Genomic DNA, 56,771 nt, shown 5'->3' with positions numbered 1-56,771 from the left:
GGGCGTCGGGTAGCCCTTATGCCCGCCGATGCCATAACCTGGGTAGATCAGTTCAAATGCAGCCATTTCCCGATCACGACTGACTTTGGCCAGAATCGAGGCCGCGGCAATCGCCGGCACCTTGCTATCACCCTTGACCACCGCTTCCGACGGCATGCTCAGTTTCGGGCAACGGTTGCCGTCGATCATCGCCATCTTCGGCGTGATGTGCAGGCCTTCGACCGCACGCTGCATCGCCAGCATCGTGGCATGGAGAATATTGAGCGTGTCGATTTCTTCGACTTCGGCCCGGGCGATATGCCAACTCAAGGCTTTTTCACAGATCTCGTCATACAGCTTTTCACGGCGTGCTTCGGTGAGTTTTTTCGAATCGTTCAGTCCCAGGATCGGTCGATTCGGATCCAGAATGACCGCCGCCGTGACCACCGCACCGCACAGTGGGCCACGTCCTACTTCATCGACGCCGGCCACCAGCTCATGGGCTTGGGCAACCAGGCTGAAATCCAGGCCCATTTGCGTACTCATAAAGCTTCCTGTTGTTTGCCGATCAAGCTAAGCACGGCGTCGGCCGCCTGATTCGAGGCATCACGGCGCAACGTGCGGTGAATGGCGTCGAACCCACGGGTCTGTTCTTCGCCGCCGTCGATCAAGGGTAGTAGGGTTTGCGCCAGGGCGTCCGGCGTAGCATCGTCCTGCAACAACTCCGGCACCAACAGGCGTTGGGCCAACAGGTTGGGCAGGGAGATGTAAGGGCTCTTGACCATGCGCTTGAGAATCCAGAAGGTCAGCGGCGCCAAACGATAGGCCACGACCATAGGGCGCTTGTACAGCAAGGCCTCCAGCGTGGCAGTACCCGAAGCGATCATGACCGCATCGCACGCCGCCAAAGCCAGATGGGACTGACCATCCAGCAAGGTCAACGGCAGGTCGCGGTCTGGCAGCAGCGCTTCGATCTGCGCACGACGTTGCGGGCTGGCACAAGGCAATACAAACCGCACGCCGGGCTTAAGGACCATCAGGCGCTCGGCCGCATCGAAGAAGACGCTGGCCAGACGTCCGACTTCACCGCCTCGGCTGCCCGGCATCAGCGCCACCAGCGGGCCGTCGGGCAAGCCCAACTCGGCGCGGGCCGCGGCTCGGTCGGCGTGCAGGGGAATGGCGTCGGCAAGGGTGTGCCCGACAAACCGCACCGGCACGCCCTTCTCTTCATAGAATTTGGCCTCGAACGGCAACAGGGTCAGCATCAGGTCGCAACCCTCGCGAATCTTCAGCACGCGCTTCTGCCGCCAGGCCCACACGGACGGGCTGACATAATGCACGGTCTTGATCCCGGCCTGACGCAGCTTGAGTTCGATATTGAGGGTGAAATCCGGTGCGTCGATGCCGATAAAGACGTCAGGCTTTTCTTCGATCAAGGTCTGGATCAGCAGTTTGCGCCGCGCCAGCAACTCGCGCAGACGACCCAATACTTCCACCAGCCCCATGACCGACAAGCGCTCCATGGGAAAGTAGGACGCCAGGCCTTCAGCCTGCATCAGCGGGCCGCCAACACCGATAAACTCCACCGCCGGATGCTGAGCCTTGAGGGCTCGCATAAGACCTGCGCCCAAAATATCGCCGGAAGCTTCTCCGGCCACCAGCGCTATACGCAGATTGGCCATGGTCAGCGGGTGATGCCGCGCGTCGACGCCTGGATCGAGTCACGGAACACCGCAACTTCCGGGAACAACGCAGCCGGTTCGGTCAGTTGGGTCAATGCCTGCTCTACGGTCAGCCCCTGGCGATAAACCACCTTATAGGCGCGGCGCAGAGCATGGATGGCATCATCGCTGAACCCGCGACGGCGCATGCCTTCGAAGTTCATGCTACGCGCTTCGGCCGGGTTGCCGAATACCGTGACATACGCCGGAACGTCCTTACCGATGGCGGTCCCCATGCCGGAGAAGCTATGGGCGCCGATATGGCAATACTGATGCACCAGGGTAAAACCGGACAGAATCGCCCAGTCATCAACATGAACATGCCCAGCCAACGCGGTGTTATTCACCAGGATGCAGTGGTTGCCGATGACGCTGTCATGACCGATATGGGCATATGCCATAACCAGATTGTGATCACCCAGGGTGGTTTCGGCGCGATCCTGCACGGTACCGCGATGAATTGTCACGCCCTCTCGGATGATGTTGTGATCACCGATAACCAAGCGCGTTTCTTCACCTTTGTACTTCATGTCCGGTGTGTCTTCGCCTACCGAGGAGAATTGGTAGATGCGATTGTGCTTGCCAATGCGGGTCGGACCTTTGAGGATCACATGCGGCCCGATGACAGTCCCCTCGCCGATTTCCACACCTGCGCCGATGATCGACCAGGGGCCGACCTCAACGTCGGCGGCCAGTACGGCCGACGGATCGATGATTGCGCGAGGGTCAATCAAACTCATAGTTTGCGTTCCGCGCAGATGATCTCGGCGGAGCACACCGGCTTGCCATCCACCGAGGCCTGGCACTCGAATTTCCAGATTTGGCGCTTGCAGCTGATGAACTTAGCTTCCAGGATCAACTGGTCACCTGGAGTGACCGGGTTGCGGAAACGCAGCTTGTCCGAGCCCACGAAATAGTAAAGCGTGCCATCGGCGGGCTTGAGGTCGAGCATTTTGAAACCAAGGATACCGGCAGCCTGGGCCATCGCTTCGATGATCAACACGCCCGGCATGATGGGGTGTGCGGGAAAGTGACCATTGAAGAACGGTTCGTTGATGCTGACATTCTTGTAGGCGCGAATGCGCTTTTCCTCAACATTGAGGTCCACTACGCGATCCACCAGCAGGAACGGGTAACGGTGAGGCAGGTATTCGCGAATCTCGTTGATGTCCATCATTTCGGGGGGAAGCCTGTAATAAAGATTGGGGGCGGGCGGACTAAAAGCACGCCCCGCTAGCAAATCAAGGAGGCAGCCTAGCGGCTGTACACACTTGATATGAAAATGGTATCAGCCTTCTGATGAAGCATTACTGCCAGGGGTCACTTCTCCAACACGCTTTTCCAGCTGTTTGAGACGTCGAGCCATATCATCAAGCTGCCGCAAACGCGCCGCACTCTTGCGCCATTCGGCCGCCGGCTGCATGGCGGTACCGGAGGAATAGGCGCCCGGCTCGGTAATCGAATGGGTCACCATGGTCATACCGGTGATGAAGACGTTGTCGCAGATATCGATATGCCCAACCAGCCCGACCCCCCCGGCGAGCATGCAATGCTTGCCAATTCGGGTACTGCCGGAAATCCCCACGCATGCGGCCATAGCGGTGTGATCGCCAATCTGCACGTTGTGGGCGATCTGGATCTGATTGTCGAGCTTCACGCCATTACCGATCACGGTATCGGCCAAGGCCCCACGATCCACCGCCGTGTTCACGCCAATTTCCACATCGTCGCCGATCAGAACGCCACCGACCTGGGCAATTTTGTTCCAGACGCCTTTGGCGTTGGCAAAGCCGAAGCCTTCGCCACCGATCACGGCACCCGACTGGATGACCACACGCTGGCCGATCCGCACATCGTGGTACAGGGTCACCCGCGGCGCGAGCCAGCCATCGGCGCCGATCTCGCAACGCGCACCGATAAAGCAATGAGCCCCGACCGTGACGCCTGCGGCGATGCGCGCACCACTCTCGATCACCGCAAAGGCACCAATGCTGGCCGCTGGGTCAACCTGAGCGTCATCGGCAATCACAGCTGAAGGATGAATACCGCCCGCCGCCTTGGGTTTTGGATCGAAAAGGTGCGACACCTTGGCATACGCCAGGTACGGGTCCGCTACCACCAACGCCTCCCCCGCGAACCCTTCAGCGTCGGCAGCTTTGAGCAACACGGCTGCGGCACGACTGTCGACAAGGTATTTACGGTACTGAGGGTTTGCGAGGAAGCTCAACTGAGCTGGGCCAGCCTCCTGTAAGGTGGCTAGCCCAGTGATTTCCTTCTCCGGGGAGCCACGCAAGGTGGCCCCCAGGAACTCGGCCAACTCGCCGAGTTTGATAGTCGCGGTCATGGCTTACTTCAGCTGATTCATGCGCTCGATCACCTGACGGGTGATGTCGTACTGAGGTTTAACGTCGATCACAGCGCCACGCTCGAACACCAGGTCAAAGGCACCCTTCTTGATGACTTCTTCCACGGCGCTGTCGAGCTTAGGCTTGAGCTGCTTGAGCATTTCGCGGTCGGCGACAGCTTTGGCTTCGTTCAGCTCCTTGGACTGGAACTGGTAGTCACGGGCTTTTTGCTTGAATTCCAACTCCAGACGCTCGCGCTCGCCTTGCTGCATCTTGTCGCCACCGGCCACCAGACGATCCTGGATACCCTTCGCGCTGCTTTCCAGGGTCTTGAGCTTGGTCAGTTGCGGACCGAATTTTTTCTCGGCATCCACGGCGTATTTTTTGGCCGCATCGGATTCCAGCAGCGCCATCTGATAGTTCAGAACGGCGATTTTCATTTCGGCGAAGGCCGGGGTGGCTACCAGCACGGTTGCCAGCAGAACCAATTGAGTCAACTTACGCACGATGCACTCCTACAGAATCCGTTGTCGTTATCTTAGGTCAGACGATTAGAACGTCTGGCCGAGGGAGAATTGGAAAATCTGGGTTTCAGCGTTATCCGGTTTCTTGATTGGCATGGCCAGCGCAAAGCTCAATGGGCCCAGCGCAGTCACCCACGTCACACCCACACCCACGGAGCTCGCCATGTTGCTGAGGCTCACGTCGTTGCACTGGGTGTTGGACTTCAAACCGCTTGGGTTTTTGATCTGCTCGCACTTGGAATCGAACACGTTACCCACGTCCCAGAATACGGATGTACGCAGGGAACGCTGATCTTTCACGAACGGCAGTGGGAACAGAATTTCAGCACCACCCTGGATCAACACGTTACCACCGAAAGGCAGCGGATCATTGTCACTGTCAGGTTGAGTGCCGATGTTACCGGTTTTATCAACACCGCGGCTCGGGGTACCGCGAGGGCCGAGAGTGCTGTCCTTGAAGCCACGTACCGAGTTGAAACCACCTGCATAGTAGTTTTCATAGAACGGCAAGCCATTGGTCGAACCGTAACCATCGCCATAGCCCAGCTCGGTGTGCAGGCGCATAGTGTAGTTGTCGCTCAACGGCTGGAACAACTGACCGCGGTAGTCGAGTTTGAAGAACGACAGGTCGCTGCCCGGCGTGGTGACTTCCGCCGTCAGGCTCTGGGAATGGCCACGGGTAGCCAGCACGCCTTTGTTCAGGGTCGACTCGGACCAGCCGGCGGACGCCTTGAAGTTCAGAAACTTGTCGCCTTCACGGCGGGTGAAATCGAAAATCTCGTCCACGGTATAGATACCGGTCTTGATCTCATCCTGCTGCGCAGTCAGGCCGAAGGTCAGGCGCGAGGTTTCGCTGATCGGATAGCCGATGTTCACGCCAGCACCCAGGCTGTCGATCGCATAGCTAGCTACGTCTACGTCGAGGTCTTTGTAGTCGGTGGTGCGGTAGAAGGCGTTGTAGCCCAGGCTCACACCGTCGGCGGTCCAGTAGGGGTCGACATAACCGAAGTTATAGCGGCTCTGGTATTCGCTACGGGTCAGGCCGATGGAAACCTTGTTACCGGTACCGAGGAAGTTGTTCTGGGTGATCGAGCCACCAAGAATCAGACCGGCACTCTGCGCGAAACCGACGCTAGCGGTGATCGATCCCGATGCTTGCTCTTCAACGGCGTAGTTCACGTCAACCTGGTCATCCACACCTGGCACGGCTGGTGTTTCGACGTTCACTTCCTTGAAGAAGCCCAGACGCTCAAGACGGGTCTTGGATTGGTCGATGAGGTAAGTCGACGCCCAGCCACCTTCCATCTGCCGCATTTCACGACGCAGCACTTCGTCGGCAGACTTGGTGTTGCCGCGGAAGTTGATGCGGTTGACGTAAGCACGCTTGCCTGGATCCACCACGAAGGTGATGTCGACGGTGTGATCTTCGTCATGAGGTGTCGGAACGCCATTGACGTTGGCGAAGGTATAGCCTTCGTTACCGAGACGACGCGTGATCAGTTCGGAAGTGGTGGTCATCAGCTTACGCGAGAACACTTGGTCTTTCTGCACCAACAACAGGGACTTGACCTGGTCTTCAGGCACTTTCAAGTCACCACTGAGTTTCACGTCACGAACCTTGTACTTCTCGCCTTCGTTGACGTTGACAGTGATATAGACGTGTTTCTTGTCCGGCGTGATGGACACCTGGGTCGACGCGATATCCATGTTGATATAGCCGCGATCCAGGTAGTAGGAACGCAGACGTTCCAGGTCACCGGAGAGCTTTTCACGAGCATACTTGTCATCGTTCTTGAAGAACGACAACCAGTTGGTGGTTTTGAGTTCGAACAAATCGACCAGGTCTTCATCAGCAAACTTGGTGTTGCCCACCACGTTGATGTGCTGAATGGCCGCCACGGTGCCTTCGTTGATGTTGACCTTGAGGCCTACACGGTTACGCGGCTGCGGAACTACTTCCGTTTCCACGGTCGCCGAGTAGCGGCCCTGGGCTACGTACTGGCGTTGTAGCTCGTTACGTACACCTTCGAGGGTGGCACGCTGGAAGATTTCGCCTTCGGCCAAGCCAGATTGCTTAAGGCCCTTCATCAGGTCTTCAGTGGAGATCGCTTTGTTGCCCTCGATCTCGATACTGGCGACGGAAGGTCGCTCAACGACATTGATGACCAGGACGTTGCCTTCTCGACCCAGTTGGATGTCTTGAAAGAACCCGGTTTTGAACAGCGCACGAGTGGATTCCACCAGGCGACGATCATCAGCCTGTTCCCCGACGTTCAACGGCAAGGCACCAAAGACGCTACCCGCGGAAACCCGCTGGAGGCCGTTGACGCGAATATCGGAGATGGTGAAGGACTCGGCGTGAACTTCGGCGATCATCAATACGGTGAGAACCGCAGTTAGCAGCAGACGTTTCATGAAGTCCTTTCTTATTCCAACTGGCAATAAACAAACTGCCGCAAAATGCGGCAGATTCGCAATTCAGCGAAGCGTTACAGACGACCCAGATCGTTGACCAGGGCTAACAACATCACCCCAACCACCAAACTGATACCAATCTGTATCCCCCAACCCTGCACACGATCCGACAAGGGGCGACCACGCACCCACTCGACCAGATAAAACAGCAGATGCCCCCCATCCAATACTGGAATGGGCAGCAAATTCAGAACACCCAGGCTGATACTCAGATAAGCCAGGAAATTCAGGAAATCCGCGACACCCGACTGGGCAGAAGCGCCCGCCACTTTAGCAATGGTTATCGGCCCACTCAAGTTTTTTACCGAGAGCTCGCCGAACAACATTTTCTTGAGGGATTCGAGCGTCAGCACACTCATGGTCCAAGTGCGTTTGGCACCCTCGCCGATTGCCGCCAATGGCCCGTAGCTGACCTCCCTCATCATCGAAGGCGGCCACTCGGGACTCTTGACCCCAGCACCCAGATAACCGCCGGCCGCCTTGGCTTCCCCGCGTGCCGCCAACGTTACAGGGACGTAGATTTGAGCATTATCGCGCTCAACTTTCAGCACAATTTTGGTATCAGGGCGAACACGCACCAGATCGACCACCTGCTGCCAGTCATTAAGCGCCTGTCCATCGAGCGCCAATAGGCGGTCGCCGGTTTTCAGACCTGCGGCATGGGCCGGGCCTTTAGGGTCCAGCTCCGCGAGCACTGGCGGCAACACCGGCCGCCATGGACGAATCCCCAGGGATTTGATCGGATCGGGCTCATCAGCCCCTTTTAGCCAGTGATCCAATGCCAGTGAACGGGCGGTTTCGGCAGTTGAATCCTGCTCACGCACGATGACGCTGACGGTGCCGCTTTCACCCAGGCGACGCACCAGTTGGAGATTGACCGCGCCCCAGCCTGTTGTGGGTTCGCCATCAATGGAAACAATTTCCTGCCCGGCGACCAAACCCGCTTTAGCTGCAATGCTGTCCGGCTCGACCGCACCGATCACCGGACGGATCTGTTGGCTACCCAGCATGGCCAACACCCAGAAAAACAGCATGGCCAACAGGAAGTTGGCGATCGGACCGGCCGCCACAATGGCGATACGCTGACGAACGGTTTTGCGATTGAAGGATTGGTCCAACTGGTCGGCCGGCACTTCGCCTTCACGCTCATCGAGCATCTTGACGTAGCCACCCAACGGAATGGCTGCGACCACGAACTCAGTGCCATGGCGATCATGCCAGCGCACCAGCGGCATGCCAAAACCGACGGAAAAGCGCAGTACCTTGACGCCGCAACGACGCGCCACCCAGAAGTGGCCGAATTCGTGGAAGGTAACCAGCACACCCAGAGCAACCAGGGTGCCGACAATCATATAAAGCGCACTCATCTAATTTCTCCGCATTCCAATCCAGTGCCAGAAGGCTCAACGCGCCGACAGACTATTTCGCGTTGCGGCTCAGCCAGTGTTGCGCAAGGATGCGAGCCTTGGTATCCGCCTCGAACACCGCACCCAGATCGCCGACCGCCACGACAGGTTCCAGACTCAGCACGTCCTCGATGATACTCGCGATCTGCGGGAAGCGGATGCGCCGTTCGAGAAACGCTGCTACGGCCACTTCGTTGGCCGCATTGAGCATCGCCGGCGCACTGTTACCTGCCTCGGCCGCTTGCCGCGCCAGGCGCAGACAAGGAAAGCGCTGCTCGTCCGGCGCTTCGAAATCCAGGCGAGCCACTGCAAACAGGTCCAGTGGGGCCACACCGGAATCGATGCGTTCCGGCCACGCCAAGGCATTGGCAATCGGCGTGCGCATATCGGGATTGCCCAATTGGGCCAATACCGAACCGTCCACATAATCGACGAGAGAATGAATCACACTTTGCGGATGAATCACCACCTCGACCTGATCAGGGCGCGCATCGAACAGCCAGCATGCCTCGATCAGCTCCAGGCCTTTGTTCATCATGCTGGCCGAATCTACGGAAATCTTACGCCCCATCGACCAGTTAGGATGGGCGCAGGCTTGGTCGGGAGACACATGCTCCAATTCGACCAGCGGTGTTTGCCGGAACGGACCGCCCGAGGCAGTGAGTAGAATCCGCCGCACGCCGACCTGACTCAAACCTCGCGCAAAATCACCCGGCATACACTGGAAAATAGCATTGTGCTCACTGTCGAGCGGCAGCAGCACCGCACCGCTCTTGCGCACGGCCTGCATAAAAAGCGCACCGGACATTACCAGCGCTTCTTTATTGGCCAGCAGGATTTTCTTGCCCGCATCCACTGCCGCAAGAGTCGGTCGCAGGCCCGCCGCACCGACGATAGCCGCAACCACCGTGTCGACCTCGGCATCCGCCGAAACCTGGCACAGCCCCTCCTCCCCCACCAACACTTGAGTGGCGAGCCCGGCCGCGCGCAGATCAGCCTGCAAACCACGCGCCGCGATGGGCTCAGGCACCACGGCATAGCGCGGTGCATGGCGTACGCACAACGTCAGCAACTCGCTGAGGCGCGTAAAACCTGTAAGCGCGAAGACCTGGTAACGATTCGGGTGGCGCGCGATGACATCCAAGGTGCTTAATCCCACCGAGCCGGTCGCCCCCAGCACGGTGACCTGCTGCAAGCGGCTCACGAAGCGGTCATCCACAGCAACACGGCAAAGATCGGGATGGCGGCGGTAAGACTGTCAATACGATCAAGCACGCCGCCATGCCCTGGCAGCAGGTTACTGCTGTCCTTGATACCGGCTTGGCGCTTGAACATGCTTTCAGTAAGGTCACCGACCACCGAGATGAAGACCACGATTGCGGTGCCCAGCAAGGCTAGGACAATTTCTTTTCCCGACCACCCACGCACCACGCCGACCACCAGCGCGATGGCCAGGGTCAATGCCAGGCCGCCGTACACACCTTCCCAGCTCTTGCCAGGACTGACGGCCGGGGCCAGCTTACGCTTGCCAAAGGCTCGACCCGAGAAGTAGGCACCAATATCAGCCCCCCAGACCAACACCATCACCGCCATGATCAGCCAGTTACCCATTGGCGAGTTCTTGATTTCCACCAACCCCTGCCAGGCTGGCAACAGAATCAACAGGCCAATCACCAGCTTGCTGGCGACACTGGACCACTGGCTGCTGGTGCGCGGATAAGTCAGCACCAGAAAGGTCGCCAGCGCCCACCACAGTACCGCGGCGCCCAACACCCATGGCACCACGATGCTCGACAGGGTATGCATCAGGAACAACAGCAGCGCCACGACCGCGGCGTAGGCCACGCGGGGCAACTGAGCAGTGAAACCGGCCAGACGCGCCCATTCCCAGGCACCCAAGGTCACGACCAGGCCAATAAACAGCGCAAAACCGGAACCATCGAGCAGGAAAAACCCACACAAGGCGATCGGTAACAGGATCAGAGCAGTGATGATTCGTTGTTTTAGCATTTAAACCCGGGCTCCAGCTTCGATCTGCTCGCTCGTTTTACCGAAGCGACGCTGACGAGAAGCGAAATCGGCCAGTGCAGTGCGCATGGCATCGTGTTTGAAGTCCGGCCAGAACAGGTCGGAGAAGTACAACTCGGTGTAAGCCAGCTGCCACAACAGGAAATTACTGATGCGGTGCTCGCCACCGGTGCGGATGCACAAGTCCGGCAACGGCAGGTCGCCGGTGACCAGGCAGGTTTGCAGCAATTCGGGCGTGATGTCGTCCGGTCGCAGATGACCGGCCTGGACTTCGCGAGCCAACCGCTGCGCAGCCTGGGCGATGTCCCATTGGCCGCCGTAGTTAGCTGCAATCTGCAACACAAAACGGTCGGCTCCGGCGGTGATGGCCTCAGCTTCGCGCATGGCCGCTTGCAGCTCCGGGTGGAACCGCGAGCGATCACCAATAATGCGCAGGCTGATTTTGTTGTCGTTGAGACGCTTGGCCTCTCGACGAAGGGCCTTGAAGAACAGATCCATCAACGCGCTGACTTCTTCGGCGGGGCGCTGCCAGTTCTCACTGGAGAACGCGAACAACGTGAGCACCTCCACCTTGGCCTCGGCACACACCTCAATCACCGCCCGCACCGCATCGACACCCGCTTTATGCCCGGCAACACCCGGCATAAAGCGTTTCTTCGCCCAGCGATTATTCCCATCCATGATGATCGCGACATGGCGCGGCACCACGGAGGGCACAGTCTGCTTGGTCTTTTCCATGAAGGCGTCCTGACCCTTTATACGGCCATCAGGTCCTTTTCTTTTTCTTCGGTTGCCTGAGTGATCTTCGCCTCGGCTTCCTTGGTAAGCTTGTCGATATCGGCGACGGCACGACGCTCTTCGTCTTCGCTGATTTCCTTGTCCTTGACCAACTTCTTCAGTTCGCCCAAGGCATCACGACGAATGTTACGCACAGCAACGCGCGCATCTTCTGCCGCGCTGCGCGCCTGCTTGGTGAAGCCCTTACGGGTTTCTTCGGTCAAGGCAGGCATGGAGATCAGCAACAACTCGCCCAGGTTGGTCGGGTTGAGATTCAAACCGGCACTCTGGATCGCCTTGTCGACGGCCGCAAGCATGTTGCGCTCGAAGGCCACGACCTGCAGGGTCCGCGAATCTTTGACGGTGACGTTGGCTACGCTGCTCAGCGGCGTATCTGCGCCGTAATACGGCACCATCACACTGCCCAGGATGCTCGGGTGAGCCTTGCCGGTACGAATCTGGCCGAATGCGTGGCTCAGAGACTCCAGGGATTTCTGCATACGCGCTTGGGCGTCTTTCTTGATTTCATTGATCATTGTTGGCCTTCCTCGATCAGAGTCCCTTCCGCACCGCCATGTACGATATTCAGCAGGGCGCCGGGCTTGTTCATGTTAAATACGCGCAGTGGCATCTTGTGGTCGCGGCACAGGCAAATAGCCGTCAGGTCCATCACACCCAGCTTGCGATCCAGCACTTCATCGTAGGTCAGATGATCGAACTTCTCGGCATGCGGGTCTTTGAATGGATCTGCGGTGTACACACCATCCACTTTGGTGGCCTTGAGCACCACGTCTGCATCGATTTCGATAGCACGCAGGCAAGCCGCCGAATCCGTGGTAAAGAATGGGTTACCTGTGCCGGCGGCGAAGATCACCACTTCTTTGGAGTTCAGGTGGCGCATGGCTTTACGACGATCATAGTGATCGGTCACGCCCACCATGGAGATCGCCGACATCACGATGGCTGAGATGTTGGCGCGCTCCAGAGCGTCGCGCATGGCCAGAGCGTTCATCACAGTGGCCAGCATCCCCATGTGGTCACCGGTGACCCGATCCATACCGGCAGCACTCAGTGCCGCGCCACGGAAAAGATTGCCACCGCCAATCACCAGGCCCACTTGCACGCCAATGCCGACCAGTTGGCCAACTTCCAGCGCCATGCGGTCGAGCACCTTGGGATCAATCCCAAACTCTTCCGAGCCCATCAGGGCCTCGCCGCTGAGCTTGAGTAGAATGCGTTTATAGCGAGCCTGATAACCACTGCCCTGCTGAGCCATTGCGAATCTCTCCTGCGGCGTATTTTTCAAAAATTCTTGGCGAGCCGTTTACGGCTTGCGTTCACTCTAGCTGGACGCTATCACAGCGCCATCGGAACACGGCTTTGTAAGCCAGTTCCGAAAGGAAACCAAATAAAATTGGCCTTCCCATTTGAAAAGAGGCTGCGCGCGTGAGCGGGCAGCCTCTTTCGGGCGACAGTTAAAACTGTCTTATTGCTTGGCGGCAGCCAGCTGGGCAGCAACTTCTTCAGCGAAGTTGTCGACCGGCTTCTCGATGCCTTCGCCTACTTTGAAGTAAGTGAAGGAAACGATTTCAGCGCCGGCTTTTTTAGCCAGCTCGCCAACCTTGATTTCAGGGTTCTTGACGAACGCCTGCTCAACGAGGCTCGCTTCGGCCAGGAACTTGCTGATACGGCCTTTAACCATATTCTCAACAATGTTTTCTGGCTTGCCTTTGATTTTTTCTTCGTTCAGCTGCAGGAACACAGCTTTTTCACGCTCGATGGCTTCGGCGGATACTTCCGAAGGCAGCAGGAACTCAGGGTTGCTGGCTGCGACGTGCATCGCGATGTCTTTGGCCAGCTCAACGTTGCCGCCCTTCAGGACAACCGCAACACCGATCTTGTTGCCGTGCAGGTAACCACCCACTACATCACCCTCAACGCGGACCAGACGACGGATGTTGACGTTTTCGCCAACCTTGCCGACCAGTACCAGACGGGCAGCTTCTTGAGCTTCGATCAGAGGCTCGACAGTGGTCAGCTTGTCAGCGAACGCTTTTTCAACGCTATCGGCAACGAATGCTTTGAAGTCGTCCTGCAGAGCCAGGAAGTCGGTCTGGGAGTTCACTTCCAGCAGAACGGCGGATTTGCCGTCTTCTTTCAGAGCGATGGCGCCTTCAGCGGCAACGTTGCCTGCTTTCTTGGCAGCCTTGATGGCGCCGGAAGCACGCATGTCATCAATGGCTTTTTCGATGTCGCCGCCAGCCTTGGTCAAGGCTTTTTTGCAATCCATCATGCCTTCGCCGGTACGCTCGCGCAGTTCTTTAACCAACGCTGCAGTAATCTCTGCCATTTCAAAATCCTCTTGGATAGGTTTTCAACCATTCCACCCGATTAAACGGGCGATCAATTCTTCTCGAACCACCCCTTGTAGGCCGCTGCACGTTACAGATGATGTAGCTGCGCTGCCGACAAATGGTTTTCGAGGGGGCAAAAAGGGGGCCAAGCCCCCTTTTTGCTTACTGAGTCAACGCCAGGGCGTCAATTACTCAGCGGCAGCTACCGGAGCTTCTTCAACGAACTGCTCGGTACCACCAGCAACGTGGTTGCGACCACGGATTACAGCGTCAGCCATCGAACCCATGTACAGCTGGATAGCGCGGATTGCGTCATCGTTGCCTGGGATGATGTAGTCAACGCCTTCCGGGCTGCTGTTGGTATCGACTACGCCGATAACAGGGATGCCCAGCTTGTTGGCTTCGGTGATCGCGATGCGCTCGTGATCAACGTCGATAACGAACAGTGCGTCAGGCAGACCGCCCATGTCCTTGATACCACCCAGGGAACGATCGAGCTTTTCCAGGTCACGGGAGCGCATCAGCGCTTCTTTCTTGGTCAGCTTGGCGAAAGTACCGTCTTCGGCTTGTACTTCAAGGTCACGCAGACGCTTGATGGAAGCACGGATGGTTTTGAAGTTGGTCAGCATGCCGCCCAACCAGCGGTGGTCGACGTACGGCGAACCGCAACGTGCTGCTTCTTCAGCAACGATCTTGCCAGCGGAACGCTTGGTACCGACGAACAGAATCTTGTTTTTGCCCTGGGCCAGACGCTCTACGAAAGTCAGCGCTTCGTTGAACATTGGCAGGGTTTTTTCAAGGTTGATGATGTGGATCTTGTTACGCGCGCCGAAAATGTATTTACCCATTTTCGGGTTCCAGTAACGGGTCTGGTGACCGAAGTGCACACCGGCCTTCAGCATATCGCGCATGTTGACTTGGGACATGATAGTTCCTTAATAAGTCGGGTTTGGCCTCCACGTATCCCAATGACCAACCAGCGGCATCAAGGCCTCCGGCACCCAGGTCATCGTGTCGACACGTGTGTGGATTTAAGCTTTTCGGGGTATCCCCGGAAAGCGGCGCATTTTATACCACACGAAGGGCGAAAACGAAACCTGCAATCACAACTGCCTTGAAGGCCACTCGCGCAACCCTTTGAATTGAGTCCGGATACCCTCACCCTATAGAGAGAAGCGATCGTCAGACCCTCATGACTTGAGAGCATCGTCTGTTAGAATCGCGTTTTTCAGGGCTTGTGCGAATTCTGTAACCTTTTGTCGCACACCCGTAAACCGTTTTGATTTCAGCGCCTCGCGCTAGAGAGAGCCTGTATGACCGTTACTTTGAAAACCGCCGAAGACATCGCCGGCATGCGCGTTGCCGGCAAACTGGCGGCCGATGTGCTGGAAATGATTGCCGAACACGTCAAGCCCGGCGTCACCACCGAAGAACTCGACCGAATCTGCCATGACTACATCGTCAATGTGCAAAAGGCTATCCCTGCCCCGCTCAACTACAAAGGCTTTCCCAAGTCGATCTGCACATCGATCAACCATGTGGTCTGCCACGGCATCCCAGGCGACAAGCCGCTCAAGGACGGCGACACGCTGAACATCGACGTCACCGTGATCAAGGATGGCTATCACGGCGATACCAGCCGCATGTTCCACGTCGGCACCGTGCCGGTCTGGGCCGAGCGCCTGTCCCAGGTCACCCAGGAATGCATGTACAAAGCCATCGAGATCGTCAAACCTGGCTGCCGCCTGGGCGACATCGGCGAAGTGATCCAGAAGCACGCTGAAAAGAACGGCTTTTCGGTGGTTCGCGAGTTCTGTGGCCACGGCATCGGCAAGGTGTTCCACGAAGAACCGCAGATCCTGCACTACGGCCGCGCTGGCACTGGCATGGAACTCAAGGCCGGCATGACCTTCACCATCGAGCCGATGATCAACCAGGGCAAGGCCGACACCAAGGTGCTGGGCGACGGCTGGACCGCTATTACCAAAGACCGCAAGCTTTCGGCCCAGTGGGAACACACACTACTGGTCACCGAAACCGGCTACGAGATCTTCACCCTGCGCTCGGACGACACCATCCCGCGCGTGTCGGCGTAATTCAAGGCTGCGTTGGTTTTCCCAAACGGTGTTGTGACTGACTCATAGATAGAAAGGAAAGCCGATCGATGCCCCAGGTGGATCCCGAACTCTTCGACCGTGGCCAGTTCCAGGCCGAGCTGGCACTGAAGTCGAGCCCTATCGCCGCGTTCAAAAAAGCCATTCGCCAAGCCCGCGAGGTGCTCGATGAGCGCTTTCGCAAGGGCCGGGATATCCGCCGGCTGATCGAGGACCGCGCCTGGTTCGTCGATAACATCCTGCAAAAGGCCTGGGAACAGTTCACCTGGAGCACTGACGCCGACATCGCCCTGGTGGCGGTCGGCGGCTACGGTCGCGGCGAATTGCACCCCTACTCCGACATCGACCTGCTGATCCTGCTGGACAGCGCAGACCATGAGATCTTTCGCGACTCCATCGAGCGTTTTCTCACACTGTTGTGGGATATCGGCCTGGAAGTCGGCCAGAGCGTACGGTCGGTGGACGAATGCGCCGAAGAGGCCCGTGCCGACCTCACCGTGATCACCAACCTCATGGAAAGCCGCACCATCGCCGGCCCCGAGCGCCTGCGCCAGCGCATGCTCGACGTCACCAGCACGGCGCACATGTGGCCGAGCAAGGATTTCTTCCTGGCCAAGCGCGCCGAGCAGAAAGCCCGGCATCACAAGTACAACGACACCGAGTACAACCTGGAACCCAACGTCAAGGGTTCACCCGGAGGGCTGCGGGACATCCAGACCATTCTGTGGGTGGCCCGTCGCGAATACGGCACCCTGAACCTGCGCGCCCTGGCCGGCGAAGGCTTCCTGGTGGAAAGCGAGAATGCGCTGCTGGCCTCCTCCCAGGAGTTCCTGTGGAAAGTGCGCTACGCCCTGCACATGCTTGCCGGGCGCGCCGAAGATCGTTTGCTGTTCGACCATCAGCGCTCCATCGCCTCGCTGCTGGGGTTTGAAGGCGAAGACGCCAAGACCAGTATCGAAAGCTTCATGCAGCAGTACTACCGCGTGGTCATGAGCATTGCGCAGCTGAGCGACCTGATCATTCAGCACTTCGAAGAGGTGATCCTGGCCCCCGAAGACGAAGCGCCGCCGCAACCGATCAATGCGCGCTTCCAGTTGCACGACGGTTATATCGAAGCACGCAGCGACAATGTGTTCCGCCGCACGCCGTTCGCGATGCTGGAAATCTTCGTGCTGATGGCCCAGCAGCCGGAAATCAAAGGCGTGCGCGCCGACACCATTCGCCTGCTGCGGGAAAACCGCTACCTGATCGACGAAGACTTCCGCAACGATATCCGCAACACCAGCCTGTTCATCGAGCTGTTCAAATGCAAGATCGGCATCCACCGCAACCTGCGCCGCATGAACCGTTACGGCATCCTCGGGCGCTATTTACCGGAGTTCGGTTTTATCGTCGGGCAAATGCAGCACGACCTGTTTCATATCTATACCGTCGATGCGCACACCCTGAACCTGATCAAACATCTGCGTAAGTTGCAGTACACCCAGGTATCGGAAAAATTCCCGCTGGCCAGTAAGTTGATGGCCAAACTGCCCAAGCCTGAGCTGATCTACCTGGCCGGGCTGTACCACGACATCGGCAAGGGCCGGCACGGCGATCACTCGGAAATCGGCGCCGTCGATGCCGAGGCGTTTTGCCAGCGTCACCAATTGCCGTTGTGGGACAGCCGCCTGATTGTCTGGCTGGTGCAGAACCACCTGGTGATGTCGACCACTGCCCAGCGCAAGGACTTGTCCGATCCGCAGGTGATCCATGATTTCGCCCAGGTGGTCGACGATGAAACCCGCCTCGACTACCTGTACGTGCTCACCGTCTCCGATATCAACGCCACCAACCCCACTCTGTGGAATTCATGGCGCGCCAGCCTGCTGCGTCAGCTGTACACCGAGACCAAGCGCGCCCTGCGCCGTGGCCTGGAAAACCCAGTGGACCGCGAAGAGCAGATCCGCCGCACCCAAAGTGCGGCCCTGGACATCCTCGTACGCGGCGGCAACGACCCGGACGATGTCGAGCAACTGTGGTCGCAGTTGGGGGACGATTACTTCCTGCGCCACACCGCCGGCGATGTCGCCTGGCACACCGACGCCATTTTGCAGCAGCCTGCCGATGGCGGCCCGCTGGTGTTGATCAAGGAAACCACCCAGCGCGAGTTCGAGGGCGGCACGCAGATTTTCATCTATGCACCGGACCAGCACGACTTCTTCGCCGTGACCGTGGCCGCCATGGACCAGCTCAACCTGAACATCCACGACGCGCGGGTGATCACTTCCAGCAGCCAGTTCACCCTCGACACCTACATCGTGCTCGACACCGATGGCGACTCGATCGGCGACAATCCGGCGCGGGTGAAGAAAATCCGCGAAGGCCTTACCGAAGCCCTGCGCAACCCCGACGATTACCCCACCATCATCCAGCGTCGGGTCCCGCGCCAGCTCAAGCACTTCGCCTTCGCGCCCCAGGTCACCATCTCCAACGATGCCCAGCGCCCAGTCACCGTGCTGGAACTGAGCGCGCCGGACCGTCCGGGCCTACTGGCGCGCATCGGCGGGATTTTCCTGGAGTTCGACCTGTCGTTGCAGAACGCCAAGATTGCGACCCTGGGCGAGCGCGTGGAGGACGTGTTCTTCATTACCGATGCCGACAACCAACCGTTATCCGACCCCGAGCTGTGCCGACGCTTGCAGGAAGCCATCGTCCAACAGTTGAGCGTGCCCCAGGAGCCGGGCGTTGAACTGACGCGCCTGACGATTTGATACCAGGGGCGGCCCACCGCCCCCTTCGCCGTTTTTAACGCCTTGCACGAGATCCACCGATGAACAACGCCCTGAACCAGCTCCAACCCTACCCGTTCGAAAAGTTGCGCGCCCTGCTGGGCAGCGTGACACCGAACCCGGCGAAGCGCCCGATTGCGCTGTCCATTGGCGAGCCCAAGCACAAATCCCCGCAGTTCGTGGCCGACGCCCTGGCTAATAACCTCGACCAGATGGCGGTGTACCCGACCACCCTAGGCATTCCCGCCTTGCGCGAGGCCATCGGCGCCTGGTGCGAGCGGCGCTTCAATGTACCCAAGGGGTGGCTCGATCCGGCACGCACTATTTTGCCGGTCAACGGTACGCGGGAAGCCTTGTTTGCCTTCACCCAAACCGTGGTCAATCGCAGTGACGACGCACTGGTGGTGAGCCCGAACCCGTTCTACCAGATCTATGAAGGCGCCGCGTTCCTCGCCGGGGCCAAGCCGCACTACCTGCCGTGCCTGGACAGCAATGGCTTCAACCCAGACTTCGACGCGGTTTCGCCGGATATCTGGAAACGCTGCCAGATCCTGTTTCTGTGCTCCCCGGGCAACCCGACCGGCGCGCTGATTCCAGTCCAGACCCTGAAAAAACTCATCGCCCTGGCCGACGAATATGATTTCGTGATCGCCGCCGACGAGTGCTACAGCGAGCTGTATTTCGACGAGCAAACCCCGCCGCCGGGCCTGCTCAGTGCCTGCGTGGAACTGGGTCGCCAGGACTTCAAGCGTTGCGTGGTGTTCCACAGCCTGTCCAAGCGCTCCAACCTGCCGGGGCTGCGCTCCGGCTTCGTGGCCGGTGACGCCGATATCCTCAAAGGTTTCCTGCTGTATCGCACCTATCATGGCTGCGCAATGCCAGTGCAAACCCAGCTCGCCAGCATCGCTGCGTGGCAGGACGAGGCCCATGTGCTGGCCAACCGTGACCTGTACCGCGAAAAGTTCGAAGCCGTGTTAGCCATTCTCCAGCCGGTACTGGACGTGCAGGCGCCGGACGGCGGGTTCTACCTATGGCCGAATGTGCAGGGTGACGACGCTGCGTTCTGCCGCGACCTGTTCGTGGAAGAACATGTGACGGTGGTGCCGGGCTCGTACCTGTCGCGAGAAGTGGACGGGGTCAACCCTGGGGCCGGTCGAGTGCGCCTGGCGCTGGTTGCGCCGCTGGCCGAGTGCGTGGAGGCAGCGGAGCGGATTCGCGATTTCATTCAGCGCCGTCGTTAAGCCAGACGCATCGAGAGCCCGAGGGATGGCAATCCTTCGGGCACCCAATGCTCAGTATTCCAAGCCAATGGGCAGTGATAGCACTTACTTCACCGGCCCCAGGTTCGCTTCACTCATGTCCAGTTCCGCCAACACTTCCCTCAAAACGTCATCACCAATTTGGTGATGACGGCTCAAACTGTATAACTCCAGACGCTGGGCTCGAAGGGCCTTGAGGCGTAATTTTCGCTCCAGCAGGTCCATCTGCTGCGCCAGCGCTTGAGCTTCGGCCGAATCATTGAATACCTCCAACTGATGACGATATTCCGACATCAGGCGCGCTTTAAGCTCGGTGGCCAATGCGGCTTGAGTAGCGTCCTGGCTCTCGCTCTCGGGCGGCTCCTCGGCCTCAAGGGCGTGGATCGCAGCCACGGCCGTCTTTTTCCACGCTTCGCGCACTTCCTTGTGGCGTTTTTCGTCCGGGCTTTTTTCGATGCCCTTTAATAAAAGCGGCAACGCAATACAGGCAGCGATCAGCGACAGCAGAATCACGCCGGCAGCAATGAAGATCAGCAGGTCGCGCTCGGGGAAATCCTTGCCCGGCGCCAGCAGCAGCGGCACCGACATCACACCGGCCAAGGTCACGGCACCGCGGACACCGCCGACGGTCAACAACCAGCAGGACCGGGCAGTCGGTACCAATGTCAGTTCACTTTTCCCACGCAAGCGCCGCAACAGGCCCGACAGGCGCCAGATGCTTTGCACCCAGATAAAGCGCAAAACCACCAGCACCAGAAAGATCGCGATCACGTCCAGGCAGCGATACAGCAAGGTAGGCCACAGCGTCGACTCATGACTCACCACAGCCTTGACGATGTCGGGTAACTGAAGGCCCAACAGCAGGAAAATCAGGCCATTAAAGGCGAACTCCAGCAACGACCACACGCTGCGGTTGAGTAGGCGCGTGCTGGTCTGGCGCGGCAGCAGGTCGAGCCAGCTTTGCATCATCCCTGCCGCTACCGCAGACAAAATCCCCGACGCCCCCAGGCGTTCGGCCAGCACATAGGCGGCGAATGGCAACAGCAACATAAACACCACATGGGTCGCGGGATCGTCCCAGCCCCGCGCGATCATCCAAGCCCGCAACCGACCGACCACCCAGCTCAAAGCGACGCCCACCGCCAAGCCACCAAGGGCGACCAGCACGAAGGTCAGGCTGGCATCCGCCAGGGAAAAAATCCCGGTCAACGCCGCTGCCAGGGCGAACTTGAAGGTCACCAGGCCCGACGCGTCATTCATCAAGGCCTCGCCCTGCAGCATGTGCATCAGCGGGGTCGGCAACCGATTCTGGGAAATGGCCGACACCGCCACGGCGTCCGTCGGCGACAACACGGCCGCCAGGGCGAAGGCCACCGGCAGCGGGATCGTAGGCAATATCCAGTGGATGAAGTAACCGGCGCCGACCACGGTAAACAGCACCAGCCCCACTGCCAGCGTCAGGATCGGGCCGCGCAGGCGCCACAATTCACGTTTGGGCATGCGCCAACCATCGGAAAACAGCAGTGGCGGCAGGAACAGAAACAGAAACAACTCCGGGTCCAGGGCTACATGCAGCCCCAACGTGGGCCAGGCCAGCAAAGCGCCGGCGGCAATCTGCACCAAGGGCAACGGTAGGGGAATAACACGCCCGACCAGGCGCGAAGCACTGACCAGCATCAGCAGGATAAGAACGGTGTAGGCGGTTTGCATAAGGCGGGGTTCCCGGACAATCGACTCGCAACGACACACATCAGGCAACAACTCGCCGTTGAAGTGCCATATTAGCCGCCTATGCTGCGCGATGGCTTTTGCACAAAAGTCGCACGGTGCTGACGAGCGGCACCCAAATGCGCTGGGCGTGGCATAATCCCAGACCTTTGACTTTCATCAGCACACTCCATCGGATCAGAGGGGGGCAATTCCTTGACCGCTTCAAGCAAAACGTTGCACCTTTTCGGTATCAAAGCCTGCGACACCATGAAAAAGGCACGTACCTGGCTCGATGAGCACGCCGTGAATTATGAGTTCCATGACTACAAAACGGCCGGTATCGACCGTGAACACTTGACCCAATGGTGCAACGAGCACGGTTGGCAAGTGGTGTTGAACCGCGCGGGCACCACCTTTCGCAAACTCGAAGACGAACGCAAAGCCGATCTCGATCAGTCGAAAGCCATTGAATTGATGCTCGCGCAACCCTCGATGATCAAGCGCCCGGTGCTGGATCTCGGAGACAGAACCCTGATTGGCTTCAAGCCAGACATTTATTCGGCGGCCCTCAAGTAGGCCAGCCCTTTTATTTTTGTAGAGGTAACAGCATGTCCCATTCCCTGTTCAGCCTGGGCTTCGGCGTCGGCACTCAGAACCGCCAAGGCGCTTGGCTGGAAGTGTTCTACGCACACCCCTTGCTCAACCCGTCGGCTGAAATCGTCGCGGCCATCGCACCGATCCTCGGTTACAGCGAAGGCAACCAAGCCATCACCTTCACCGTCACCCAGGCCCTGCAACTGGCGGACGCACTCAAGGGCGTCGACGCGACCCAGGCCGCGCTGCTCAGCCGTCTGGCCGAAAGCCATACGCCGCTGGTCGCCACCCTGCTAGCCGAAGACGCCGCACTGACCTCCACGCCTGAGGCCTACCTCAAGTTGCACCTGTTGTCCCATCGCCTGGTCAAGCCCCACGGCCTGAGCCTGGCCGGCGTGTTCCCGCAACTGCCGAACGTGGCCTGGACCAGCCAGGGCGCGATCGACATCAGCGAATTGGCCGAGCGCCAACTGGAAGCGCGCCTGCGTGGCGAGCTGCTGGAAGTGTTCTCGGTGGACAAGTTCCCGAAAATGACCGATTACGTGGTGCCAGCCGGTGTGCGTATCGCTGACGCCGCGCGCCTGCGCCTGGGCGCCTACGTGGGCGAAGGCACCACCGTGATGCACGAAGGCTTCGTCAACTTCAACGCCGGCACCGAAGGCCCGGGCATGATCGAAGGCCGCGTGTCGGCCGGCGTATTCGTCGGCAAGGGCTCGGACCTGGGCGGCGGTTGCTCCACCATGGGCACCCTGTCGGGCGGCGGCAACATTGTGATCAAGGTCGGCGAAGGCTGCCTGATCGGCGCCAACGCCGGTATCGGTATCCCATTGGGCGACCGCAACACCGTGGAGTCGGGCCTGTACGTGACCGCCGGAACCAAAGTCGCCCTGCTCGACGAGCAGAACCAACTGGTCAAAGTGGTCAAGGCACGCGAGCTGGCCGGCCAACCGGACCTGCTGTTCCGTCGTAACTCCGAGACCGGTGCCGTGGAGTGCAAAACCCACAAATCGGCCATCGAACTGAACGAAGCGCTGCACGCTCACAACTAAGCAGCCACTCGATGCCACTAGTGGGCCGCGCCTTCGCGGTGCGGCCCGCTTATACGAGTCTTGATCATCATGCTTGTGCCCTCCCCCTGGCGCGCCGATTTCCCGGCCATCGCCACCCTGCAACGGCAGGACCAGACCTATCTGGACAACGCCGCCACCACTCAAAAACCCCAGGCGCTGCTGGATGCGATCAGCCATTACTACGCCAATGGCGCAGCCAATGTGCACCGCGCCCAACACTTGCCCGGCGCCCATGCGACCCAGGCTTTCGAAGACAGCCGCAGCAAGGTTGCACAGTGGTTGAACGCAGGTGATAGCGGGCAAATAGTGTTTACCCATGGCGCGACGTCTGCGCTGAACCTCTTGGCCTATGGCCTTGAGCACTTATTCACAACGGGCGATGAGATCGTCATCAGCGCCTTGGAACACCACGCCAATCTGCTGCCGTGGCAGCAACTGGCCAAACGTCGCGGCTTGGAGTTGGTGGTATTGCCGCTCAATGCCGACGGCGTGATCGATGTTGAAGCCGCAGTCGGACTGATCGGCCCCCGCACGCGCCTGCTGGCGGTGAGCCAGTTATCCAATGTACTGGGGGCCTGGCAACCGCTGGAAACCTTGTTGGCGATGGCCCGGACCCATGGCGCCCTGACCGTGGTGGATGGAGCCCAAGGCATCGTCCATGGTCGGCATGATGTGCAGGCCCTGGGCTGTGATTTCTATGCATTCTCCAGCCACAAACTGTACGGCCCCGACGGCGTTGGCGTGTTGTTTGGCCGCAATGACGCCCTGCACCACTTGCGCCACTGGCAATTGGGCGGCGAGATGGTGCAGCACGCGGACTATCACAGCGCCAGTTTCCGCCCGGCGCCCCTGGGTTTCGAAGCGGGAACGCCGCCGATCGCGGGAGTGATCGGCCTGGGCGCGACCCTGGACTACCTCAGTTCACTGGACCCACAGGCGGTTCTCGCCCACGAAGCCGCTCTGCATGATTACCTGCTGCGCGGCCTGAAGGCCCGCAACGGCGTGCGCGTGCTGGGTTCGCCGCAGGTTGCGCTGGTCAGCTTTGTGGTCGACGGCATCCATAACGCCGACCTCGCGCACTTGCTCACCGAGCAAGGAATTGCCGTACGCGCCGGCCATCACTGCGCAATGCCCCTACTCAAGGCGATGCACTTGTCGGGGGCGATCCGTGTGTCCCTGGCGCTGTACAACGATTCCGACGATCTGGAGCGCTTTTTCGAGGCCCTGGACCAAGCGCTGGATATGCTGCGATGACTCTGCCCGTTGATGCCGTAGAGGCGCTTGAAGCGTTTCAAGCCGTCGGCAGCTGGGAGCAACGCGCGCGCATGCTGATGCAGTGGGGCGAGAGGCTGCCGGCCTTGGCGGATGAAGATAGGGTCGACGCCAATCTGGTGCAGGGCTGTGAAAGCCTGGTGTGGTTGGTTGGCCGTTTGGAGAACGGTCATTGGCAGTTTGCCGCCAGCAGCGATGCGCGAATGATTCGTGGGTTGGTGGCACTGCTGCTGGCGCGAGTCAACGGGTTATCGACTGCTGAGTTGCAGGGGGTCGACTTGCCCGACTGGTTCAATCAACTCGGGCTTTCCCGCCAACTGTCGCCGTCGCGCAGCAATGGCTTGAATGCAGTCCTGCAGCGCATGCGAACCCTAAGCCAGACACAGAACTAAATGTGAGAGGGCCGGTGCGAGGATTGGACTTGCCCCCGATAGCGGCGGGTCAGTCAGTTATTCAGTGCCTGACACCCTGCAATCGGGGGCAAGCCCCCTCCCACATTTTGATTTGTGCAAGGCCGTGAGATTCAGGTGGGTTTGACCCGCTCCGAGGGCCTGCGCACTCCCGCCACAATTTTGTCCACCGCTTTGGTCGCGGCCACCATGCCGAAGGTGGCCGTGACCATCATCACCGCGCCAAATCCTCCGGCGCAGTCCAGCTTCACGCCATCGCCGACAAAACTCTTCTGCAAACAGATGCTGCCGTCTGGTTTGGGATAGCGCAGTTGCTCGGTGGAAAACACGCACGGCACGCTGTAATGGCGAGTCACGGTGCGGGAGAACCCATAATCGCGGCGCAGCGTGGAGCGGACTTTGGAGGCCAGCGGGTCGTTGAAGGTGCGGTTCAAGTCGCAGACTTGGATCAGCGTCGGGTCGATCTGCCCGCCGGCACCGCCAGTGGTGATGATCTGGATTTTGCGGCGCTTGCACCAGGCAATCAGCGCGGCTTTGGCGTTGACGGCGTCGATGCAGTCGATCACGCAATCGATGTTGGGCGTGATGTACTCGGCCATGGTGTCGCGGGTGACGAAGTCCGCCACCGCATGCACGGTGCAGTCCGGGTTGATGCCGCGCAGGCGTTCGGCCATAACCTCGACCTTGGGCTTGCCCACGGTGCTGTCCAAGGCGTGCAACTGGCGATTGCTGTTGCTGACGCAGACATCGTCCAGGTCAAACAGCGAAATTTCGCCCACCCCGCAGCGGGCCATGGCTTCGGCCGCCCAGGAACCCACGCCGCCCACGCCGACGATCGCCACATGGGCCGCTTTCAAGCGTTCCAGGCCCTCAATGCCATACAAGCGGGCAACGCCTGCAAACCGCGGATCTTCTGTACTCATGACCATCACCCCAAAAACCGGCGCGCATTATAGGGCTACGCAGCGACAAGTTTTAAGCTACAAGCTACAAGTTAAGAACTTAGATGTACTTTCGCTGCCCAATGTCCGGTTTTTCTCGGCTTGCTGTACGGTCAGGGAAAGGCCGGTGTAGGATGCGCGCCGTTCGGCGCAGCCCGGCACCTCATTTCGTTCCACACCCTTTGGAACCCGCATAACCATGGCATCGCGTAAATTTGGACTCAACCTGGTGGTGGTGTTGGCAATTGCCGCGCTATTCACCGGTTTCTGGGCGCTGATCAATCGCCCGGTCTCAGCCCCCAACTGGCCTGAACAAATCTCCGGTTTTTCCTACTCGCCGTTCCAACAAGGCCAGTACCCCCAGAAAGACCAATACCCCACCGACGAACAGATGCGTCAAGACTTGGCGATCATGAGCAAGCTGACGGACAACATCCGCACCTACTCGGTCGACGGCACCCTGGGGGATATCCCCAAACTGGCGGAAGAATTCGGCCTGCGGGTGACCCTGGGGATCTGGATCAGCCCGGACCTGGAGCGTAACGAACGCGAAATCCAGCGCGCCATCGAGATCGCCAACAACTCGCGCAGCGTCGTGCGCGTGGTGGTGGGCAACGAAGCGTTGTTCCGTGAGGAAATCACGCCCGAGGCGCTGATCGTGCTGCTGGACCGTGTGCGCGCTGCCGTCAAAGTACCGGTAACCACCTCCGAGCAATGGCACATCTGGGAACACAATCCACAACTGGCCAAGCACGTCGACCTGATCGCCGCGCACATCCTGCCGTATTGGGAACATATTCCGGTGGATAAGGCCGGCCAATTCGTACTCGACCGCGCCAAGGATCTGAAGAAGACCTTCCCGAAAAAGCCGCTGCTGCTGTCGGAAGTCGGCTGGCCGAGCAACGGGCGCATGCGCGGTGGGGCTGACGCGTCCCCGGCCGACCAGGCCATTTACCTGCGCACGCTGGTGAACAAGCTCAACCGCCAAGGCTACAACTACTTTGTGATCGAGGCGTTCGACCAGCCGTGGAAGGCCAGCGACGAAGGCTCGGTCGGTGCGTATTGGGGCGTGTTCAACGCCGCGCGCCAGCAGAAATTCAACTTCGAAGGACCGGTGGTGGCGATTCCGCAATGGCGCGTGCTGGCTATCGGTTCGGTGGTGCTGGCGCTGCTGTCCCTGACCCTGCTGATGATCGACGGCTCGGCCCTGCGCCAGCGCGGCCGCACGTTCCTGACCTTTATTGCGTTCCTGTGCGGTTCGGTGCTGGTATGGATCGGCTACGACTACAGCCAGCAATACAGCACCTGGTTCAGCCTGACCGTGGGCTTTTTGCTGGCGCTCGGCGCCCTTGGCGTGTTCATCGTGTTGTTGACCGAAGCCCACGAACTGGCCGAAGCGGTATGGACCCACAAGCGTCGGCGTGAATTCCTGCCGGTGGTCGGCGATTCGGACTACCGCCCAAAAGTATCGATCCATGTGCCGTGCTACAACGAGCCGCCGGAGATGGTCAAACAGACCCTCGACGCCCTGGCCGCGCTCGATTACCCGGACTACGAAGTCCTGATCATCGACAACAACACCAAGGACCCGGCCGTGTGGGAACCGGTGCGCGACTATTGCGCCACCCTCGGGCCGCGCTTCAAGTTCTTCCACGTCGCGCCCCTGGCCGGTTTCAAGGGCGGTGCGTTGAACTACCTGATTCCGCACACCGCCAAAGACGCCGAAGTGATCGCCGTGATCGACTCGGACTACTGCGTCTCGCCCAACTGGCTCAAGCACATGGTGCCGCACTTCGCAGACCCGAAAATCGCTGTGGTGCAGTCGCCGCAGGATTATCGCGATCAGAACGAAAGCACCTTCAAGAAGCTCTGCTATGCGGAATACAAAGGCTTCTTCCATATCGGCATGGTGACCCGCAACGACCGCGACGCGATTATCCAGCACGGCACCATGACCATGACCCGCCGCTCGGTGCTCGAAGAACTGGGCTGGGCCGACTGGTGCATCTGTGAAGACGCCGAACTGGGCCTACGGGTATTCGAGAAAGGTCTGTCGGCGGCGTATTACCACGACAGCTACGGCAAAGGTCTGATGCCGGATACCTTTATCGACTTCAAGAAGCAGCGCTTCCGCTGGGCCTACGGCGCGATTCAGATCATCAAGCGTCACACCGCCAGCCTGCTGCGCGGCAAGGACACCGAACTGACCCGTGGCCAGCGCTATCACTTCCTGGCGGGCTGGTTGCCTTGGGTGGCGGACGGCATGAACATCTTCTTTACGGTCGGCGCGCTGTTGTGGTCGGCGGCGATGATCATCGTACCGACCCGGGTCGACCCGCCATTGCTGATTTTCGCGATTCCGCCGTTGGCGCTGTTCGTGTTTAAGGTGGGCAAGATCATCTTCCTGTACCGCCGTGCGGTGGGCGTGAACCTCAAGGACGCGTTCTGCGCGGCCCTGGCCGGGCTGGCGTTGTCCCACACCATCGCCAAGGCGGTGCTGTATGGCTTCTTCACCACCAGTATTCCGTTCTTTCGTACACCGAAAAACGCGGATAACCACGGCTTCTGGGTCGCGATTTCCGAAGCCCGCGAAGAAATGTTCATCATGCTGTTGTTGTGGGGCGCCGCGCTGGGGATCTACCTGGTGCAGGGCCTGCCGAGCAATGACATGCGCTTCTGGGTGGTGATGCTGCTGGTGCAGTCCCTGCCGTACGTGGCGGCGCTGATCATGGCGTTCTTGTCGTCGCTGCCGAAACCGGCGCCGGCGCCACAGCCCGCTCCGACCGCGTAAAAACTTGCGCAATGCACTAAACGGCGGCCTCTGGCCGCCGTTTTGCTATAAGATAACGGCCGTTTTGTCTGCCCGCCCTGCTCTTCCAAACATGCTTTCCGGAGTTTTCCCATGACGGCCCATGCCGACCTTTCGCCCACCCTTCAACTTGCCATCGACCTGATCCGCCGCCCCTCGGTGACGCCGATCGACGCCGATTGCCAGAAGCTGATGATGCAGCGCCTGGGCGACGCCGGCTTCAAACTTGAGCCGATGCGCATCGAAGACGTGGACAATTTCTGGGCCACCCACGGTAAGCATGAAGGCCCAGTGCTGTGCTTCGCAGGCCACACCGACGTGGTCCCGACCGGCCCGGTGCAGGCCTGGCAGAACGACCCGTTCGACGCCTTGATCGACGAAAACGGCATGCTCTGCGGGCGTGGTGCAGCCGACATGAAAGGCAGCCTGGCGGCGATGTTGGTAGCGTCCGAGCGCTTCGTCGCCGATTACCCGGACCACAAGGGTTCGGTGGCCTTCCTGATCACCAGCGATGAAGAAGGCCCGGCACACCACGGCACCAAAGCCGTGATCGAACGCCTGGCAGCGCGCAAGGAGCGCCTGGACTGGTGCATCGTCGGCGAACCGTCAAGCACCACGCTGGTCGGCGATGTGGTCAAGAACGGCCGTCGCGGCTCCCTCGGCGCGACCCTGACCGTGCGCGGCGTGCAAGGCCACGTGGCCTATCCGCACCTGGCGAAGAACCCGATCCACCTGGCCGCGCCGGCCCTGGCCGAACTGGCCGCCGAGCATTGGGATGACGGCAACGCGTTTTTCCCGCCCACCAGTTTCCAGATTTCCAACCTCAATTCCGGCACCGGCGCCACCAACGTGATTCCCGGCGAGCTGACGGCGGTGTTCAATTTCCGTTTCTCCACCGAGTCCACCGTGGAGGGTCTACAGCATCGCGTTGCGCAGATTCTCGACAAGCACGGCCTGGACTGGCACGTGGAATGGGCGCTGTCGGGTCTGCCGTTCCTGACCGAACCGGGCGCCCTGCTCGATGCCGTATCGGCCAGCATCAAGGCAGTCACCGGTCGCGAGACCCAGGCGTCCACCAGCGGCGGCACTTCCGATGGCCGCTTCATTGCGACCCTCGGCACCCAAGTGGTCGAGCTGGGGCCGGTCAACGCGACCATCCACCAGGTCAATGAGCGCATTCTGGCCAGCGACCTCGATGTGCTGACCGAAATCTATTATCAGACCCTGATCAAGTTGCTCGCCTGATGCTCGCCTGCCCCCTTTGCAGCGCCCCGCTCAACGCGGTGGACAATGGCGTGGCGTGCCCGGCCGGGCACCGTTTCGACCGGGCACGCCAGGGTTACCTGAACCTGTTGCCGGTACAGCACAAGAACAGCCGTGACCCGGGTGACAACCTGGCCATGGTCGAGGCGCGTCGCGACTTCCTCAACGCCGGGCACTACGCCCCGGTGGCCAAACGCCTGGCCGAACTGGCCGCAGACCGTGCGCCGCAGCGCTGGGTGGACATCGGCTGTGGCGAGGGCTACTACACCGCGCAAATCGCCGAGGCCCTGCCCCATGCCGACGGCTACGCGCTGGATATCTCCAAGGAAGCGGTCAAACGTGCGTGCAAGCGCAACCCGGCGCTGACCTGGTTGATCGCCAGCATGGCCCGCGTGCCGTTGGCCGACGCCAGTTGCCAGTTCCTGGCCAGCGTATTCAGCCCGTTGGACTGGCAGGAAGCCAAGCGCCTGCTAAGCCCTGGCGGCGGCTTGATGAAGGTCGGTCCTACCAGTGGTCACCTGATGGAGCTGCGTGAACGTCTGTACGACGAAGTGCGCGAATACACCGACGACAAGCACCTGGCCCTGGTGCCGTCGGGCATGAGCCTGGCGCACAGCGAGATCCTGGAATTCACACTGAGCCTGGCCGATCCCAAGGACCGCGCCAACCTGCTGGCCATGACGCCCCATGGCTGGCGGGCCAGTGCCGAGCGCCGCGCCGAAGTGATCGAGGCGGCCGAGCCGCTGAAGGTCACGGTGTCGATGCGCTACGATTATTTCGTACTTCAATAACCGACTTTATTTTCGCGAATGGATTTTCGAATCCCGCAACGAGGAACATCCATGCGCCAACCCGATATCGAGATTTACCTGAAGGACGCCGACGTCGACCACAAAGCCATCGCCGCCTGGCTGGGCGCGGCCCTGGGGCCATGCAGCGACTGGGTCCAGAAAGGCCAGACCTACAAGTGCAAGGCCGGCAACGTGCCTGTCACCTGGCTGCCCAAGGCCGTCGGCAAGTGGAACAGCCTGTACCTGGAAAGCGACCAGACCCCATGGGACGACGACATCGCCTGCGCCCGCGCCGCATTTGCCGCGCTGAACGTTGAAGTGCGCTGCGCGCCGGGCACGTGGGTCGAGGAAGAAGGTGAAGAAAGTGCCGACATCTGGATTCGCATCAGCGCAGACGGCGAAGAGCAGATTACTTGGAGGACGGGTTGAAAAGCAGCTTCAAGCTGCAAGCGGCAAGCTGCAAGCCAAAGCGCTTGTAGCTTGCCGCTTAAACCTGCCACTCAGCCTATAGGCCGACCACATCCTCGGCCTGCAAGCCCTTCTCGCCGCTCACCACGGCGTATTCCACCTGCTGGCCCTCGGCCAGGGAGCGGTGGCCTTCACCGCGAATGGCGCGGTAGTGCACAAACACATCCTTGCCATCTTCACGCTGGATAAAGCCATAGCCCTTTGCATCGTTGAACCACTTCACATTGCCGGTTTCGCGCGTTGCCATCTGTTTACTCCCACTTCGGTTTTTATTATTGAGCCGGTACGCGTTGAACTGCCGAGTATATGGCAGGCTCAAAAGCGTTCAACTCAAGTTTACATCGCTGCTTTTTTGCCGATTTTCGGCGAATACGGCACACTACCCGCCCGAGCGCCTGCTCGGTTTTTTCCCACTTGAAGCAGCTCGCCTATGACCCGCTCCCCGTTCCGCCGTCTGGTGTTCGGCACCTTGCGCCGACTGTTGTACCTCTGGGTTCGCTCGGAGACGATCAACCAGTCGTCCCTAACCCTCAACCTGGACCGCAGCCGGCCGGTGTTTTACGTCCTGCAATCACCCTCCCTCACCGAACTGGCGGTGGTCGACGCCGAGTGCACCAAGGCCGGCCTGCCGCGCCCGGTGTTGCCGGTGTCGGTAGGCCCACTGATGGAGCCGGCGGCGTTCTTCTACCTCACGCCGGAACCGGATTGGCTGGGCCGCCAGGACAAGCGCGGTGCGCCGCCGACCCTGACCCGCCTGGTCAACACCCTCAGCGAGCACGCCGAAGACAATGCACAAATCATTCCGGTCAGCGTGTTCTGGGGCCAGTCCCCCGAGAGCGAGTCCAGCCCATGGAAGCTGCTGTTCGCCGACAGTTGGGCGGTCACCGGGCGTCTGCGCCGGCTGTTGAGCATCCTGATCCTGGGGCGCAAGACTCGCGTGCAATTCTCCGCGCCTATCAACCTGCGTGAATTGATCGAGCACAATAAAGGCCACGAACGCACCGTGCGCATGGCCCAGCGCATCCTGCGTGTGCACTTTCGTAACCTGAAGACTGCGGTGATCGGCCCCGACCTGTCCCACCGCCGCAACCTGGTGAAGGGCCTGGTCAACATGCCGCTGGTGCGCCAGGCCATCGCCGACGAAGCCGAACGCGAAAAAATCAGCCCGGAAAAAGCCAAGGCCCAGGCCCTGCGCTACGGCAACGAAATCGCCTCGGACTATACCTACACCGCGATCCGGTTTCTGGAAGTGGTGCTGAGCTGGTTCTGGAACAAGATCTACGACGGCATCAAGGTCAATAACATCGAAGGTGTGCAGCAGGTTGCCCAGGGTTACGAGGTGATCTACGTCCCGTGCCACCGCAGCCATATCGACTACCTGCTGTTGTCCTACCTACTGTTCAAGAACGGTCTGACGCCGCCGCATATCGCCGCCGGTATCAACCTGAACATGCCAGTAATCGGTAGCCTGCTGCGCCGTGGCGGTGCATTTTTCATGCGCCGCACCTTCAAGGGCAACCCGCTGTACACCGCTGTGTTCAACGAGTATCTGCATACGCTGTTCACCAAGGGCTTCCCGGTGGAGTATTTCGTCGAAGGCGGACGCTCGCGCACCGGGCGCATGTTGCAACCCAAGACCGGAATGCTGGCGATCACATTGCGCAGTTTCCTGCGCTCTTCGCGTATGCCGATCGTGTTCGTGCCGGTGTACATCGGTTATGAGCGCGTGCTCGAAGGCCGCACCTACCTCGGCGAACTGCGCGGGGCGAGCAAGAAAAAAGAGTCGATCTTCGATATTTTCAAAGTGGTCGGCGCCCTCAAGCAGCGCTTCGGCCAGGTCGCGGTGAACTTCGGCGAGCCGATCAAGCTGGCGGAATTCCTAGACGCCGAGCAACCGGACTGGCGCGCCCAGGACCTGGGCCCGAACTACAAGCCGGCGTGGCTCAACCAAACCACCCATCGCCTGGGCGAACAAGTGGCTCGCCACTTGAACGAAGCCGCCGCCGTGAACCCGGTGAATCTGGTGGCCCTGGCACTGCTGTCCACCACGCGCCTGGCCCTGGATGAACAGGCCATGGCCCGTCAGCTGGACTTGTACCTGACGCTATTGCGCCGCGTGCCGTACTCGCCCCATACCACCGTGCCGGAAGGCGATGGCATGGCGCTGATCCAGCACGTCAAAGATATGAAGCTGTTGTCGGAACAGAGCGACGCCCTGGGCAAGATTTTGTACCTGGACGAACAGAACGCCGTTCTGATGACTTACTACCGCAACAACGTACTTCACATCTTCGCCCTGCCCGCGCTGCTGGCGAGCTTCTTCCAGAGCAGCTCGCGCATGAGCCGCGAACAGATCCTGCGCTATACCCACGCGCTGTACCCGTACCTGCAATCGGAACTGTTTATCCGCTGGTCCCTGGACGATCTGGACAACGTGATCGACCAGTGGCTGGAGGCGTTCGTCGAACAGGGCCTGCTGCGCTTCGAGAAAGATGTGTACCTGCGCCCGGCCCCCAGCTCGCGACACTTTGTGCTGCTGACGCTGCTGTCCAAGAGCATCGCCCAGACCCTGCAACGCTTCTATATGGCGATCTCGCTGTTGCTCAACAGCGGCCAGAACAGCATCAGCGCCGAGGAGCTGGAAGACCTGTGCACGATCATGGCCCAGCGCCTGTCGATCCTGCATGGGCTCAATGCCCCGGAGTTCTTCGATAAGAGTCTTTTCCGACATTTTATTCAGACGTTGCTGGAGCAAGATGTGCTGCGCCGCGATGAGGCCGGCAAATTGAGCTACCACGACCTGCTCGGTGAACTGGCCGAAGGCGCGGCCAAGCGCGTGTTGCCGGCCGAGATTCGCCTGTCGATCCGCCAGGTGGCCTTGCACCGGGTGGACGGTGCGGGTGATGCGCCGGTGGAACCAGAAGAAAGCCGCTAGATTGAATAAGGGCCGGAGAGCCTCCGGCCCCGTTGAAAAGGAGCTGCACCATGAAAAAGATCATTCTCCTGGGCCTCACCACCCTGCTCGGAGCCTGCCAATCCATGAGTCCCGCGCCCAAGGCCAGCCTCGACGGCGAAGTGTTCTACCTGCAACGCATCGCCCTGCCCCCTGCGGCCACGTTGAGCGTGAGCCTGCAGGACGTGTCCCTGGCGGACGCTCCCGCCGTGGTTCTGGCCGAACAGAAAGGCCCGGTCAAAGGCCAGGTGCCCCTGCCGTTCCACCTGAGTTACGACCCGGCACAGGTCAAGCCCGGCCACAGTTACGCGGTGAGTGCTCGCATCGAGCTGGAGGGCAAGCTACTGTTCATCACCACTGATCGCCACACCGTGCGGCTCGACGGCCAGGACGCCCAGCCGCTGCGCGTGCGCGTCAACGCCGTAGCCCCCTGATTTCGAACATCGAACATAAGGAAGCGCCCATGCTCCGTAAATCCCTTCGCTTCACTGCCCTGTGTGCCGGCCTGCTGCTCGGCGCCAACGCTATGGCCCTGGACCTGGGCAGCCTGTCCCAGGGCGACGCCACCGGCGGACTCAAGGATGCACTGACCCAAGGTGCCCAGATCGCTGTGAAACAACTGGGCGTACCCGGCGGTTTCAGCAACAACCCGGAGGTCAAGATCGGCCTGCCGGGCAAGTTGGGCAAAGTCGCGGACAAGCTGAAGATGTTCGGCATGGGTGATCAGGTCACCCAACTGGAAACCAGCATGAACAAAGCGGCTGAAACGGCTGTGACCCAAGCCCAGCCGATTCTGGTAAACGCTGTGAAAAACATGAGCGTGACCGACGCCAAGGGCATCCTCAGCGGCGGCCAGGATTCGGCCACTCAGTACCTGGACAAAAGCAGTCGCGAAGCCATTCGCGCTAAGTTCCTGCCGATCGTCAAGGCTGCCACCGACAAAGTCGGCGTAGCCCAGCAGTACAACGCCCTGGCCGGCAAAGCCGCCGCCTTCGGCGCCTTGGATGCCAAGAGCGCTAATGTCGAGAACTACGTGACCGAACAGGCACTGGATGGTTTGTTCAAGATGATTGCGCAACAGGAAGAGACGATTCGCAAGAATCCCGCGGCGGCTGCCACCAGTTTGGCGAAGAAAGTATTCGGCGCACTGTAGGCACGCGTCAGCAAACCCCGCACTTATGCAAACGCCCCGATCAGTCGGGGCGTTCGCATTACTGAGCGAGCGAAAAAAACCGTTGGTATCGCAACTGCATCACCAAGTGATTTTGGTCTCAATCGTCGCAGTTTTTTGGCAAGGCTTGGCGTTGTCTTCGCATGGCTTTGCAGGTTCGGGTTTGTGCGAGTGGCAATGCTTATCGCCCCTCTTCGCCTCATTAAACAACGAGTTGAGCCCTAACAACGAAAGCGGGCCTAGGAACACAGGAAAAAGCATAGGCAACTCCTCACGAATTCAATGAAACCTTATCCCGCAGCGGCCCCATCAACATGAGAGAGCACCTGCAGATCAGGTAGCCATGTGTGGCAATTCGCTTGTAAACAGTTCCTCTGGCCTGTATTCAAATATCCTGACGCGTCCACAAATAGCGTACAGCAAGACCTCAGTGGATCAGCTCATCTGCCAGTCGTCCCAGCAGAACGGCCGCGAAACAGCAAATCGTCACAGCAGTGGCTCGATTGATGGCAACGGGTGTCAGCCAGTTTCCTCGGCGTCGTTCAAGACGGCTGCCCAGCAGTAACCAGGTCGCGCCAACCGGCACGATCACCATGGCCAGCACAACCATAAACGCCAAGTAGCCTCGCGGACTGCTGAACGCATCGGCGGGCGCGAGGAATGAAGCAATCAATAAACCCTTGGGGTTCATCAACGTCATCAGAAAGAAATAGCGACCTGAAAAACCGTCTCGGTCTAAACGGGTGTTTTCGCTTTTACGCTGCCAAAGCTGATACGAGACGTAGAGTAAGTAGGAGACGGCAACCCATTGCGCGCACCGCATTACCCATGGGGAATAGAACGCGAAATGGATCAGGGCGGCCCCCCACAACGACACCTGCAGCAGATAAGCCGCGCACTCAATCAGCACCAAGCGCCATGCGCCCCGAAATCCGAAGAGCACACCGGCGCGAAAAAGCAATGTGTTAGTCGGCCCGGGGGCAGACAGTAACAACATCAAACTCAAAACTGTGGCCAGCATGCTTACACGTCACCCTTCCTCACTCGGAACCACGCAGCATACAGGGCCGGCAGGAACAATAGGGTCAATGCCGTGGCGACAATCAACCCGCCCATGATCGCCACTGCCATCGGCCCGAAGAACACGCTACGCGACAGCGGGATCATCGCCAGCACCGCTGCCAGGGCCGTCAGCACTATCGGACGGAAGCGTCGGACCGTGGCCTCGATGATCGCCTGCCACGGCGCCAGCCCCGCCTTGATGTCTTGCTCGATCTGATCCACCAGGATCACCGAGTTACGCATGATCATCCCGGACAATGCGATAGTGCCGAGCATCGCCACGAACCCGAAGGGCTGACGGAACACCAACAGAAACAGCGTTACACCGATCAGCCCCAGCGGCGCCGTCAGAAACACCATCGCGGTGCGTGAGAAACTGCGCAATTGCAGCATCAGCAACGTCAACACCACCACGATGAACAGCGGCACACCGGCCTTCACCGAGTTCTGGCCGCGCGCGGAGTCTTCGACGGTGCCGCCGACCTCCAGCAGGTAACCGTCCGGCAATTCGGCGCGCACCTCGGCGAGGGTCGGAAAAATCTGCTGCACCAGGGTCGCCGGTTGTTCCTTGCCGTAGATATCGGCGCGGACGGTCACCGTGGGGAGGCGGTTGCGATGCCAGATCACACCTTCTTCGAAGCCGTACTCAAGGGTGGCGATCTGCGACAGCGCGACGCTTTTACCATTGTCGGTGGGCACCGCCAGGCTGGGGAGCAACGTCAGTTCGGTGCGTTCATGCCGGGTGCCGCGCAGGAGGATTTCGATCAACTCGTTATCCTCCCGGTACTGGCTGACGCTGGAGCCGGTCAGGGAACTCTGGAGGAATTTCGACAGGTTGGCGGTGCTGACGCCCAGCGCCCGGGCGCGGTCCTGATCGATATTGAGGTAGACGATTTTGCTCGGTTCCTCCCAGTCCAGGTGCACGTTAACCACATGAGTATTTTCGCGGACTTTCGCGGCGACCTTGCGGGCCAGGGCGCGCACCTCTTCGATATGTTCCCCCGTCACGCGAAACTGCACCGGGTAACCCACGGGCGGGCCGTTTTCCAGGCGTGTGACACGCGAGCGCAGGTCAGGGAACTGTTCGTTGAGGGTTTCGATCAGCCAGGTGCGCAGGGTTTCGCGCTCCTCGATGGTCTTAGCCAACACCACGAACTGGGCGAAGCTGGTGGCCGGCAACTGCTGATCCAGAGGCAAGTAAAAGCGCGGCGAGCCGGTGCCTATATAGGCCACATAATTGTCGATGCCGGCATGCTCTTTGAGCAGCGCCTCCAGGCGTTTGACCTGCTCGGCGGTGTTGCTCAGGGATGCGCCCTCGGCCAATTTCAAATCGACCATCAGTTCCAGGCGACCAGACGCCGGGAAAAATTGTTGCGGCACGAACCGAAACAACGCCACCGAACCGATAAACAGCAGCAGCGTCAGCACGATCACGGTTTTACGCCGATTCACACACCACGCCACCAACCGCCTTACACGCTGATAGAAGGGTGTGCCGTAGGGGTCGGGGCCATCATGGCCGTGTTTGGCGGCATGAATCTTCGCCAGGTCCGGCAGGAGTTTTTCCCCCAGGTAGGGCACGAACACCACGGCGGCCACCCAGGACGCGAGCAGCGCGATGGTCACCACTTGGAATATCGAGCGGGTGTATTCGCCGGTGCTCGACTGGGCCGTCGCGATGGGCAGAAAACCGGCCGCCGTGATCAGCGTACCGGTGAGCATCGGAAACGCGGTGCTGGTCCAGGCAAAACTGGCGGCCTTGAGCCGGTCGTAGCCTTGCTCCATTTTGATCGCCATCATTTCCACGGCGATGATGGCGTCATCGACCAGCAGCCCGAGGGCCAGTACCAGGGCGCCGAGGGAAATCTTGTGCAAGCCGATGCCGAGGTAATACATGGTGGCGAACGTCATCGCCAGCACCAGCGGAATCGCCAGTGCCACTACCATGCCGGTGCGCAGTCCCAGGGAGAAGAAGCTCACCAGCAACACGATGGCCAACGCTTCAGCCAGCACCTGGACGAATTCGCCGACCCCGGTTTTGACCGCTGCGGGCTGATCCGACACTTTGCGCAACTGCATGCCCGCCGGAAGGTTCTTCTGAAGACGTGCGAATTCACCCTCAAGCGCCTTGCCCAGCACCAGAATATCGCCGCCCTCGCGCATGGCCACGGCCAGGCCGATGGCGTCTTCGCCCATGTAGCGCATGCGTGGCGCCGGTGGATCGTTGAAGCCACGGTGAATATCAGCCACATCGCCGATACGGAAAGTGCGATCCCCCACGCGAATGGGAAAACTGCGGATTTCGTCCACCGTCTTGAAATTGCCCGACACCCGCAACTGAACACGCTCGCTTGGCGTTTCAAAGAACCCGGCGGTAGTCACCGCGTTCTGTTCCTGCAACGCCTGTTGCACAGCGGCCAAGGGTAAACCCAAGGTGGCGAGTTTGAGGTTGGACAGCTCGATCCAGATCTTCTCGTCCTGCAAACCGAGCAAGTCGACCTTGCCCACATCCGCTACGCGTTGCAGTTGGATCTGGATGCGGTCGGCGTAGTCCTTGAGCACGGCGTAGTCGAAACCATCGCCGGTCAGGGCGTAGATATTGCCGAAGGTGGTGCCGAATTCGTCGTTGAAAAACGGCCCTTGGATATCCGGCGGCAGGGTCTGGCGGATGTCGCTGATTTTCTTGCGCACCTGGTACCACAGTTCGGGTATCTGCGCCGAGCGCATGGCATCACGGGCGACGAAGGTCACCTGGGACTCGCCCGGCCGGGAAAACGAGACAATGCGCTCGTAGTCGCCGGTCTCCATGAGTTTTTTCTCAATGCGCTCGGTGACTTGCCGTGAGACTTCCTGCGCGGTGGCGCCAGGCCAGTTGGTCTTGATCACCATGGCCTTGAAGGTGAAGGGCGGATCTTCGCTCTGCCCCAGCTTGGTGTAGGACAACGTGCCCACCACTGCCAGCAGGATCATCAGGAACAGCACGATCTGGCGATTACGTAGCGCCCATTCGGAAAGATTGAAACCCATCGGGACTACTCCTTGGCCGCCAGATTCACCACACGGTTGGCGCGATCCACCGGGCGCACTGGCTGGCCCTCGTGGAGCACATGCACACCGGCTGCGATAACCCAATCATCGGCGCTCAAGCCCTCCAGCACCGGCACGGTTTTATCGCCGAACGCGCCGATACGCACCGGTGTGCGCTTGAGGGTGTTGTCCGGCTGCACGCGCCAGACGTAGGACTCACCGTTCTCCGCGCTGATGGCAGACAACGGCACGGACAGCGGATTACTGCCGTCGCCCTGTATAAATACGCGAGCGCTCTGGCCGAGTTCCGCCGGGACTTTGCCGCCGGTAAACGCAACGCGCGCAGCAAAAGTACGCGACTTGGGGTCGGCGGCAGGGGACAACTCGCGAATGCGCCCAGCGAAGCGTTGATCCGGCTGGCTCCACAGCTCCACAGACACCGGCTGGCCGATCTTGAAGCGAGCAAAGCCTTGTTCGGGCAGGCTGATCAGCACTTCACGTTCGCCATCGGTGGCCAGGGTGAACACCGTTTGCCCGGCGGACACCACTTGCCCGACTTCCACCGCACGCTTGGCCACCACGCCATCCTGCGGCGCGCGCAACACCGCATAGGCCGCCTGGTTACTGGCCACATCGAACTCGGCTTTGATTTGCTTGAGGCGGGCTTCGCCCGAACGGTAAAGATTTTCGGAATTGTCGTACTGGGACCGGCTGACCATCTGACGATCCAGCAAAGTTTTGTAGCGATCACGCTCGGCACGCACCAGGCTCAAGTTGGCCTGGGCGGCGGCGACCTGAGCGCGGGCAGCGTCCAGTTGCAGGCGCACGTCCTGAGGGTCGAGTTCGGCCAACGCCTGATTGGCCTTGACCCGCTCGCCCTCCTCCACCCAGCGCTTACTGACTTTGCCGCCAATGCGAAAAGCCAGGTCCGGCTCGTAGCGCGCACGCACTTCTCCGGGGTAGCTGTCCGTCGTCTGCGCAGAAGGCTGTGGCTGCACCACCATGGCCGGGCGGATGGTGGTCTGGGGCGCTTCTTCATGACCGCAGGCGGCCAATAGGAGGACCAGACACGAAGGCAACGCAAGGGGCAGGAAAGTGCTGCGCATGCTGAAGGACCTTTCGCAAATGATGCTAGGAATAATTATACTTGCCGGTATGTTATTAATACCAAACTCGCCAGTCCAGTATTAAAGGTGAAAATGTCCGACAATCCTCTGAACACCAATAGCCCCGGGCGTCCCAAGGACATGGCAAAACGCCAGGCAATCCTCGAAGCAGCCAAGTTTCTGTTTTTGAGCAATGGTTACGCCAGCACCAGCATGGACGCGGTGGCCTTGGAGGCTGGCGTGTCGAAACTCACGGTCTACAACCACTTCACCGACAAAGAAACCCTGTTCACCGCCGCCGTCGTGGCCAAGTGCGAGGAACAATTACCGGTGATGTATTTCGAGATGCCCGCGGGTGTACCGGTGGAAACGGTCCTGCTGACCATCGCCCGTGGCTTTCATCGGCTCATCAACAGCGAAGAGTCGGTGAACCTGCATCGGCTGATGATGACCACCGGCAATCAGGACGTGAAACTCTCGCAGATTTTCTTCGAAGCCGGGCCCATGCGCATGTTGCAAGGCATGGAACGCCTGCTCAGCACCATTGACCAGAGCGGCGCCCTGAGCATCGATAAACCGTTCAAGGCGGCCGAGCATTTCTTCTGCCTGCTCAAAGGCACGGCGAACTTCTGCCTGCTGTATGGCTGCGGCGGCAAGTTGAGTGAGGAAGCCGCCGAAGCCCATGTGCAGGATGTGGTGGGGTTGTTTATGCGGGCCTACAAGCCATAGCGGTTATTAGGGCTTGAGCGCTTTCTTGGGGTAAATGTCGTAGCGGCTGGACTTGCCATCCAGCGCATGGCTCGGCTTGGGCCCGTCGATACACGGCGCCTTGCGCGGGCGCTTGACCACAACACGGTGACTGGCCAGGGCCAGCGCTGCGGCGAGCAAGGCCGGTGCGTCTGGGTCATCGCCCACCAGCGGGCGGAACAGGCGCATCTCCTTCTTCACCAGGGCGGTTTTCTCACGATGAGGGAACATAGGGTCGAGGTAGATCACCTGGGGAGGCTCGCCCTCCCAGTTGCGCATCACCTCGATGGAGTTGCCCTTGAGCAGCTGCATGCGTGCCACGATCGGCGCCACCTCGAAATCATCCGCGCCGCGCGCCAGGCCGTCTTCGAGCAAAGCGCCAATCAACGGCTGGCGTTCGATCAGGCTCATGTCGCAACCCAGGCTCGCCAGCACGAAGGCGTCCTTGCCCAGGCCGGCGGTGGCGTCCAGCACCCGTGGGCGTACGCCTTGGGCGATGCCCACGGCCTTGGCGATCATCTGCCCACTGCCACCGCCGTATAAACGCCGATGCGCCGCGCCGCCTTCGACAAAGTCCACACGCACCGGCCCCGGCGCGTCTGCCCCCAGTTGCTGCAACTGCAAGCCATGTTCGCCGACCTGCAAGGAAAAATCCGCATCCGCCAGCACTAACGGCAAGCCAAGTTGGGCAGCCCACTGTTCGGCGCGGGCCTGGAAAGCATCGGCCATGGCCTCGACCCGGATGCGGCTGGCCGCTGGTTGTTCGCTCATCAATCGCTACGCTCAAAAATATTAAGGATCGGCCAACACCGGCCGATAAAACCAACAGTCAGGTATTTTGCCAGAGCTGAGCGTCGACCGAAGAAAATGTCAGACATTCTCCCCCTAACCATCGGTGTACTGCCGACCCACAACCACTACGGCTTGCGCAACACTCAAGCGCTGGCCGGTGTGAGTCATGTGTGGCAGGACTTCTTCGCCCGGGCATTGGCCGAGCAGCTCGGCGAAATGCCGGACGCGCCGGCAGCCGAGGCGACGGCACCGCTGGACCCGGCGGTAGAACCCAGCGCAGGCGCTGACCTGTTGTCGCAGATCCTCACCCAGCGTGAGTGCGACGTCAAAGACACCGAAATCGCCCCGCCAGAACCGCTGTTCCTGCCCATCGCCGAATTTGAAACCGAATTGCTGCCACCGGCTGCGACGCCGTTTCCTGAAGAGGAAATCGTCGCCCAGCAACGTCAGCAGAATTTCGAAAGCGGTTGGGTACGCCCAATCGTACTGGCCGCCGGGCAGCCATTGCCGGAGCCAGGTCCTGCGCCGGAACCGCGCGCACTGCACTTGCCAATCGCCGAGTTCGAACTGGACCTGTTGCCACCGCCGCCTACGCCTTACCCCGAAGAAGCGTTGGTGGAGCAGCAAAAAGCCCTGGACTTCGACTACTACTGGGCACGCCCGTTGATCACCCACAACCTGCGCCTGGCCGCTTGACCCTCAGCGACACACCCACCAGCGCCCCATATCGAAGTGGAAGTGATTGCGGTGCGCGGCGTTGTAGTCCGGGCTTAACACCACGTTGAAATCATCACAGGCACTGTCGCGCACCTGACGCAGGAACCGCGCATTCGCGCCCTCCCCCGGCCAATCCTTGAGCACGCTGATACTGCGCCCATCGGCCAAGCGAAAACCGGCGATATCCAACGCATTGGCCGAGGCGTGCTGACTCAGTTGCCCGTTGGCACGGTTATACATCGTGCGACAGGCAAAACTGCCCAGATGATCGACCCGCGTCACCGCCTGGCCGAACACCGTCTGCGCCGCCGGTTGCAGGCTATGGCGCTCGAACAGCGCGAACGCCACGGCCAGCGGGCAACTGGCAAGAAAGCTGCTGCTCAATCCCACCTCTGCACCCTGCACGCGCAAGGTGTTGCGCAACGGGCAGGCGACATCGGCGGATGAATCAGCTTGATGGCTCACGCGCAAGCCTGAAGTTTTCAGCACCTGGTCGCACAGCGCCGGGTCGTCCTGCAGACGTCCCAGCTTAAAACGCGTCAACAGGTTTGGGCTGGCGCGCACATCCAGCGGCGCCCATGGATTCCATTCCGGCGCCAACGGCACCCAGCCGCGCCATACACCGACCACCACCGCGCCGCCCAGCATCAGCAGCACACCCACCACCTTGATAAACCGCATGGGTCAGACCTTGAAAAACTGATTGGCCGTGCTGAAGGGCATCGAGCGCTCGGTAAAGGTAAAGGTGCCCAACTCATAGACCTCCTGGGCCGCGCGATAGAACTCGCCATAGGCCGCCAACGCCATCGCCGAACCCACGCTGATGCGCTTGACGCCCATGGCGCTCAATTGCGCGACGCTGAGTTTCAGCGCACCGGACATCAACACATTCACCGGTTTGGGCGCGACCGCCTTGACCACCGCCAACACCTCATCGGCGGTGCGCAGGCCCGGCGCGTAAAGTACGTCGGCACCGGCCTCGGCGTAGGCTTGCAGGCGGCGGAGGGTATCGGGCAGGTCCAGACGACCGTGCAATAGGTTTTCCGCGCGGGCGGTGAGCATGAACGCAAACGGCAAACTGCGGGCCGCGGTAGCCGCCGCTTGTACACGCTCCACAGACAGGTCGAAGGCATAAATGGGGTCGCCAGAGTGTCCAGTGGCGTCTTCGATGGAACCGCCGACAATCCCCGTGGCCGCTGCACGCAGGATGGTCTGGGCGCAGCCGTCCGGGCTGTCGCTGAAACCGTTTTCCAAGTCGGCCGCCACCGGCAGTGTTGTGGCCTGGGCGATCTGATGCGCGTTGAGCAAGGTGTCGTCCAGAGACAGCGCGCCCTCCGCATCCGGCCGACCAAGGCTGAAGGCATAACCCGCGCTGGTGGTGGCCAAGGCTTCGAACCCCAAGCTGGCAAGCATCACGGCGGAACCTGCGTCCCACGGGTTGGGCATCACGAAAGCGCGGTCGCGTTCATGCAGGCGCTTGAAGGTTTCGGCGCGAAGGGTTTGAGCATCCATGGCAAGCTCCTGGCGGGAAAAGGAGCCCTAGAGTAACCCCAGTTGCTCCGCTTCGGGCTCGCGATCCAACGTGGGTAATGGTGCAAGGCCGGGCAAGCGTGCCATCAGTTGGGTATGAAAGCGCATGGCCAATTGGGCGGCGAGGCGATTGTCCGAGGTGTGCAGAAACACGTAGGGAGTGCGGCCCTCTTCGATCCAGCCGGCGATTTTTTCAATCCAAGGCACCAGAAACGGGTCGTTGGCCTCCAGCTCCGGATGGCCAATGAAGCGCACCTGCGGAAACTGAGTCAGCGCAGCCGGCCGCGGCGGCACTTTGGGCTTTTTCGATTGCGCATGCAGCACCGCCGGCGACGTCGAGGTGCAACTGAACAGCGCCCTGGGGTCCAGGCAGATACGCTCGACACCCCGGTCGCGCAACAGGCGGTTAAGCATGCGCTCGGCATCGCCCTTGGCGAAAAATTCCGGATGGCGCACTTCCACCGCCATCGGACGCTCCAGGCCGTCGATAAACCCGGCCAGCTCCGCCAGACGTTGCGGCGAGAACGCGGCCGACAGTTGCAGCCATAACGGCGCTACGCGCTCACCCAACGGGCTCATCAGGCCGACGAAACTTTCCGCCGCCGGTAATTGCTCACGCAAATCGCCCCCGTGGCTGATATCCCCGGGGAATTTGGCGGTAAAGCGAAAATCGGCGGGCATGATTTCGGCCCAGCGCTGCACGGCGGCGGCCGAGGGGCGAGCGTAGAATGTGGTGTTGCCTTCAACGGCGTTGAAGACCTGAGAATAGAGGGCGAGGTAATCGCTGGCGCGAGCATCGGCTGGGTACAGGTACTCGCGCCAGGCGTTTTCACTCCAGGACGGGCAACCGAGGTAGTAAGGCAGAAGCATCAGATATGAACGTCGAGACCCAGCACTTCCATATCCCACTCGACAAAACCGGCGGTGGTCAGGTAACTGGCCAAGGCGGTGGCAACGCTTTTGCTCATGGAGCGGGGGAAGACCATATCCTGCTGACGGGCAGGCAGGCCGCTGATACGCGCACTGCCAGCACCTTGCGTAGCGGTCGCCGCCTCGGACTGGACTTCGATGAAGTCCGGCGAATCTTCGACCGAATCGTCTACCGTCACGCTCGCCTTGCGCGGCTTACGTTTGAGGGGGTACGACTGTGAGGAAAATCCGTCTATACGCATCGATGCGAACTCGCTATCAGTGATGGCATTTTAGTGGCGACTTCCGTTGCGCGCAAATGCTCTGGTGATAACTAGAACACATAATTTGAAAAAGGTTTAAAACCAAGGGCAAATTCTGACGATTGGCGAAAGTTGCCATCACTTTGGCGTCAAATCAGCCCGCGTTCGGCCTTGGTTTGCGCCACTTTATCGCGCAAGTACACCGGCGCCGCCTGATCGGCTGGGATCGCTTCACCGCGCTCGAAGGCAAAACGCGCCAGGGTCAGCAGGTCTTCGGCATGGGGCAACATGGCAGCGTCCTGGCCGGCCAGTTTCACCGCAATGCGCTCGCCATACCCCCAACCTGTGCCCGCGCCGAACCAATCGCCGCTGGCATCCTCCGGCAGTGCCGACGCTTCGGGCGGCTGCACCGCTTCCGCGCCGACCAGGCGCATTTCACCGGCCACCGCGCGGTAACAGCCCCAGTAGACTTCGTCCATCCGCGCGTCGATGGCGGCCGCTACCTGCGAGGCGCCCTGCTCACGCAACGCGCGCTGGGCCAATACGGCAAGATTGGAGACCGGCAACACCGGGCGTTCCAGGGCAAAGGCCAGGCCTTGCACCACGCCGATAGCAATGCGCACACCGGTAAAGGCGCCCGGGCCGCGACCAAAAGCAATAGCGTCCACCGCCGCTAACGTGGTGCCGGCGTCTTCGAGCAGTTGCTTGATCATCGGCAACAGCTTTTGCGCGTGCAGGCGTGGGATCACCTCGTAGTGGCTGGTTACTTTGCCATCGTGCAGCAAGGCAACGGAGCAAGCTTCGGTTGCGGTGTCCAGGGCCAGCAGGGTGCTCATCGGTGTCGGTGTCCAAGTCGAAAAAAAGTGCGCCAGTATAAACAACAACGGCCCGCAAGCGGGCCGTTGTGTGAGACGCCGATCAGGTGATCAGCTCAGGGCTTGCATCACCTTGGCGGTGATGGCTTCCACCGAACCGACGCCAGGGATATGGCTGTACTTCGGCTTGCCGTTGGCAGCGGACAGCTTCTGGTAGAAATCCACCAGCGGCTTGGTCTGGGAATGGTAGACCGACAGGCGATGACGCACGGTTTCTTCGGTGTCGTCCTTGCGCTGTACCAGGTCTTCACCGGTGACATCGTCTTTGCCTTCAACTTTCGGCGGGTTGTAGACGGTGTGGTACACGCGACCCGAGGCCTCGTGAACGCGACGGCCTGCGATACGCTGGACGATTTCTTCGTCTTCCACCGCGATTTCAACCACGGCGTCCAGCTCGACACCGGCCGTGACCAAAGCTTCGGCCTGAGGAATGGTGCGCGGGAAACCGTCGAACAGGAAACCGTTGGCACAGTCAGGCTGCGCGATACGGTCCTTGACCAGGGCAATGATCAGGTCATCGGAAACCAGGCCACCGGCGTCCATGATGCTCTTGGCCTTGATGCCCAGCTCGGTGCCTGCTTTTACCGCAGCGCGCAGCATGTCACCGGTGGAGATTTGTGGAATGCCGAATTTTTCAGTGATGAACTTTGCCTGAGTACCTTTACCGGCCCCGGGAGCTCCCAGCAGAATGACGCGCATCGATGTGCTCCTCAATTTTTTATAGAGATGACGCTCGGATTCGCCGCGTGGGGCCAATCGCGTAAAAATGTGATTCGGGCCGCCCAAACGGCCAAAGGCTGATCAAGATACACAGCAGGCCCTAACCACACAAGCCGCCAAAAGTCGGAAGAACCCGCGCCGCGCATGCGTCATAGGTAGGGTATTCCAGAGTGCAACCCGGCACCTTGAACGATGACCGCCCGGTTCCGGGCGGCCAGCGTGGTTCAAGCGCAAGCCATTGAGAACATGCGAAAAACCTCAGCCGGTGTTGCGCAAGCCGGCCGCGATACCGGCCACGGACACCAGCAGCGCCTGTTCCAGAGGGCTGTCCTGCGCGGCTTCCTGCCGGCGCGAGCGCGCCAGCAGCTCGGCCTGCAACAGATGCAAGGGGTCAAGGTAGGTGTTGCGCAGGCGGATGAACTCCAGGGTGTCAGGGCTGTGGGCCAGCAGCTGCGACTGGCCGGTCAGACCGAGCACCACCGAGCACGCCTGCGACAATAGGTCGCGTAAGTGCGCACCTAATGGCAACAAATCGGGCTGCACCAGACGCTCATCATAGAGACGCGCGATATCGGCATCGGCCTTGGCCAGCACCATTTCCAGCATATCGATGCGGGTGCGGAAGAAAGGCCACTGTTCGCGCATCTGCCCCAACAACTCACCTTCACCCCGCGCCAGGGCATTGCTCAACGCCGCTTCCCAGCCGAGCCAGGCCGGCAGCATCAAGCGTGTCTGGGTCCAACCGAAAATCCAAGGGATGGCGCGCAGGCTTTCGATACCGCCCGCACGCCGCTTGGCTGGACGGCTGCCCAGCGGCAGGCGGCCCAGCTCCTGTTCGGGGGTGGACTGGCGGAAATACTCGACGAATTGCGGATTTTCTCGCACCACCGCGCGGTAAGCCCTCACACCATCCGCGGCCAATTCGTCCATCAAATGACGCCAGGCCGGCTCGGGCGGTGGCGGCGGCAACAGCGTTGCTTCCAGCACTGCAGCCAAGTAAAGGTTGAGGTTCTGCTCCGCGATGTCCGGCAGACCGAACTTGAAGCGGATCATTTCGCCTTGTTCGGTGGTGCGGAAACGCCCGGCCACCGAGCCCGGTGGCTGCGACAGGATCGCCGCGTGGGCCGGGCCGCCGCCACGGCCCACGGTGCCACCGCGACCATGGAACAACAGCAGCTCCACTTGCTGTTCGCGGCAAATATCCACCAGGCGCTCCTGCGCCCGGTATTGCGCCCAGGCGGCAGCGGTGGTGCCGGCGTCCTTGGCCGAGTCGGAGTAGCCGATCATCACTTCCTGCGGGCCTTGCAGACGCGCGCGATAACCCGGCAGTTGCAACAATTGCTCGATCACCGGGCCGGCGTTATCCAGGTCGGCCAGGGTTTCGAACAACGGCACCACGCGCATTGGCCGCTGTACACCCGACTCTTTAAGCAGCAATTGCACCGCCAGCACATCCGACGCCGCACCGGCCATGGAGATGACATACGAGCCCAACGAAGCCGCCGGGGCCGCGGCAATTTCCTTACAGGTGTTGAGCACTTCGGCGGTGTCGGCCGACGGTTTGAAATACCCCGGCAGCAACGGACGACGGTTAGTCAACTCCTTCATCAAGAAGCTGATGCGCGCGTCCTCATCCCAGTCTTCGTAGCGACCCAGGCCGAGGTAATCGGTGATCTCCGTCATGGCTGACGAGTGTCGGCTGGAATCCTGGCGGACATCCAGACGCACCAGGAACAGGCCAAACGTCACGGCGCGGCGCAGGCAATCGAGCAGCGGCCCGTCGGCGATCACGCCCATGCCGCATTCATGCAGCGACTGATAGCACCGCTCCAGCGGCTCAAGCAGGTCACGGTTGTTCTGCAACACCTCAGCGGGCGCCGGTGTGCTGCTGCTCAACGCGGTGTGGGCCCATTGCCGCGTGGCGCGCAAGCGGTCGCGCAGTTGCTTGAGCACGGCCCGGTACGGCTCGACGCTGTCGCCGACCTTGGCCTGCAACGCTGGGCTGGCGTGGCGCATGGACAGCTCGGAAGCCAACTGATCGATATCGCGCAGGTACAGGTCGGCCGCCATCCACCGCGCCAGCAGCAAGACTTCGCGGGTGACCGGCGCGGTGACATTCGGGTTGCCGTCACGGTCGCCGCCCATCCACGATGCAAAGCGAATCGGCGCCGCTTCCAGGGGCAGGCGCAGGCCGGTGGCCGCGTGCAACGCCTGATCGGCCTTGCGCAAATAGTTGGGGATGGCATGCCACAGCGAATGCTCGATCACCGCGAAGCCCCACTTGGCTTCATCCACCGGCGTGGGGCGGGTGCGGCGGATTTCTTCGGTGTGCCAGGCCTCGGCGATCAATCGTTGCAGGCGTTGGCGGATCTGCTCGCGCTCGGCGGTGGTGAGGTCGCGGTGATCCTGCAAGGCCAACTGCGCGGCGATGGCGTCGTACTTCTGGATCAAGGTGCGGCGCGCCACTTCGGTCGGGTGGGCGGTGAGGACCAGCTCGATTTCCACGCGCGCCAACTGGCGGGCCAGGGATTCGTTGCTGTGGCCTTCGCGTTGCAGGCGCGCCAGCAGCTCGGGCAGCACGCGCGCCTCGAAGGGTGCCGGTTGCGACTCATCGCGACGGTGAATCAACTGATACTGCTCGGCGATATTGGCCAGATTGAGAAACTGGTTGAACGCCCGCGCCACCGGCAGCAGTTCGTCTTCCTGCAACTGATTGAGGCTGGCGCTCAGTTCATCGCCGGCGGTTTTCTCAGAGTCGGCGCCACGCCGATCGGCCTTGGCGCCTTTGCGGATCTGCTCGATCTTGTCGAGAAAATCATCGCCGTACTGCTCTCGAATGGTGTTGCCCAACAATTCACCCAGCAGGTGAACATCCTCACGCAAGCGTGCATCGATATCACTCATCAGCCAATCTCCAGCCAGAAATCCGGGACGCGCAGATCTGCCAGAGTGCCGCCCGCGTTGTTTTATGACAAGACTTTAAACCTTGTGGGTTGCAGCTAGTCTCAACCGTAAGCCGTCGCGATAGGCGAACGGCTGGTCACTCATCACCGCCCGCTTGCCGTGGGTTTTATTGAGGTTGCCATGAAAATCCGAGAATTGGCCCAGCATTGGGAAGAGAACGCCAAGGGTCGCTTGACCAAGACCGAATATGCGATCCACCTGGACGTGGAGTCCGCCGCCCGGCTGGCGGCCATCGCCGAGATGTACCCCAAGCGCAACACCGAAGAGCTGCTGGGCGAGCTGATCGGCGCCGCCCTTGAAGAGCTGGAAGCCAGCTTTCCCTATATCAAAGGTCAGCAGGTGATTGCGACCGATGAAGAGGGCGACCCGCTGTACGAAGACGTCGGCCCTACCCCGCGCTTTTTGTCGCTTTCGCGTCGCTATCTACATGATTTGTCTACCAGTGCGGACGAATCGAAGCACTGATCTGCTGTCGTTTAATCCACCCTCTCCTTGTATTCCGGGCCTATTGCAGGCCCGAAATACTTCCTGGCACTGCAAAAGTTCCAATTTTTTTCGCTGACCGCTCAGTCAGTTATTTTTTTAGGCAAATCGCCATCTCGTCTGAACTTTTGAAAAAAGCCTCCGGTCACAGCCAGTAAGCCATCACTTGGAACAGCCGTTTGAAAGAGCACCAGGCGCTTTACGACCGGGCTCGCAGCCGTTCGCTGACTGAGATGGATTTTGATGTTTTTCAGGAGTTATCCAATGGAGTTGAAGACGATGAAGACCAGCACTGCCAAATCCTCGTTTAACCATCTGCGCGGGCTTAAATTGGCCGCGCTGGCAATCGGTACCAGCTTCGTTCTGGCTGGCTGCGCCGGTAACCCTCCGACTGAGCAGTACGCAGTGACCCAGTCGGCGGTCAACAGCGCTGTCAGCGCCGGCGGCACCGAGTACGCCGCTGTAGAAATGAAGTCGGCTCAGGACAAGCTCAAAGAAGCTGAGATCGCGATGCACGACAAAAACTACGAGAAGGCTCGTACGTTGGCTGAGCAAGCCGAGTGGGACGCCCGTGTCGCAGAACGTAAAGCCCAGGCTGCCAAAGCTGAGCAAGCGGTAAAGGATTCCCAGAAGGCCGTTGACGAGTTGCGTAAGGAAGGTATGCGCCCGGCTGCTATCCAGCAGAAATAAACCGAGCCCCTTGATCGCACCGCACCCGATACTGAATTGAAAGGACGACACGATTATGCGTAAACAACTGATGATCCCTGCCCTGTTGGCAATGAGCGTTGCCTTGGCGGCCTGCTCCACCCCGCCGAACGCCAACCTGGAAAACGCCCGCACCAACTTCTCCGCCCTGCAAACCAACCCTCAAGCCACCAAGCTTGCGGCGCTGGAAACCAAGGACGCTCAGGAATGGCTGGATAAGGCCGACAAAGCCTACCGCGACAAGGAAGACCAGAAGAAGGTCGACCAGTTGGCTTACCTGACCAATCAGCGCGTTGAAGTGGCCAAAGACACCATCGCCCTGCGCGAATCCGAAGCCAAGCTGAAAAACGCCGGTGACGAACGCGCTCGCGCCCTGCTGGATGCTCGCGATGCGCAGATCAAGCAGCTGCAGGATAGCCTGAACGCCAAGCAGACCGATCGCGGTACGCTGGTGACTTTCGGTGACGTACTGTTCGCCACCAACAAATCCGACCTGAAATCCAGTGGTCTGGTGAATATCACCAAACTGGCTCAGTTCCTGCGCGACAATCCAGATCGTAAAGTGATCGTCGAAGGCTATACCGACAGCACCGGTTCCGATTCCTACAACCAGAGCCTGTCGGAGCGCCGTGCAGCGTCCGTACAACGCGCACTGGCTCAGCAAGGTGTGGATATTTCGCGCATCGTGACCCAGGGCTATGGCAAGGAATATCCGGTTGCCGACAATAGCAGTGCATCGGGCCGCGCCATGAACCGCCGCGTTGAAGTGACCATCTCCAACGACAACCAACCGGTCAAGCCACGTTCGTCGATGGCGAACTGATTGATTGAGCTTGGATAGAAAAACCCACCTTACGGTGGGTTTTTTTTCGGTTCGCCAAACTCGATAGTGCGATGAGTATCCTCAGCGGGCATTTCAATTCTGGAACCGTAGGTATTTTGCGATAGCTTGTCCATCAGTTGCGCAAGCTCATGATCCCGAGCATCTCGCCTTTCCAGCGTCTGATGCCCTCTGATCATGTCCAGCATGTTGTCGATTGCAGCAATCCGTATCGCCACGTTCTCAGCCTCGATCTGTGTAAGCAACTCCGCTTTCTGTGGTTTGAATACGCGATAGGGTTCCAGTTAATTCCGTCGCCAGTGACTACCGCCAGCGCCAACTTGTTCTTGGACTGATCGCTACAAGCGCGATAAAAAGCCCATCGGCGAGAGCTGCTTTTGTGAGACGGCAGTCAGAAAGATACCGGGGTGTTCCCCTGATAGTCTCCCTGCTGGATTTGAGAGGCAGACTGCGCGCCAGATTGACCGTCTTGCTGAGCGTTGCCGCTTTGAGCTTCTTGACCGCTCTTTGCCCCTTCATTCTTTTTTTGTTCAAGTAGCTTATTCAGCAGCTTCAAAAGCTCCTCAAGGGTTTCGCCGCCACCGGCACCACTGCTTCCCGATCCACCTTGGGAACCTTGCGATTGCAGTTGTTGAATTTTGTTTCGTGTATCTTGGATCTGCTGATCGAGACTATCTTGCCCCACTGCGCCGGCATAGCCCGCATTCCCAACACTCGACGGTCCATTAATAGCTGCCATAGATGCTAACTCCACATAACTGAAATAAAGACCGATCAGTGATACCAATCAGTCCAGAATCTGTGGCCGGTTAATCGAGACAGTTCCGGGTTGCGCAGGTTTACCATTGCACTGAAGACTTAATCACCAAGTCTCGTGGCGTTTTCCCACAACAATGATGTGAAAGCTTACTGCTGCAACTGCGGCGTTTCCTGCCCCATGCAGCGCACGGCTTGCTTCTTGTTGTTCACCAGCACGCCACTCAAGCCTTTCTGCTCGGTATCAAACATCACCAGCACGCCATCGACGCACTGCGCCACTTGGGCGGCCGGAGTCAGGGAGATCTTGTAATCCTCGCCCGGCACGGTCTTGAGCATGGTGAAGTCACTGAGCAGCAACGCATCTTCCGGTTTGGCGAAGTGCAGGTAGCCGTAGTACCACAGGCAACCGACGGTACCGATGATGGTGCCGATGCCGGTGAGGATCAGCGGGATCATGTTGCGTTCTTCGCTCATTGCGGGCTCTCTGATGGATCAACGTTAGGAGTCGGATAGTTTGGAATTTCGCCCAGGCGCCGCAGGCCATTGAAATGTTGCGGGTCATCCAGATAGCGCAGCATCACGGTTTGCCAGGTTTTATCGGCAAAGGTCTGCACATGCCCGCCCCGGGTCAATTGCAAGACTCTGGGCGGCGGCGCCGCCTGATACAAGCGGATGCCATTGGCCACGGGCACGATCGGGTCATCGAGGCTGTGAAACAACAGTTTCGGCACGCCACTCAACTGGGGCATGGCGTTGATCGCACTGTCCGCGTCGGGCACGAGCCAGGATAAGGGCACTTGCAATGGCCATGTTAGCCAGGAGGTGCTCAGCGCGAATTGTCCTACGTCACGATAACTAGCCGGTACGCCGTCCAGCACCAGCGCTTTGAGCTGGGTCTGACGCTGCGGGTGCGCCGCCAAGTAATGCACGGCCAGCGCGCCGCCCAGGCTTTGGCCGAGCACAATCAGCGGCTGCCCCTGGGTTTCGGGGGCCTTGTCGAGCCAGCTGAAAGCCGCGTCCACGTCCTGATAAATCGCCGGCAATGAGGGCTTGCCTTCCGACAGCCCATAACCGCGATAGTCCAGCAGCAACACTTGATACCCCTGCTCCGGTAACCACCAACTGCCGCCCAGATGCCAGGCCAAATTGCCACCGTTGCCGTGCAGGTGCAGCACCGTGCCCTTGAGCGGCACGCCGGGCTTGGCCGGCAACCACCAAGCATGCAGCTTGACGCCATCGGCGGTGGTCAAGGTGACGTCGCGGTAGTCCAAGTGTGCTTTTTGTGGCGTGAACGGCAGGCCGGGTTCGGGGTAGAACAGCAGCGAGCTACAGCCGTTCAGTGTGAGGAGCAGGCACAGAATGCCGAGGATTCTCATCCGTTGAAGCCTCGCAAATAACAGCATTTAAAGGATATTGGAGTAGTCAGCCTCGATCCGATCCAGGCTCAGATGGTTGAGGAAGTTGGAAAAGCACATCCACGCCGCCAGGGCGTTCATGTCACGGAATTGCTCGGGCAGGTACTTGGGCGGCACCACCAGGCCTTCGTCCACCAGTTGGCGCAGGGTACGCATGTCCTCCAGGGTGGTCTTGCCGCAGAACAGCAGCGGCACTTGTTCCAGCTTGCCTTTACGCACAGCCAACTGGATGTAGTTGTAGACCATGATAAAGCCCTTGAGGTAGGACAAATCCTTGGTGAACGGCAGACCGGTTGGCACCGAGCCACGGAATACGCGGCTGGCGTTGCCATAGCTTTCCGCCATCTCAAAGCCTTGTTCGCGGAAGAACTCAAATACCTGCAGGAAGTCGGCGCCCTCCTCCACCATATGGATGGCCCGCGTGCGGTTGGTCAATTTGCGCAGGCGGCTGGGGTAGGAGGCGAAGGTAATGATCTCCATCAGGATCGCCAGACCTTCCTGGGTCACGGTGGACGACGGCGGGCCCTTGGACAGGAATGTGCAGATCGGCTGGTTCTGGCCGTTGAGGGTGGTGCCCACATGCACCAGGCCTTCATGCACTTCCAAGGCGCGCACATCGCGGTCGTTGAACATCGCGTCGGCGCGGATCTTGATGTAGTCGGCACCCGCCGCCGCGTCGGCGACGATACCGTCGGACTCGAACACACGAATGGTTTCTTCGGCCTCGCCGAATACCTTGTTCAGACGGGTTTGCAGCAGGGCCACGGCGTCCTTGGCGGTCAGGGTCTTGGCTTCGTCCTTGAGGTCGCCACGGCCGTCGATGTTGTTCAGGTAATCGGACAGCATCAGGCCCAGATCGGCCAGGGTCGGGTCGCCGGCGTGGAACGCATCGGAGGCGGCGCCGTACAGCTCTTGGGAGATCAGCCCGAAGTCCTCGGTGCCGCGGGCCTCCAGCATGCGCACCACCATGCGGTATTCCTTGCACATGCGACGCATGATCTGCCCCACCGGGCTGAATTGGCCGAGCCGGCGGGTGATGTCACGCTCGATATTCTGGAATTCCAGCTTCACCGCGCTGGAATCGAACGACAGCGGCCGGTTCAGGTAATAGTCGCGATCCACGGCCGGCATGGCTTTGCCCTTGGCATTGAGAAACCCTTGACGGATGTTCTCGTCCCACTTCACGGCGTCGAGGACGCGGATCGGGGTTTGCGCCAGCACAATGCGATCGGACAAGGTGCGTATCGTCTGCTGGTAATCGTCCACCCGGTACTTCCTCTTTAAACGTTATCGACCCGCGCGCCGGTAGCGCACGGCTTCAACGAACACATCGGCATTGGCCGGATCATCCAGGTAGGCAAATACCTGGCTCATGGCGCTGTCGATCAGTACACCGGCGCCTTCGACGGTATCCACGGTGCTGCCATGCAGTACCTGTTGCCCGATAGCCTGGTGAATCTGTTCGAGATCGAGGTTATAGACCACCAATTCGTGCTTATCGTCGAACTCGAACCCCGCCAGGAAGTAATGCCCTCCCAACCTGGCGGGCAACGGTGCCGACAGGTACCAGCGGCTGCCATGGCGCGAAACGGTAAACAGGTACTCATCGCGCTGGGCCGGCGAGGCTTTAGGGTAGCTCACCGCTTTATAGCGGTGCTCACCGACGCGGCTGATTTGCAGATTGAGCGGTTCGCCCCAGGCATTCTTGCTGGTCCAATGGCCCAGCAATTCATCCGGCGCCGCCTCATGGGCGGGCAACGGGTCCTTGAACGTTACCAGGCAACCACCGAGCAATAGGAACGACAGGGCCAGTACCGCCAAACGCCAGGTTTTCATTGGACTCCCCCGGTGTCAGACCGAGGCCAACACCAAATGCATGTAACGCTTGAGAATCTCAAGCATCTCGTCAGCGGTCAGAGGCTCTGGGCCGCCCAGCAGGCCCTGATATTCCATCCGACCGATTATCGCCGTCAACACTTTGGCATCCTGTTGCGGCTCGCGGGAACCCAATACCTGGAAAAACTGCCCGGTGCCCTGCAGCAGGATCTGTTGATGGGAGCGCACCAGTTCCGCCAGGCGCGGGTTGAGCAAGGCTTCCTGACGGAAGGCCTGTTCGGCCATCAAGTGCTCGCGGCGGTTGGTCAATTGACGCATCACGTAATCGGCGGTCAAGCGGGCGATGTCGTCCGCCAACTGGGAGCGCGACTGCGGGCTGCCATCGCCATAAGCGACCATTTCGCGCAGCAGGCCCTCGTTACGCACCCACAATTTACCCATGAACGCGGCGCTGCGTTCCACGTATTGGGCGAAGGTGTCGGTGAGCAGGTCGTCGATATCCTTGAAGTAGTAGGTGGTCGCCGACAGCGGCACCCCCGCTTCGGCGGCCACCGCACGATGACGCACAGCCCGCACACCATCGCGCACCACGATGCGCATGGCCGCATCCAAAATGTCTTGCCTGCGCTGCTCGCTGCCTTGGCGACTGGCCTTGCGGCCCTGGTACTGGACGCTTTCAGCCACGGCAGCAGCAATGCCGGCGGCGCCTTCTTGTGCGGTTACGCGGTTCACGACTCACATCCTTGAACAGATCAAAACCTGGCGCTGTTTGCTTGACGCTTATAGACGCCACATCGGCATAGGGGACGGCC

Annotated in this window: 55 protein-coding genes (1 of these 55 running past the window's edge); 19 read left to right on the top strand and 36 right to left on the bottom strand. The window is 60.0% G+C overall.

Features of this window, described 5'->3' with window-relative positions; translation table 11 throughout:
• From rnhB to rpsB, 15 genes are all read right to left on the bottom strand, one after another.
• Positions 1-525, bottom strand: partial view of a ribonuclease HII gene (rnhB, locus tag YA0848_RS16905; protein ID WP_034096249.1) — the 5' portion only. 108 nt of this gene lie to the left of the window's left edge; only the first 525 of its 633 coding nucleotides appear in the window; it begins with the start codon at positions 523-525; its stop codon lies beyond the left edge, outside the window.
• Complete coding sequence (gene lpxB, locus YA0848_RS16900; RefSeq protein ID WP_169903673.1) at positions 522-1,661, bottom strand: lipid-A-disaccharide synthase; 1,140 nt, start codon at positions 1,659-1,661, stop codon at positions 522-524. The genes rnhB and lpxB overlap by 4 nt, the downstream gene beginning before the upstream one ends.
• Positions 1,662-1,663: 2 nt before the next feature.
• A complete protein-coding gene (lpxA, locus tag YA0848_RS16895) occupies positions 1,664-2,440 on the bottom strand; it encodes an acyl-ACP--UDP-N-acetylglucosamine O-acyltransferase (RefSeq protein WP_034096247.1) in 777 nt (258 codons plus the stop codon).
• Positions 2,437-2,877 carry a 3-hydroxyacyl-ACP dehydratase FabZ gene (gene fabZ, locus YA0848_RS16890; RefSeq protein WP_003172281.1) on the bottom strand — a complete coding sequence of 147 codons (441 nt, stop codon included), beginning with the start codon at positions 2,875-2,877 and terminating at the stop codon, positions 2,437-2,439. Before fabZ ends, lpxA begins: the two co-directional genes overlap by 4 nt.
• Before the next feature lie 111 nt (positions 2,878-2,988).
• Complete coding sequence (lpxD, locus tag YA0848_RS16885; protein ID WP_034096246.1) at positions 2,989-4,044, bottom strand: UDP-3-O-(3-hydroxymyristoyl)glucosamine N-acyltransferase; 1,056 nt, start codon at positions 4,042-4,044, stop codon at positions 2,989-2,991.
• Between the two features lie 3 nt (positions 4,045-4,047).
• A complete protein-coding gene (locus YA0848_RS16880) occupies positions 4,048-4,551 on the bottom strand; it encodes an OmpH family outer membrane protein (protein WP_003219314.1) in 504 nt (167 codons plus the stop codon).
• Between the two features lie 45 nt (positions 4,552-4,596).
• Complete coding sequence (bamA, locus tag YA0848_RS16875) at positions 4,597-6,984, bottom strand: outer membrane protein assembly factor BamA (RefSeq protein WP_034112164.1); 2,388 nt, start codon at positions 6,982-6,984, stop codon at positions 4,597-4,599.
• A gap of 74 nt (positions 6,985-7,058) precedes the next feature.
• Positions 7,059-8,411 (bottom strand): sigma E protease regulator RseP, encoded by a 1,353-nt coding sequence (gene rseP, locus YA0848_RS16870; protein WP_169903672.1) that lies wholly within the window; start codon positions 8,409-8,411, stop codon positions 7,059-7,061.
• Positions 8,412-8,463: 52 nt separating this feature from the next.
• Positions 8,464-9,654, bottom strand: coding sequence for a 1-deoxy-D-xylulose-5-phosphate reductoisomerase (gene ispC / locus YA0848_RS16865; RefSeq protein ID WP_034096243.1), 1,191 nt, complete (start codon positions 9,652-9,654; stop codon positions 8,464-8,466).
• Positions 9,651-10,460, bottom strand: coding sequence for a phosphatidate cytidylyltransferase (locus tag YA0848_RS16860; RefSeq protein WP_034096242.1), 810 nt, complete (start codon positions 10,458-10,460; stop codon positions 9,651-9,653). Before YA0848_RS16860 ends, ispC begins: the two co-directional genes overlap by 4 nt.
• Positions 10,461-11,216 carry a polyprenyl diphosphate synthase gene (uppS, locus tag YA0848_RS16855; RefSeq protein WP_047881544.1) on the bottom strand — a complete coding sequence of 252 codons (756 nt, stop codon included), beginning with the start codon at positions 11,214-11,216 and terminating at the stop codon, positions 10,461-10,463. It abuts the gene before it with no gap.
• A 17-nt stretch (positions 11,217-11,233) separates the two neighbouring features.
• Positions 11,234-11,791, bottom strand: coding sequence for a ribosome recycling factor (gene frr / locus YA0848_RS16850; RefSeq protein ID WP_034096240.1), 558 nt, complete (start codon positions 11,789-11,791; stop codon positions 11,234-11,236).
• Positions 11,788-12,531, bottom strand: coding sequence for a UMP kinase (gene pyrH / locus YA0848_RS16845; protein WP_003189161.1), 744 nt, complete (start codon positions 12,529-12,531; stop codon positions 11,788-11,790). The genes frr and pyrH overlap by 4 nt, the downstream gene beginning before the upstream one ends.
• Before the next feature lie 210 nt (positions 12,532-12,741).
• Positions 12,742-13,605 carry a translation elongation factor Ts gene (tsf, locus tag YA0848_RS16840; protein WP_034096239.1) on the bottom strand — a complete coding sequence of 288 codons (864 nt, stop codon included), beginning with the start codon at positions 13,603-13,605 and terminating at the stop codon, positions 12,742-12,744.
• A gap of 192 nt (positions 13,606-13,797) precedes the next feature.
• Positions 13,798-14,535, bottom strand: coding sequence for a 30S ribosomal protein S2 (gene rpsB / locus YA0848_RS16835; protein WP_003189158.1), 738 nt, complete (start codon positions 14,533-14,535; stop codon positions 13,798-13,800).
• Positions 14,536-14,922: 387 nt separating this feature from the next.
• On the opposite strand from rpsB, the gene map reads away from it, so the two are divergent.
• The 3 genes from map to dapC all read left to right on the top strand — a co-directional run bounded on the left by map (position 14,923) and on the right by dapC (position 19,735).
• A complete protein-coding gene (gene map, locus YA0848_RS16830; RefSeq protein ID WP_034096238.1) occupies positions 14,923-15,705 on the top strand; it encodes a type I methionyl aminopeptidase in 783 nt (260 codons plus the stop codon).
• 68 nt (positions 15,706-15,773) lie between these two features.
• Complete coding sequence (locus YA0848_RS16825) at positions 15,774-18,476, top strand: [protein-PII] uridylyltransferase (protein ID WP_099312711.1); 2,703 nt, start codon at positions 15,774-15,776, stop codon at positions 18,474-18,476.
• A 59-nt stretch (positions 18,477-18,535) separates the two neighbouring features.
• On the top strand, positions 18,536-19,735 hold the full coding sequence (dapC, locus tag YA0848_RS16820) for a succinyldiaminopimelate transaminase (protein WP_034096236.1): 1,200 nt from the start codon (positions 18,536-18,538) through the stop codon (positions 19,733-19,735).
• A gap of 84 nt (positions 19,736-19,819) precedes the next feature.
• On the opposite strand, the gene YA0848_RS16815 is transcribed toward dapC, so the two are convergent.
• Entirely contained in the window at positions 19,820-21,463 is a 1,644-nt protein-coding gene (locus YA0848_RS16815; protein WP_169903671.1) for a Na+/H+ antiporter, read from the bottom strand.
• A 267-nt stretch (positions 21,464-21,730) separates the two neighbouring features.
• On the opposite strand from YA0848_RS16815, the gene YA0848_RS16810 reads away from it, so the two are divergent.
• From YA0848_RS16810 to YA0848_RS16795, 4 genes are all read left to right on the top strand, one after another.
• On the top strand, positions 21,731-22,039 hold the full coding sequence (locus YA0848_RS16810) for an arsenate reductase (protein ID WP_231980866.1): 309 nt from the start codon (positions 21,731-21,733) through the stop codon (positions 22,037-22,039).
• A gap of 32 nt (positions 22,040-22,071) precedes the next feature.
• Positions 22,072-23,106, top strand: coding sequence for a 2,3,4,5-tetrahydropyridine-2,6-dicarboxylate N-succinyltransferase (gene dapD, locus YA0848_RS16805; RefSeq protein WP_034096233.1), 1,035 nt, complete (start codon positions 22,072-22,074; stop codon positions 23,104-23,106).
• Between the two features lie 69 nt (positions 23,107-23,175).
• A complete protein-coding gene (locus YA0848_RS16800; RefSeq protein WP_034112161.1) occupies positions 23,176-24,381 on the top strand; it encodes an aminotransferase class V-fold PLP-dependent enzyme in 1,206 nt (401 codons plus the stop codon).
• Positions 24,378-24,791: a SufE family protein gene (locus tag YA0848_RS16795; protein ID WP_169903669.1), complete on the top strand. Its 414-nt coding sequence runs from the start codon at positions 24,378-24,380 to the stop codon at positions 24,789-24,791. Before YA0848_RS16800 ends, YA0848_RS16795 begins: the two co-directional genes overlap by 4 nt.
• A gap of 131 nt (positions 24,792-24,922) precedes the next feature.
• Here the strand turns inward: YA0848_RS16795 and tcdA are convergent, their stop codons facing one another.
• Positions 24,923-25,732 carry a tRNA cyclic N6-threonylcarbamoyladenosine(37) synthase TcdA gene (tcdA, locus tag YA0848_RS16790; RefSeq protein ID WP_052198936.1) on the bottom strand — a complete coding sequence of 270 codons (810 nt, stop codon included), beginning with the start codon at positions 25,730-25,732 and terminating at the stop codon, positions 24,923-24,925.
• Between the two features lie 217 nt (positions 25,733-25,949).
• Between tcdA and YA0848_RS16785 the strand changes: the two genes are divergently transcribed.
• The 4 genes from YA0848_RS16785 to YA0848_RS16770 all read left to right on the top strand — a co-directional run bounded on the left by YA0848_RS16785 (position 25,950) and on the right by YA0848_RS16770 (position 31,042).
• A complete protein-coding gene (locus tag YA0848_RS16785; protein WP_169903668.1) occupies positions 25,950-28,541 on the top strand; it encodes a glycosyltransferase in 2,592 nt (863 codons plus the stop codon).
• Between the two features lie 111 nt (positions 28,542-28,652).
• Entirely contained in the window at positions 28,653-29,804 is a 1,152-nt protein-coding gene (gene dapE / locus YA0848_RS16780) for a succinyl-diaminopimelate desuccinylase (protein WP_034096228.1), read from the top strand.
• Positions 29,804-30,613, top strand: coding sequence for a putative RNA methyltransferase (locus YA0848_RS16775; RefSeq protein WP_184316372.1), 810 nt, complete (start codon positions 29,804-29,806; stop codon positions 30,611-30,613). The genes dapE and YA0848_RS16775 overlap by 1 nt, the downstream gene beginning before the upstream one ends.
• Before the next feature lie 51 nt (positions 30,614-30,664).
• Entirely contained in the window at positions 30,665-31,042 is a 378-nt protein-coding gene (locus tag YA0848_RS16770; RefSeq protein ID WP_034096226.1) for a hypothetical protein, read from the top strand.
• Between the two features lie 76 nt (positions 31,043-31,118).
• Here YA0848_RS16770 and YA0848_RS16765 read toward each other — a convergent pair whose 3' ends face one another.
• The gene (locus tag YA0848_RS16765) at positions 31,119-31,328 is read right to left on the bottom strand and encodes a cold-shock protein (protein WP_024073812.1); all 210 of its coding nucleotides are present in this window, start codon (positions 31,326-31,328) and stop codon (positions 31,119-31,121) included.
• 183 nt (positions 31,329-31,511) lie between these two features.
• On the opposite strand from YA0848_RS16765, the gene plsB reads away from it, so the two are divergent.
• The 3 genes from plsB to YA0848_RS16750 are packed head-to-tail and all read left to right on the top strand — an operon-like array spanning position 31,512 to position 35,187.
• Positions 31,512-34,016 (top strand): glycerol-3-phosphate 1-O-acyltransferase PlsB, encoded by a 2,505-nt coding sequence (gene plsB / locus YA0848_RS16760; protein WP_169903665.1) that lies wholly within the window; start codon positions 31,512-31,514, stop codon positions 34,014-34,016.
• 50 nt (positions 34,017-34,066) lie between these two features.
• The gene (locus YA0848_RS16755; protein ID WP_169903664.1) at positions 34,067-34,468 is read left to right on the top strand and encodes a YbaY family lipoprotein; all 402 of its coding nucleotides are present in this window, start codon (positions 34,067-34,069) and stop codon (positions 34,466-34,468) included.
• A gap of 29 nt (positions 34,469-34,497) precedes the next feature.
• Positions 34,498-35,187: a DUF4197 domain-containing protein gene (locus YA0848_RS16750; RefSeq protein WP_034096222.1), complete on the top strand. Its 690-nt coding sequence runs from the start codon at positions 34,498-34,500 to the stop codon at positions 35,185-35,187.
• 445 nt (positions 35,188-35,632) lie between these two features.
• Here YA0848_RS16750 and YA0848_RS16745 read toward each other — a convergent pair whose 3' ends face one another.
• The 3 genes from YA0848_RS16745 to YA0848_RS16735 are packed head-to-tail and all read right to left on the bottom strand — an operon-like array spanning position 35,633 to position 40,400.
• Positions 35,633-36,226, bottom strand: coding sequence for a LysE family translocator (locus YA0848_RS16745; RefSeq protein WP_034096220.1), 594 nt, complete (start codon positions 36,224-36,226; stop codon positions 35,633-35,635).
• 2 nt (positions 36,227-36,228) lie between these two features.
• Positions 36,229-39,294: an efflux RND transporter permease subunit gene (locus tag YA0848_RS16740; protein WP_034096219.1), complete on the bottom strand. Its 3,066-nt coding sequence runs from the start codon at positions 39,292-39,294 to the stop codon at positions 36,229-36,231.
• Between the two features lie 5 nt (positions 39,295-39,299).
• Positions 39,300-40,400: an efflux RND transporter periplasmic adaptor subunit gene (locus YA0848_RS16735; protein ID WP_034112102.1), complete on the bottom strand. Its 1,101-nt coding sequence runs from the start codon at positions 40,398-40,400 to the stop codon at positions 39,300-39,302.
• Positions 40,401-40,493: 93 nt separating this feature from the next.
• On the opposite strand from YA0848_RS16735, the gene YA0848_RS16730 reads away from it, so the two are divergent.
• On the top strand, positions 40,494-41,129 hold the full coding sequence (locus YA0848_RS16730; protein ID WP_047881550.1) for a TetR/AcrR family transcriptional regulator: 636 nt from the start codon (positions 40,494-40,496) through the stop codon (positions 41,127-41,129).
• A gap of 6 nt (positions 41,130-41,135) precedes the next feature.
• Here YA0848_RS16730 and YA0848_RS16725 read toward each other — a convergent pair whose 3' ends face one another.
• Positions 41,136-41,918, bottom strand: coding sequence for a class I SAM-dependent methyltransferase (locus tag YA0848_RS16725; protein WP_047881551.1), 783 nt, complete (start codon positions 41,916-41,918; stop codon positions 41,136-41,138).
• A gap of 96 nt (positions 41,919-42,014) precedes the next feature.
• Here YA0848_RS16725 and YA0848_RS16720 point away from each other — a divergent pair, with 96 nt between their 5' ends.
• The gene (locus YA0848_RS16720; protein WP_034096215.1) at positions 42,015-42,635 is read left to right on the top strand and encodes a hypothetical protein; all 621 of its coding nucleotides are present in this window, start codon (positions 42,015-42,017) and stop codon (positions 42,633-42,635) included.
• Positions 42,636-42,638: 3 nt separating this feature from the next.
• Here YA0848_RS16720 and YA0848_RS16715 read toward each other — a convergent pair whose 3' ends face one another.
• From YA0848_RS16715 to ppc, 7 genes are all read right to left on the bottom strand, one after another.
• On the bottom strand, positions 42,639-43,337 hold the full coding sequence (locus YA0848_RS16715) for an extensin-like domain-containing protein (RefSeq protein WP_047881552.1): 699 nt from the start codon (positions 43,335-43,337) through the stop codon (positions 42,639-42,641).
• A 3-nt stretch (positions 43,338-43,340) separates the two neighbouring features.
• On the bottom strand, positions 43,341-44,168 hold the full coding sequence (locus YA0848_RS16710; protein WP_034096213.1) for an isocitrate lyase/PEP mutase family protein: 828 nt from the start codon (positions 44,166-44,168) through the stop codon (positions 43,341-43,343).
• 27 nt (positions 44,169-44,195) lie between these two features.
• Complete coding sequence (locus YA0848_RS16705) at positions 44,196-45,056, bottom strand: DUF72 domain-containing protein (RefSeq protein WP_169903663.1); 861 nt, start codon at positions 45,054-45,056, stop codon at positions 44,196-44,198.
• Complete coding sequence (locus tag YA0848_RS16700; protein WP_034096211.1) at positions 45,056-45,358, bottom strand: hypothetical protein; 303 nt, start codon at positions 45,356-45,358, stop codon at positions 45,056-45,058. The genes YA0848_RS16705 and YA0848_RS16700 overlap by 1 nt, the downstream gene beginning before the upstream one ends.
• A 149-nt stretch (positions 45,359-45,507) precedes the next feature.
• Positions 45,508-46,194 carry a tRNA (adenosine(37)-N6)-threonylcarbamoyltransferase complex dimerization subunit type 1 TsaB gene (gene tsaB / locus YA0848_RS16695; protein ID WP_034096210.1) on the bottom strand — a complete coding sequence of 229 codons (687 nt, stop codon included), beginning with the start codon at positions 46,192-46,194 and terminating at the stop codon, positions 45,508-45,510.
• A 90-nt stretch (positions 46,195-46,284) separates the two neighbouring features.
• A complete protein-coding gene (adk, locus tag YA0848_RS16690; RefSeq protein ID WP_034096209.1) occupies positions 46,285-46,932 on the bottom strand; it encodes an adenylate kinase in 648 nt (215 codons plus the stop codon).
• 279 nt (positions 46,933-47,211) lie between these two features.
• Positions 47,212-49,857 carry a phosphoenolpyruvate carboxylase gene (gene ppc, locus YA0848_RS16685; protein WP_169903662.1) on the bottom strand — a complete coding sequence of 882 codons (2,646 nt, stop codon included), beginning with the start codon at positions 49,855-49,857 and terminating at the stop codon, positions 47,212-47,214.
• 180 nt (positions 49,858-50,037) lie between these two features.
• On the opposite strand from ppc, the gene YA0848_RS16680 reads away from it, so the two are divergent.
• The 3 genes from YA0848_RS16680 (at position 50,038) to YA0848_RS16670 (ending at position 51,931) form a co-directional block, all read left to right on the top strand.
• Positions 50,038-50,382 carry a hypothetical protein gene (locus YA0848_RS16680; RefSeq protein ID WP_034096207.1) on the top strand — a complete coding sequence of 115 codons (345 nt, stop codon included), beginning with the start codon at positions 50,038-50,040 and terminating at the stop codon, positions 50,380-50,382.
• 282 nt (positions 50,383-50,664) lie between these two features.
• On the top strand, positions 50,665-51,090 hold the full coding sequence (locus YA0848_RS16675; RefSeq protein ID WP_184316374.1) for a DUF4398 domain-containing protein: 426 nt from the start codon (positions 50,665-50,667) through the stop codon (positions 51,088-51,090).
• A gap of 55 nt (positions 51,091-51,145) precedes the next feature.
• On the top strand, positions 51,146-51,931 hold the full coding sequence (locus YA0848_RS16670) for an OmpA family protein (RefSeq protein WP_034096205.1): 786 nt from the start codon (positions 51,146-51,148) through the stop codon (positions 51,929-51,931).
• Between the two features lie 29 nt (positions 51,932-51,960).
• Here YA0848_RS16670 and YA0848_RS16665 read toward each other — a convergent pair whose 3' ends face one another.
• The 7 genes from YA0848_RS16665 to YA0848_RS16635 all read right to left on the bottom strand — a co-directional run bounded on the left by YA0848_RS16665 (position 51,961) and on the right by YA0848_RS16635 (position 56,691).
• Positions 51,961-52,194 carry a hypothetical protein gene (locus YA0848_RS16665; protein ID WP_080758681.1) on the bottom strand — a complete coding sequence of 78 codons (234 nt, stop codon included), beginning with the start codon at positions 52,192-52,194 and terminating at the stop codon, positions 51,961-51,963.
• A gap of 146 nt (positions 52,195-52,340) precedes the next feature.
• On the bottom strand, positions 52,341-52,688 hold the full coding sequence (locus tag YA0848_RS16660; RefSeq protein ID WP_034096204.1) for a hypothetical protein: 348 nt from the start codon (positions 52,686-52,688) through the stop codon (positions 52,341-52,343).
• Between the two features lie 167 nt (positions 52,689-52,855).
• Entirely contained in the window at positions 52,856-53,182 is a 327-nt protein-coding gene (locus YA0848_RS16655) for a hypothetical protein (RefSeq protein WP_003172217.1), read from the bottom strand.
• Positions 53,179-54,084: an alpha/beta hydrolase gene (locus YA0848_RS16650; RefSeq protein WP_034112098.1), complete on the bottom strand. Its 906-nt coding sequence runs from the start codon at positions 54,082-54,084 to the stop codon at positions 53,179-53,181. Before YA0848_RS16650 ends, YA0848_RS16655 begins: the two co-directional genes overlap by 4 nt.
• Positions 54,085-54,111: 27 nt before the next feature.
• Complete coding sequence (locus tag YA0848_RS16645) at positions 54,112-55,389, bottom strand: flavohemoglobin expression-modulating QEGLA motif protein (protein WP_034096202.1); 1,278 nt, start codon at positions 55,387-55,389, stop codon at positions 54,112-54,114.
• A gap of 21 nt (positions 55,390-55,410) precedes the next feature.
• Positions 55,411-55,959, bottom strand: a complete 549-nt coding sequence (locus YA0848_RS16640; RefSeq protein ID WP_034112094.1) for a hypothetical protein — start codon at positions 55,957-55,959, stop codon at positions 55,411-55,413.
• Between the two features lie 15 nt (positions 55,960-55,974).
• Positions 55,975-56,691, bottom strand: coding sequence for a TetR/AcrR family transcriptional regulator (locus tag YA0848_RS16635; protein ID WP_034096200.1), 717 nt, complete (start codon positions 56,689-56,691; stop codon positions 55,975-55,977).
• Positions 56,692-56,771: the final 80 nt, after the last annotated feature.

Source organism: Pseudomonas sp. S4_EA_1b (genome assembly GCF_016307435.1).
Classification (GTDB): Bacteria; Pseudomonadota; Gammaproteobacteria; order Pseudomonadales; family Pseudomonadaceae; genus Aquipseudomonas; species Aquipseudomonas rhodesiae.
This window is presented reverse-complemented; position numbering and strand designations above follow the sequence as displayed.

Bases quoted from the DNA above. Each gene is read 5' to 3' on its own strand.
- rpsB (WP_003189158.1), bottom strand. From the start codon at position 14,535: ATGTCCCAAGTCAACATGCGCGATATGCTGAAGGCCGGTGTGCACTTC.
- YA0848_RS16770 (WP_034096226.1), top strand. From the start codon at position 30,665: ATGCGCCAACCCGATATCGAGATTTACCTGAAGGACGCCGACGTCGAC.
- YA0848_RS16745 (WP_034096220.1), bottom strand. From the start codon at position 36,226: ATGCTGGCCACAGTTTTGAGTTTGATGTTGTTACTGTCTGCCCCCGGG.
- map (WP_034096238.1), top strand. From the start codon at position 14,923: ATGACCGTTACTTTGAAAACCGCCGAAGACATCGCCGGCATGCGCGTT.
- frr (WP_034096240.1), bottom strand. From the start codon at position 11,791: ATGATCAATGAAATCAAGAAAGACGCCCAAGCGCGTATGCAGAAATCC.
- YA0848_RS16815 (WP_169903671.1), bottom strand. From the start codon at position 21,463: ATGCAAACCGCCTACACCGTTCTTATCCTGCTGATGCTGGTCAGTGCT.
- YA0848_RS16730 (WP_047881550.1), top strand. From the start codon at position 40,494: ATGTCCGACAATCCTCTGAACACCAATAGCCCCGGGCGTCCCAAGGAC.
- uppS (WP_047881544.1), bottom strand. From the start codon at position 11,216: ATGGAAAAGACCAAGCAGACTGTGCCCTCCGTGGTGCCGCGCCATGTC.
- lpxD (WP_034096246.1), bottom strand. From the start codon at position 4,044: ATGACCGCGACTATCAAACTCGGCGAGTTGGCCGAGTTCCTGGGGGCC.
- YA0848_RS16810 (WP_231980866.1), top strand. From the start codon at position 21,731: ATGAAAAAGGCACGTACCTGGCTCGATGAGCACGCCGTGAATTATGAG.
- YA0848_RS16765 (WP_024073812.1), bottom strand. From the start codon at position 31,328: ATGGCAACGCGCGAAACCGGCAATGTGAAGTGGTTCAACGATGCAAAG.
- YA0848_RS16755 (WP_169903664.1), top strand. From the start codon at position 34,067: ATGAAAAAGATCATTCTCCTGGGCCTCACCACCCTGCTCGGAGCCTGC.
- YA0848_RS16825 (WP_099312711.1), top strand. From the start codon at position 15,774: ATGCCCCAGGTGGATCCCGAACTCTTCGACCGTGGCCAGTTCCAGGCC.
- fabZ (WP_003172281.1), bottom strand. From the start codon at position 2,877: ATGATGGACATCAACGAGATTCGCGAATACCTGCCTCACCGTTACCCG.
- YA0848_RS16775 (WP_184316372.1), top strand. From the start codon at position 29,804: ATGCTCGCCTGCCCCCTTTGCAGCGCCCCGCTCAACGCGGTGGACAAT.
- YA0848_RS16715 (WP_047881552.1), bottom strand. From the start codon at position 43,337: ATGCGGTTTATCAAGGTGGTGGGTGTGCTGCTGATGCTGGGCGGCGCG.
- dapC (WP_034096236.1), top strand. From the start codon at position 18,536: ATGAACAACGCCCTGAACCAGCTCCAACCCTACCCGTTCGAAAAGTTG.
- adk (WP_034096209.1), bottom strand. From the start codon at position 46,932: ATGCGCGTCATTCTGCTGGGAGCTCCCGGGGCCGGTAAAGGTACTCAG.
- lpxB (WP_169903673.1), bottom strand. From the start codon at position 1,661: ATGGCCAATCTGCGTATAGCGCTGGTGGCCGGAGAAGCTTCCGGCGAT.
- YA0848_RS16860 (WP_034096242.1), bottom strand. From the start codon at position 10,460: ATGCTAAAACAACGAATCATCACTGCTCTGATCCTGTTACCGATCGCC.
- YA0848_RS16720 (WP_034096215.1), top strand. From the start codon at position 42,015: ATGTCAGACATTCTCCCCCTAACCATCGGTGTACTGCCGACCCACAAC.
- dapE (WP_034096228.1), top strand. From the start codon at position 28,653: ATGACGGCCCATGCCGACCTTTCGCCCACCCTTCAACTTGCCATCGAC.
- plsB (WP_169903665.1), top strand. From the start codon at position 31,512: ATGACCCGCTCCCCGTTCCGCCGTCTGGTGTTCGGCACCTTGCGCCGA.
- tcdA (WP_052198936.1), bottom strand. From the start codon at position 25,732: ATGAGTACAGAAGATCCGCGGTTTGCAGGCGTTGCCCGCTTGTATGGC.
- YA0848_RS16725 (WP_047881551.1), bottom strand. From the start codon at position 41,918: ATGAGCGAACAACCAGCGGCCAGCCGCATCCGGGTCGAGGCCATGGCC.
- ppc (WP_169903662.1), bottom strand. From the start codon at position 49,857: ATGAGTGATATCGATGCACGCTTGCGTGAGGATGTTCACCTGCTGGGT.
- YA0848_RS16675 (WP_184316374.1), top strand. From the start codon at position 50,665: ATGGAGTTGAAGACGATGAAGACCAGCACTGCCAAATCCTCGTTTAAC.
- YA0848_RS16740 (WP_034096219.1), bottom strand. From the start codon at position 39,294: ATGGGTTTCAATCTTTCCGAATGGGCGCTACGTAATCGCCAGATCGTG.
- bamA (WP_034112164.1), bottom strand. From the start codon at position 6,984: ATGAAACGTCTGCTGCTAACTGCGGTTCTCACCGTATTGATGATCGCC.
- pyrH (WP_003189161.1), bottom strand. From the start codon at position 12,531: ATGGCTCAGCAGGGCAGTGGTTATCAGGCTCGCTATAAACGCATTCTA.
- YA0848_RS16670 (WP_034096205.1), top strand. From the start codon at position 51,146: ATGCGTAAACAACTGATGATCCCTGCCCTGTTGGCAATGAGCGTTGCC.
- tsf (WP_034096239.1), bottom strand. From the start codon at position 13,605: ATGGCAGAGATTACTGCAGCGTTGGTTAAAGAACTGCGCGAGCGTACC.
- YA0848_RS16735 (WP_034112102.1), bottom strand. From the start codon at position 40,400: ATGCGCAGCACTTTCCTGCCCCTTGCGTTGCCTTCGTGTCTGGTCCTC.
- YA0848_RS16795 (WP_169903669.1), top strand. From the start codon at position 24,378: ATGACTCTGCCCGTTGATGCCGTAGAGGCGCTTGAAGCGTTTCAAGCC.
- YA0848_RS16680 (WP_034096207.1), top strand. From the start codon at position 50,038: ATGAAAATCCGAGAATTGGCCCAGCATTGGGAAGAGAACGCCAAGGGT.
- YA0848_RS16700 (WP_034096211.1), bottom strand. From the start codon at position 45,358: ATGCGTATAGACGGATTTTCCTCACAGTCGTACCCCCTCAAACGTAAG.
- lpxA (WP_034096247.1), bottom strand. From the start codon at position 2,440: ATGAGTTTGATTGACCCTCGCGCAATCATCGATCCGTCGGCCGTACTG.
- YA0848_RS16710 (WP_034096213.1), bottom strand. From the start codon at position 44,168: ATGGATGCTCAAACCCTTCGCGCCGAAACCTTCAAGCGCCTGCATGAA.
- YA0848_RS16655 (WP_003172217.1), bottom strand. From the start codon at position 53,182: ATGAGCGAAGAACGCAACATGATCCCGCTGATCCTCACCGGCATCGGC.
- YA0848_RS16750 (WP_034096222.1), top strand. From the start codon at position 34,498: ATGCTCCGTAAATCCCTTCGCTTCACTGCCCTGTGTGCCGGCCTGCTG.
- YA0848_RS16640 (WP_034112094.1), bottom strand. From the start codon at position 55,959: ATGAAAACCTGGCGTTTGGCGGTACTGGCCCTGTCGTTCCTATTGCTC.
- YA0848_RS16800 (WP_034112161.1), top strand. From the start codon at position 23,176: ATGCTTGTGCCCTCCCCCTGGCGCGCCGATTTCCCGGCCATCGCCACC.
- dapD (WP_034096233.1), top strand. From the start codon at position 22,072: ATGTCCCATTCCCTGTTCAGCCTGGGCTTCGGCGTCGGCACTCAGAAC.
- YA0848_RS16785 (WP_169903668.1), top strand. From the start codon at position 25,950: ATGGCATCGCGTAAATTTGGACTCAACCTGGTGGTGGTGTTGGCAATT.
- rseP (WP_169903672.1), bottom strand. From the start codon at position 8,411: ATGAGTGCGCTTTATATGATTGTCGGCACCCTGGTTGCTCTGGGTGTG.
- tsaB (WP_034096210.1), bottom strand. From the start codon at position 46,194: ATGAGCACCCTGCTGGCCCTGGACACCGCAACCGAAGCTTGCTCCGTT.
- YA0848_RS16650 (WP_034112098.1), bottom strand. From the start codon at position 54,084: ATGAGAATCCTCGGCATTCTGTGCCTGCTCCTCACACTGAACGGCTGT.
- YA0848_RS16660 (WP_034096204.1), bottom strand. From the start codon at position 52,688: ATGGCAGCTATTAATGGACCGTCGAGTGTTGGGAATGCGGGCTATGCC.
- YA0848_RS16705 (WP_169903663.1), bottom strand. From the start codon at position 45,056: ATGCTTCTGCCTTACTACCTCGGTTGCCCGTCCTGGAGTGAAAACGCC.